The following is a 56,788-nucleotide window of genomic DNA, read 5'->3' as shown; positions in this document are numbered from 1 at the left end:
CCGTGGCTGAATGCTACCTCAAAGCATCGAGTTCCGGCATCGTCACCGAGTTCTGCGGCTATGATACGGCAAGCAAAGACGCAGCCCGCGTGACGGCTATTTTTGTGGACGGCAAACCTGCGGATTTGGCGCGCGAAGGCCAGCAGGCGGAAATCGTTCTGGATGCAACGCCGTTTTACGGTGAGTCCGGCGGACAGGCGGGTGACACAGGATATCTGGAAGGCCAGAATTTTAATTTTACCGTTCTGGACACGAAAAAACCCATCGACAAATTTTTCGTGCATAAAGGCATTGTCCGCGCAGGCGAAATAAAAATCGGTTCACCAGCAAAGCTGGTGATCGATCAGGCAAGACGAAAAGCCATTGCCGCCAATCATTCCGGCACACACATTTTACAGGCCGCGCTCAAAGCGGTTCTGGGGGATCACATCAAACAATCCGGGTCGCAGGTTACTCCCGAACGCCTGCGTTTTGACTTTACCCATTTCTCCAAAATCAGCGATGAGGAAATGCAGCGGGTGGAAGACATTGCCAATGACATCATTCGCCGCAATCTGGACGTCCAGACGGAAGTCTGCGCGCTGGAAGACGCCCTAAAAACGGGCGCAACGGCCGTCTTTGATGAAAAATACGGCGCGACGGTCCGCATCGTGAAAATGGGCGAGATGAGCATGGAGCTTTGCGGCGGCACGCACGTACAGCGTACCGGCGATATCGGTTTGCTGAAAGTGCTTCACGAATCAGCCATTGCGGCAGGTGTGCGCCGGATCGAAGCCGTCACCGGGAAGGAAGCGCTCGCGCATTTGCAGAATGCCGAATCAGAATTAAAACGCACGGCGGGATTGTTCAAAGCAGGCTCCCTGGAAGTTTATGACCGCACTGAAAAATTACTCAAGCACGTCAGGGATCTGGAAAAAGAAATCGAAGCCCTGAAAGGAAACATCGCCGCCAAGGATTCCGGCGATTTGATGAGTCAGGCAAAGGAAATTAACGGCGTGAAAGTGCTCGCGGCCGAAGTGAACATTGCCGATGCCAAGACCCTGCGCGACTTCGGCGACAAGCTGCGCGATAAAATGGCGTCCGGCATCATTCTTCTGGGCAGCAGGGCCGATGATAAGGCATTGCTCCTGTGCATGGTCACCAAAGACCTGGCTTCGAAATTCCATGCCGGCAACATCATCAAGGAACTCGCCCCGCTCGTCGGCGGCAAAGGCGGTGGCCGCCCCGACATGGCCCAGGCCGGCGGCACCCAGCCGGAGAATTTGAGCAAAGTATTCCCGGAACTGGAAAAGCTGCTGACGAAGTAGAACAAAAGGAGATATTCCTTTTGTTATTCCCGACTCGATGTGTGCCCTTTAGGTATAGGGAGCCAATGTTTTCCGCCGTCTTCCATTTCGGCTGTCGAATTTGTTGGCATGTTCTGCGGCCATGCGTATTTTATGACAACCGACGCAGCGCATATACTTCAGGAAGTGTGTATTCAGGGTTTTTACAATAAAGTATTTCTTCCGGCAACAAACAAAAATCATATTTCATCAACCATACGAGATTTCAATCGTTCATCAACGTGATCCCTCAGTCTGCCATTTTCAACAAAGAATAGTATAGTAAACCCGGTTAATCAGGCGGTTACATGATCATGCTGGAATTCAGCCGAAGTTGATGATAAAGTTAATTATATCTTTAACAGGTACATCTTTCGGTACACAAAATATGTCAGGAGGCGTTCGATGACAAGAAAAGGCTTGGTTATGTTAATAGCTATCGTATTTGCAGGAATTGCTCTTTTTATGGTGATTGGACTGCACGTCAGTGTTACTCAAAAAGACGGAACGGCTCCAGCCATCGTGACTTTTTCTCTACCCAAAGATGCCGAAGCTGTAAACTGGTGCTCTAAATCTTTTAATTCAGTCATGATAGAGTGTCAGAACCAGTGTGCGAATGCTTATTCCGAGTGTTGTTATGGTCACAGTCAGGATGTACAAAACATGTATGCCAGCGGATGTCGCATCGGATGCATGAAATATAGAAACCTTTACAAATCATACTGTGAAGATAAAACGGCAATCGGTCCATAACACTGCCCTGATTGGCCGCGTACTATCCCAAGCAAGAGCATCATTCGGTGATGCTTTTGGATGGGAGACGAAAGAAGTCCATCGCGAGCATTCTTTCTGATCATAATGATCAGTTATGGTGGACACCCGGATTATAGTTGAAATTTATATGATCATCAGTTGCAGCAGACGGACGGATATTCCCGCTTTTTACGGCGACTGGTTTTTTAACCGGCTGCGCGAAGGATATGTTCTGGTGCGCAATCCGATGAACCCCCGGCAGATCCGGAATGTATCGCTTGCCCCTCCGGATGTTGACTGCATTGTCTTCTGGACAAAAGACCCGGCACCAATGCTGGATCAGCTGCAATTTCTCAAAAAATACAGCTACTATTTTCAGTTTACGCTGACACCCTACGGAAAAGATATTGAACCGCATCTGCCGCCGAAGGGTGAAATCACTGATACGTTTATCAGACTATCCGATAGAATAGGGAAGAAACGAATCATCTGGCGCTATGATCCGATTTTATGGTCGGCAAGCATAAACATTGACTATCACATTGAATGTTTTCATGATCTGGCAAGACAACTGTCGGGACATACTGAAAAGTGCATGATCAGTTTCCTTGATATGTATCGTCACATTCAGGGCAGAATGGCGGATCATTCAGTGCGACCGCCCGATGAATCCGAAATGCGCACGTTGGCAGAACAGTTAATGCGGATTGCAGGAAGCTACAACATAAGCATGGCGACATGCGCAGAGAAAATCAATCTTGCGGATCTGAATATCGAACATGGCAGATGCATCGATGATCGGCTGGTTGCAGAATTGACCGGAACAAATTTGAACATAACCAAAGATAAATACCAGCGGGACCTTTGCGGGTGTGTTGCCAGTGTGGATATCGGCGAATATAATACATGCCGGCATGGCTGCCGCTACTGCTATGCCAATGTCAGTCAAAAGAAGATTGAAAAAAACCAGTCGCTGCATTACACTCATTCACCCTTGTTGATTGGAGACCATTCATCGTGAAGATCTCAGTAATTCTCGCGCATCCCGATCCCGCCAGTTTCAATCACGCCATTGCACAAACGGCAGTTGAGACGTTACAGACAAACGGCCATGCTGTTTTCTTTCACGATCTCTGTCAGGAAAACTTCGATCCGCTGCTGGGCCAGGAAGAAATAGTAAAAGATTCCTCTTTACCCGAAATTATCCGTGAGCACTGTCAGGAAATTGCCATGGCGGACGGCATTATCATTGTGCACCCCAACTGGTGGGGACAGCCTCCGGCCATTCTCAAGGGCTGGGTGGATCGCGTGATCCGTCCCGGTGTTGCTTATGAGTTTCTGGAAGGTGACTCGGGAGAAGGAATCCCCCACGGTTTGCTTAAGGCCAAAGCGGCACTGGTTTTCAACACATCCAATACGGAATCGGCAAGAGAGAAAAACGTTTTCGGCGATCCGCTGGAGACGATCTGGAAAAACTGTATTTTCGGCCTTTGCGGCGTTGCCGGCTTTCACCGCCGGATGTTCAATGTCATGGCGACCAGCTCGGAAGCCCGGCGCAAAATCTGGTTGAATGATGTCAAAAAGGATATTGAGAAACTTTTTCCCAAGTAACCCCCGCTAAACCTATCAACTCCTTTGCAGCCTGATAAACATTCCCTGGAAGTATTTGCGTGCACCGGGACGATATGTTAGAATTAATGACGTGCAGGAGATAACCTGCAAGCATCATCAAAGGCGCAATATAGCAATAATGGGGGTTGGAAGATGAACAGTAACTTTCCCGGAAAACTTTTCAAACAGACGGCAATCCTTTTGTTGTTTTTCTCTTGTTTTTTAACGGCGGTACCGGCGGCCTTTGCCCAACCGGTCATGCTCGATTCCGGCATGGATCCCAACCAAACCGTCTGGGCATTTGACCGGAATACCTACGGGGCTGATCAAAAGGTGACATTCTGGATTCGCATACAAAAACAGAGCATCTATGATTATTACTTTAAAGCACAAATTTTCCGTCCGGACGGCTCGGAGGTCTGGAATGTGACTTACGGATTCGACACGGAAGGGTATGCCGCTGAGAAGCTGACCTTCCCGATTTTCTTCTACAATTATAGTCCCAACAAATTATCCCCGTCCTTCGGCATATGGAAAGTCAGAACGGCGGTTGTGGACAGGAATTCCAAAAAAGAAGTTTCCGTCAATGAGCATGCCATTGCTTTCACAGATGGAAAGCAACAGCCATCGTCACCGCAAGTCAGCGCGCCGGGGAAAAGCGGCAATCCCTTCCCCGTTCCTTCTTTTCAATACAAGCAGTGGCGTCTGCAAAACTGGGGCATCGGTGTCTTTGAAGAAATTCCCACAGGCCCGAATACCTATGACAAGGAGATTAAAGCGCTTGATGTCCGCGACACTTTTTCCGTCAAAGAAGCCCAGGATGCCTGGAGCATGAAGCGCAAGTTCGGCGCAATCCTCACGGGCCCCCCCGTTAATACTTACGTCAACAGCAATAACATGCCCCTTTATGTTTTCGGCTATATTCTGAAGCATCCCGGCGGGGAAAGCGACGGACAGAAACCGCAATACCGAACCAGTTCATATTGCAACAATCCGGGAACCGTTCTCTTTCCCTTTGATGTCAGAAAACCGGGACGTTACCGCATGGAATTCCTGCTGCGGGAGCGCGACAAACCTTCATGGGAAGAATCATCCTGGGTGCCGATTGGAGGCCTTGATTTTACTCTGACGAAATAGGCTGATGGGATAATCCGGCCTCCGGAGCAACCTATAAAAACACCTCCGGCGAAAGCGGAAGACATCGAGGTGTTTGATGATTAAGGTATGATCACCCCGAAAGGATCATTCCCCAATCCACGGCAAGAGAGATTGAACAATGGCATATCCTATTCGCACCGGTACGAAAGCGGACATCGATCTTCTCGTTTTGCTCATCCAGGATTCTTTTCTGGATGTAGCCGAACGATTCGGACTGACGCCGCAAAACAGCCCGACTCATCCTTCCAATTGCCGCCCCGAATGGCTGCTCCGCGAAATCAATCGCGGCGTTACATTTTATATTCTGGAAAACGACGGCCAGCCGGTCGGCTGTGCCGCTCTGGAAAAAATAAATGATGAGGTCTGTTATCTGGAGCGCCTTGCCGTACTGCCCAAGGAGCGTAGAAAAGGGTTTGGCGAAGCGCTGGTGAAGCATGTCCTGACCAATGCCCGGCTTCTTCATGCCCATCGCGTGCAAATTGGCATTATTGCCGAGCATCAGGAATTGCACGACTGGTACGAAAAGCTGGGGTTTGAAGATATGGAGAGCAAAAAATTCCCCCAGCTTGCTTTCCTGGTTACCTTTATGTCTTACTATTTTTTACCCGGACGAGGTAATGGATCCGCCCCATCCGGGTAAATCCGTTTACTTTGCTTTCATGACGCTTTGACTGAGTGCTTCGCGGTCTCCTCCGCTCATCCCGGCAATGTATTTCACCAGTTTCTTACGCGATGCAATATCGTATTGTGTTGTAATGGCAATCTGCTCCATGATGGGCGAACCACCGCCATGATACGCGCCGATATTACGGACACCGCCCGTGGCCGAGCATAGCTTGTCCCCCAGGTATCTCCAGAACTGGGCCTGATCCTCGGCCGACATTTTGGGACTGCGTTTGGTATATTTCAGAAGCTCGGGACCGGTTTCGGGATTGAGGAAATCCTTCTCATGCGGGAAGGTGGCCGTGACACCGCCGGATATGTCGCAGAGGATTTCCGATTCGCGCCAGACCGCTTCGCCGGAAAGGCACCGGCCGACGTTGCAATAAATGGAATGCGGAATGTATGAACCCGGGCCGTAGGGAACAAAGCCCCTGCCGGGCATGAAAACCTTCGGGCCGCCCAGATCGGATGCCGTGTAGCCCGCGGCATAGCCGAGTTCCGTCACCATAATGATCTCCGCCAGTTTTTCCCGCACGTGTTCAGCTTTCTGGATGTTATTCGCCTCCGCGGCAAGCGCCGCCATGCCCAGAATGATATCGCCGATGGCCGGTTTGCAGCCCGAGTAGGAATGGCGGTGAAACAAGGCGAAGAGCAATGCATTGATGCCGCCTTGCTGCCATTCGCCGGCCAGGAAAACCCGCTCCCAGGGAATGAAGCAGTTTTCAAAAATCATGTAAGAATCCGTTGAACCCTCCATAAATCCGCGCTGGAAATGTTCCCGTTCCCGCAGGGTATGGATGGTCAGCACCTGTTTCAAACCATCCCAGTCACCGGGAATGGCAAAAGCCACCGCATAGTTTTTATCTTCTGCCCGGAGCGCGCGGGTCGGCACAACCAAAACTTCGTCCGCCACGGAGGCTTCGGAGATATGGACTTTACAGCCTTCTACAACAATCCCGTCCTTCAGCCGCTCTTTGATGTAAACATAAGAACCGGGATTGGGCTGATCCGCCGGACGCAGCATCCGGTCGCCTTTGACATCAGTCTGCGCACAGCAGGCAATCAGATCTTCCTGCTGGAAACGGGTCAGCCATTTTTTGAAGTTTTCGTGATATTGCGTCGCGCCATTGTTCATTTTGTCCGCCTCATACGAGACATTATAGATCGCATTGGAGGCATCGATACCCATGCAGCGCTGAATACAGCCTCCGACCTTCTGGCAGAGCATGCGCGTCATATCCTGCTTGCGATGCAGGTCTTCCTTGTTTTGGTGGATATGGGTAAAACGGTTGATGCGTTCCCCCGTCAGATGCGAAACGGCCGTCATCAAATCCTGGTTTTCCGGTTTTTCCGCTTCGTCGTAGGTGGTGCCGATGGTGTTGAGACACCGCATCTGCAGTTCATCGGTGCGGTCGATCAACTGACCGTCATAATAAAGGTTGCGCTTCATTGTGGAAAGCCCGTTGATATAATCTTTTTTTGATCTCATGCTGCCGTCCTCCCTTTTTTATTGACGATTTTTTTCATGTTGACACTCCCCCTATTAACCCTATATAGGGTGTTTCGCGCAAATTAAAAATATCTTCTTTCCGGCTTGAGCATAGCATAATTATGGACATAATCCTCTACTTCATAGATTTTTTTATTCACCTGGACAAGTATCTGCCGTTAATCATCTCCAGTTTCGGCATATGGGCTTATGTGCTCGTGTTTCTTGTTATATTTTGCGAAACCGGCCTTGTGGTCACACCGGTTCTGCCGGGGGATTCCCTGCTTTTTGCCCTGGGCACGCTGGCTGCACTGGGGGCGCTGCAAATTGAAGCGCTGTTGATTCTGCTTTGCATTGCCGCCATCGCCGGAGACACCGTCAATTATGCGATCGGCAACTACATCGGGCCCAAGGTATTCCATTACGAAGACAGCCGGTTTTTCAAGAAAAAATATCTCATCAAAACGCATGAATTTTATGAAAGACACGGTGGAAAGACGATCATCATCGCCAGGTTCATGCCGTTTATCCGCACCTTTGCTCCTTTTGTGGCGGGTGTCGGAGCAATGACCTATCCGAAATTCATCTTATACAATGTCATCGGCGGAGTCGCCTGGGTTAACATCTTTCTGCTGGGCGGCTATTTTTTCGGAAACATCCCGGCCGTTAAAAGAAATTTTACAATTGTGATTGTGGCCATCATTATTATTTCCGTCATGCCGGGTTTTATCGCATACCTCCGGCATAAATTCATGGCGCGGAACAAGGCGTCGAAGGTTGACCCATGAGATTGAAATTAACCGCCATCATGGCCATCACACTGACCCTTTTTCTATCGCCGCCCGCGGAAGCCAATAATATTTTCAAAGCCGGCCGCGATATCACGATAACAGAGGAACAAACGGTGGACAATGTTGTCTCTGTTGGCGGGCAGATCACGGTAAACGGGCTGGTTGAGCAAACGGTTCTGGCTGTTGCCGGCTCTGTGGTTTTGACCAATAAAGCCGTTGTCCGGGGCAATGTGATCGTTATCGGCGGTGTCGTGGCCCGGGGCAGCGGCTCCATGGTTTTCGGCGATATTACGGAAATAAATTCATCCACACTGTCCTCATCCATCGCCTCGGCCCTGAGGGGTGAATCGGAGGGCTGGGCGTTAATTTTAAGCGTCATTTCCCTGTGTTTTTTCGCCATTATCCTGATTATCGCCCTGATGATGACCCTGCTGATCCCGAGGTCTCTGGCCGTCATTGGCAATGCGATTCAGACCAACATGTTAAAATCCTTCCTGTGGGGTTTTCTGGTAACCCTGATGATCGTGCCCTTCTTCATGCTGCTGGCCATATCCATCATCGGCATCTTTTTAATACCGCTGGCGTTTACCGCTCTGCTGTTGGCGGCCATTATCGGGTTCATCGCGTTTGGTTCACTCCTGGGTAATTTTGTCATCACAAAGATTTTCCCCGGTTATAAGAAATCACTGATTAAAGAAACGCTGGTGGGCTTGAGCTTGCTGTGGCTTCTGGGCTGGATACCCTTCTATATCGGAATGGTGATAAAAGTTTTAGCCATTACCTTCGGACTGGGTGGCGTCTTACTGGCGCTGTCCCGCAGAAAAGCCCGGCAGTAGAAATTCCATCACCACATTGTTGAACGATTCCGGATCCTGAATGTGCAGGGCATGGCCGCATCCTTCAAACGGGACAACTCTCGCATCAGGCATCTGCTTTTGCATGTAGTCGCAATTTTCAGGCGGATAATAATTACTTTCCGTTCCATAAGTCAAAAGGCAAGGCGCGGTGATCTTCTTTAAAAGCGGCCGGTAATCCTGCATGGCCATGGCAATCCAAAAAGCCGCGATCACGGTGGCTTTGTTCTTTTTCGCTTCCTCGTAAAGCCAGGGAAGATCCTCTTTTCCTTTGAAAACGGCGACGGCATTGAATTCCATTTTTTCATTGTACAATGACTTGTTTAAAATCCGCTGGGCGACCACTTTGCTGTAAGCCTCCCAGTCATTGAGCATTGCGGATAGAAGATAAAGATTATCCTCATGGCCGAAGTCCCCCGGCTTGCGGCTGAAAACACCGGTCAGACCGTAATGCCAGTCGTCGGACGCAAGCAGCTTGGGCGTCATATCGATAATGACGATTTTATCAATTGCCGCACAGGAATAGTTTTTAATATATTCGAAAATAACATGAGCGCCCATGGACCAGCCGATTAAGGACACCTGAGATATATTAAGCAGGGCCAGCAACTGTTTCAAATCTTCGGCCAGGCGTGAAAGCGTCAGATGGTCGCTGCGGGTTTCCGATTCCCCGTGGCCGCGCAAGTCGGGCGCAATAACCTGAAAGTGTTTAGCCAGTTCAGGAATCTGTTTCCGGAAAAAAAGGGAACTGGCCGTAAGGCCATGAATCAGCACAACCGGTTTTCCGGCGCCGTGAATTTGATAATGCAGACGGACGCCGTCATCCGTTGTAAAAAAAGGCATCGCATAACCTCACTTATCGCCTTCGGCCTCGCGCCCCCTGTCAAGGCGATCAGCCTTCAGTCTAGAGCCATTCTTCAGAAAGCACGTCGCCCTGGATGCTGACGACAACCGCTTTCAACGGCACTTTTCTTGTCGCCTTTTGCAGGGCGGCCTGGGCAATCTGCATCAGCCCCCGGCAGCAGGGCACCTGCATAATAACCACCGTCAGTGTATTGATTTTGGCCTCATCCGCCATCCGGCGGATTTTTTCAATATACTCATCCTGCCCCTCATCAAGCTTGGGACAGGCGATGGCCAGCGTCTTGCCTTTCAGAAAACGGGAATGAAAATCACCCGCGGCAAAAGCCACGCAGTCCGCGGCCAGCACCACATCTTTACCGCGAAAAAAATCGGCCGCAGGATTGACCAGATGCAGTTGAATCGGCCAGTGGGTCAGTTCGGATGGTTGATCGCCTGGCTGCGCCTGGCCGGAAGCGGCCGGCGCCTTTCGTTCAAATACGGCGTGAGCCGAACCGGGGCAGCCGCCTGCGGGAATCATGACATTAAGATTTTTGGAAGGTGATTGACCATGATGCGGCAAAACGCCATCGCGTTTTTTGCCGGCAATGGTTTCGGCAACCAGTTTTTCATCAAAAGGATCGGCTTCACGCTCTTCGAGAGTCAAAGCGCCTTCGGGGCATTCACCGAGACAGGCCCCCAGCCCGTCGCAAAAAACATCGTTCACCAGACGGGCTTTGCCGTCGATGATTTTTATCGCCTCTTCATGACAGCCCGGCACACACAAACCGCAGCCGGTGCACTTTTCTTCATCGATTCTGATGATTTTACGCTTCATGCCAGTCCTCCCGCTTTTCAGTATAAGGCCGCCCCTATGGACACGACCTGGCCTCATCCCATTTTTTTCATCGCGTCCACCAGTTCCTGCACGGCGGCCGCGGACTTGTCCAGCGCTTTTTTCTCCTCCGCTGTCAGCTGGAGTGAAATAATCTGTTCGACGCCATGTTTGCCCAGTTTGACCGGCACGCCGACAAACAGGCCGGAAATGCCGTATTCACCTTCCAGATAAGCCGCACAGGGAAGAATTTTCTTTTTGTCTTTCAAAATGGATTCCGCCATCTCGACCGCCGCCGAAGCCGGCGCGTAGTAAGCGCTGCCTGTTTTCAAAAGCCCGACGATTTCCGCGCCGCCGTTGCGTGTCCGCAAGGCCAGATTTTCAATCCGTTCGGGCGTCATCAGCTCCGTAATCGGGATCCCCGCCACCGTGGAAAAACGCGGCAGCGGAACCATCGTATCACCGTGACCGCCCAGCACCAGCGAGTGAATATTCTCCACGGAAACATCCAGCTCCATCGCAATAAACGTGCGAAACCTTGCGGAATCCAAAACACCGGCCATGCCGACGACACGTTCCTTCGGGAAGCCGCTTTCCTCCATCGCCACATGACACATGGCGTCAAGGGGATTGCTGACAATAATTAAAATGGCATCCGGTGAATATCTGGCAACCTGCCCCGCCACATTTTTCATAATGCCCCGGTTGGTCGCCAGAAGGTCATCGCGGCTCATGCCCGGCTTGCGGGGAATGCCCGCCGTGATAATGACGATGTCGGAATCGGCCGAAGCCTCATAGGTGTTTGCGCCGGTCACATGGGCATCATGCTTCTCTATCGGCGCCGCCTCGGCTAAATCCAGGGATTTGCCCTGCGGCATGCCCTCCAGGATATCAATCAAAACGACATCGGCCAGTTCTTTTTCCGACAGCCTCTGCGCCGCCGTTGCCCCGACATTACCTGCACCCACTACTGTAACTTTCTGGTTCATGGCACCCATTCCCTCAATATTTATTATTTAATTGCAACAGAGGTTTTTAATATAATAAAACACAAGATAAATCAACCGCATGAAACTTTGCGTTCCCGCAGACATTCCATTTCCCGTGGAATCACTTGATCACCATCGGGAGGCCGGCGACCATCAGAATAACACGGCTTGCGGCACGCGCCAGGGCTTGATTGGCAAAGCCCAGCGCGTCGCGATAGACGCGTCCCAATGGATAAGGCGGGACAAGACCCAGACCGACTTCATTCGAAACGAGCATCCACTGCCCTCCGGATCTTGCCTGCAGAGCGATCAGGTCTTCGATTTCAATCTGTACATGATGCATGATGGTTTCCTCCTGTGTGTTTTCCGGCAGCGAACAGAGGATGTTGCTGACCAGCAGCGTGATGCAATCGACTATCACAACAGGGGCAATGAACCGTTCGATATTACGCCCGATGTCACGCGGAAGTTCGAGTGTTTGCCACCCGGCCGGCCGTGAGGCCTGATGCTTGCGGATGCGCACGGTCATTTCATCATCGCCCGCCGTGGCCGTAGCAATAAAAAGGACGGCCTTTTCCGCGTCACGGGCAATTTTTTCGACAAAGGAACTTTTTCCACTGCGGGCGCCGCCCAAAATGAGTATCAGGCCATTTTCGGGAATTTCGGGAATCATCATTGTTTACCTTTCATCATGGCTTCGACAGCCGCCAGCGAAGTTATAAAATCATTCTCGGAGAATACCTCTATCGTCAATACGCCGCGATAATCGAAACGGACAAGTTCATCCAGCACCGCCCGCAGCGATTCCGCAGGCACTTGCGCCAGAGATTTGTGATCGGATCCATCGATGCCGTGGATGTGAATGACGCGTGTCCGCGGCAGGGCCTCGCGTAAATATACGACTGGATCATAACCATCGAGCCAGAGATGACCCACATCCACCGTGCGGCTGACGGCAATCCGCTGCAGCACCGGCTGGTAGAAATCCGGCGGGTAGCCTTCCAGGTTTTCGACGGCCAGTTTTTGCAAGCCCCCTGCCCATTCTCCGACAATTGCAAGCGATTGGGCGGCCTGCTGCTGCCAGCGAAACCTGCGCTCAGGTGCTGCGCTGTGACGCACGGATCGGCCATCCAGGTGCAAAACGTAAGCCCAGGGATCAAGTTCTCGCGTGCAGTCGATGACGCGGCGGGCTTTTTCGATCGAGGCGTGGCGCGGAGAACCGTCGTCGGCCAGACGCAAATCCAGCGGCAGGTGGACGGTATAAGTCAGATCATGGTCGCGGGCAATGCTTTTGAGTTCGGCAATCTGCTCTCTTGCCGGAAGATTATTCGGACCGTCGTCTACTTCAAAAAGCACCAGCTCGACATCCCGCACTTTCCCGGCCAGATAGCGAACATTGGGCAGGATATCGGCCGGAATGATGTAGGACGTTGTGCCCAGGCGGAAAGGATAGGAATTCATTTCACACCAAAAGTAAAGCTCAGCAAAACACCGGTTTCGGTTACTTCAACCAGCATGCCGAACACATCCCCGGTCACACCGTGAATACGCTGACAGGCCAGCCCAAGAACTGCCGCTGCAGCAATAAGGGCGGCAAACACTGCCCATAAACCCTCCATCCCCAGCAGAAGGGCAAGCCCCAGCGGTAAAATCGCCGTGATGAAAATGGCGCTCTGCCTGAAGCCTGCGGCAAAATCAGCGCCCATGCCACCGGGGTTGGCAAGCGGCAGTAACGAGGCGGGCAGGATCAACCAGCGGCTGATGGTTGCCGCGAGGATGATGCCGAAGCCCGCAGAAGGCGCAAGCAAACTCAGCGCCGTAACTTTAGCGAACAACAAAAGCAGCAAGCCGATGCCGCCGAAAGTGCCCAGATGCGGGTCTTTCATGATTTCCAGCCGTCTTAGAGACGTGTTCGACGACAGCAAGCCGTCACAGCAATCCGCCAATCCATCGAGATGCAGTCCTCCCGTCAGACTGACCCACGTAACTACCGTCAGCACGCCAGCTACCAGCGGCGGGAAATACAGGTTCAACGCGATCCAGCAAAGCCAGGTCAACCCGCCGACCACAACGCCCACCAGCGGATACCAGATCCCGGCGCGGCCGCTGTCGCCGGGCAACCAGCTTTCCGGCATGCCGAAAGGCAGCGTGGTCAATAATCCAAAAGCAGTGCGCAGATTACGCATAACATCCTCTATTCTGGAACCGTGAACCTTCAGCCTTTGTCACTCACACCGGCTTCGGCAAACGTCGCCATTTCCGTAAGGAGGCGGGACGCTGCCTCAATCAAATGAAAAGCAAGCACAGCGCCGGTTCCTTCCCCCAGACGCAGGTTCAGATCAAGAAGCGGGGTCAGGCCGAGATGCTTGTGCATGGCCTTGTGGCCGATTTCCACCGACTGGTGCGAGCCGAACAGGTAATGGCGTGCATCCGGAACCAGACCGGCGGCGATCATGGCGGCGGCAGTCGAGATGAATCCATCCACCACAACCGGAATGCGGCGTGATGCCGAGGCAATCATCACGCCGGCAAGCCCCGCGATTTCCAGCCCGCCGACTTTGCAAAGCACATCAAGGGCATCAGCAGGATCCGGCCGGTTTACCGCAATGGCCTGTTCAATCATCTTCACCTTATGCGTAAGACCCGCATCGTCAAGCCCGGTGCCGCGCCCGGTGACTTTGGCAACCGGCAATCCGGTCATAACGGCGACAATGGCCGATGACGGCGTCGTGTTGCCGATTCCCATATCGCCTGTGGCAATCAGGTCGATCCCTTGTTCCGCAACCGAGGCAAGCACGTCCATGCCGCAGGCCAGTGCCCGCTGTGCTTCGGCGCGGGTCATGGCCGGCCCCTTGGCCATATTGCGCGTCCCGTGAGCTACTTTACAGTTCAACAATCCGGGCAGGGACGGATCAAAGTCGGAAGCGACGCCGATATCGACAATGGTCATGGAAGCCCCCGCCTGACGCGCCAGCACGTTGACGGCGGCGCCGCCCCGCAGAAAATTCAGGACCATTTGTCTGGTGACTTCAACAGGGAAGGCACTGACGCCTTCCATCGCAATACCATGGTCGGCAGCCATCACAATCACCGCTTTGCGGGAAACCTGCGGAATCGGATCGGCCTTCATCCCGGCCAGTTGGATGGATATTTCTTCCAGCCGGCCGAGGCTTCCGGGAGGTTTGGTCAGGCTGTTTTGCCGCATGCGGGCCTCCTGTGCGGCGGTCAGATCAATCGGGGGAATTGCCGGATATTTCATGGTGTTCAACCTTTCTGTATTACAGCTCCGTGGCCAGTGCCAAAGGCATGCAATGATTATCGCGAATATTTTATTTCCGGATGGAACATTAACGCCATGCTTTCGACGGCGTCAACAATCCGAGGGGATGCCCTGTTAATCAGGTTGGCATCTATCGGATAAATTTTATTGTTTTTGACGGCCGGAACTTCTCCGAATTTATGCCAGAATTTTTTCACCACCGCAAATTTATTATCATGAATAACCATCGGGGCAAAAACAATGATGTCCGGTGATGCACCGATGATGCCCTCCGCACTGTAGCGGGGATAGTTAGCCATATCCCGGCCCGCGACATTAACACCGCCGGCCCTCTCTATGACCTCATTGATTAATGTGCCGCGGCCCGCTGTCACAATGGGTTCCCAGCCAAGCTGAAAAAAAACCCGCGGCTTTCTTTTGTGTCTTGTCTGGCGGGTGATATGGTTTAATCTCCATTGAAGTTTTTCAACCAGAATGGCCGCGGCCTTTTCCTGACCGGTTATTTCACCGATATGTAAAATGCTTTGCAGAACACCATGGGTATCCTGGGGGTTTGTAACATAGACGGTTAAACCAAGCTTCTCCAGTTGCTGCACCGTATCTTTCCGGTTGCCGTCGGCGGTAGCCAGAATCAAATCGGGCTTCAGAGAGACAATTTTTTCTATGGAGGGATTGGTGAATCCTCCTATCTTCGTTTTATTTCGCGCTGCCGCCGGCCAGTCGCAAAAAGTGGTTACACCCGCGATTTTAGCGTCAAGGCCTAGCGCGTAAAGGGTTTCCGTAATGCCGGGGGCCAGGGAAACAATCCGCTGCGGTTTATCCGAAACAGTGACGCGACGGCCTGTTTCATCGGTAACGGTGCGGGCCGGGGATGCGCCGACGAAAAAAAACACCAGAAAGACGGTTAAAAAAATTATCAGGGAGCCATGAACAACCGGCAATTGTTTGCGCCTGTTACCCGTCATGATGAGGTGATTAAAATTCATAAGTCAAGCCGCCGAAAACAGACCGGCCGGCCCCCGGATAAGCGCTCATGGCGGTGACAAACGTCTTTTGATCAGTGAAGGATTGCAGATGCGTATCGTACTGTTGATCAAACAGATTTTTGCCGGCCAGTGACAGCACCCAGTGCTGAAAAAAACGCTGTTCGATCTTTAAATCCGCCGTCCAATAGGAACTGAGCATATAAATGACTGTTTTTGTGTCGGGATAGGCGGTGGTCTCTGTATTGTATACGAACTGCTCGCCTACATAGCGCATGGTTCCCGTTGCCGTCAGTCCGAATTTGTTTTTGTAGATGAGGTCGCTCTTGAACCGGTGCTCAGGCGTCATGGTCGCCCGCCTTCTGACCATCCGATACTGGAAATCCGGCGGAAAGAAAGGCGGCCATCCGTAATCCTGTTTGGTATATTCGCGATTTTCCTCTTCTGCACGGGTGTAAGTATAACCCAGGGCCAGCGACAGATCATGGAAGGGGCCTACTTTGATTCCTGCCTCAATGCCGTCCGCCTTGTAGCCGGCCAGGTTGACGGGGCTCCACACCCCCTGGGAATCCGGTTCCCATTGGATTTTATTATCCACGTTCCAGTGAAAATAAGACAGCGTCATGAATAACTTGTCCTTTAACAAGGATTGTTCAAGCGTCACATCGGTATGCCAGCCGGTTTCGGGCTTAAGATCGGCGTTTCCCTTGGTATAAGGATCGGCCGGCCAATAAAGATCGTTGAGCGTAGGCGCCAGAAAGTGTTTTCCGTGGCTGACCTTCAATGCGGTTGTTGCAAAGGGATTGATCACCACGCCAAAGAGGGGCAGGTTTTCCCGTCCGAATGCGGAGTGGTTTTCATGCCGGATGCCGGCTAAAATCTTTCCGTACTCGAATGGCCTGTATTCAGCTTCCGTAAAGACGCCCTTGGTAAACACATGTGCTTTCGGCGAAGACTCGGTGCCTGTTCTGGTGCCGGATGCATTCAAGCCATAACTGTGATTCTTCCAGTTAAAGTCCTTGTATTCACCGCCCAGCAATATCTTGGCTCCCTCAAAAGGATAAATATCCACATGCCCGTCTGTTCCCGATACATTATTTTTGACCCAGTTTTCCGCGCCCGTGCCGTCGAATGCATAACGCGCATAGTTGTAATTCTCCATGTTCGTATAATAGCCTTTGAAATCATAACCGAACCATTTTACCGGCCTGCCCTTGACATTCAGGACGATATGCCCGTCTTTATCACCGCTGTGATCCAGCAGAGCTGACGTTTCGCTATTATAAAATTTTTCGCTGCCGATATAATAATCTGTCGTGCCGGCAGGCGGTTTAACACCCGGCGCACCGTAATCTCTATCGATATAATCACCATAGAGGCTTATATTGATGGTGTCTCCCTTGTCCAGCAGCAATTTTGCGGATACGTCATTTTGCCTGAGATAGCTGTTATCCCGAAAGCCGCCGGTCTCAGTTCTGCCGGCCGTCAGATAATATCCAACATCGCCGGCGACGAACATTCCATTTTCCGCAGCGACGCGATAGGTATTTTGTGAACCGTAACCGGCGCCAACCTTTAGATCCATTTTTTCCCTGCGGGGACTTTTAGTGAGGATAGTGACGGTTCCGGCCATTGCCCCCGATCCATAGAGCAATGAACCGGCGCCTTTGACTATTTCAATCCGCTCAATGTTATCCATGGGAATCTTTCCGACATCCGCAATACCTAACGCCGGAGAACCGACGTTGACGCCATTGACCAGCACTTGAGTGGCATTGCCCCTCATTCCACGGATATGGAGTTCCTGTGAGGCCCCGCCGTAATTGCCGTAGGTCTGCCAGTCGATACCCGGCTCATTCGCCAGTAATTCTCCGATACTTGTTGCGCCGGATATCTGAATATCCTTTTTATTTTTGATGATAACAGCGTTGGGGATGTCTTTTCGCTTCTCCGGGATTTTCGTGGCGGTGACAACGACCTCTTCCATCCGTATCGCCTCGTCCGGAGAACCGCCCTCCGGCGCCGCAAACGCAAAACGGTCTGAAAAGATGATCGTTAAAAGGAATAACAAAAGAACGACGACTGAGTTTGGGGCTCTCTTCATGGAGCTTCTCCTTTCCCCCTCGGGATCAAAGTAAGTTGGACTGTCCATGAAGTCTCCTGGCTTGCGGCGACCTACTTTCCACGCCTTCCCGACGCGATGCGTCAGTGGCCTCTTGTGGATTTCGTTCCGCTTACAGTTGCGGGGCAGCGCCGGAATTTAACCGGCTTCCTTTTATTGGACAATCTTAATCAGGTGAACAATGTTACGCGTGGCAAACCGTTATGTGGATTTTGATCGATTCCCACATCGACATCGTAAACCTCTTTTATGTTTTGCGCGGTCAAAACGTCCGCGGGAGTCCCTATAGCATATTTTTTTCCGTTGTAAAGTAAAAGAATCCGGTCGGCGTTTTGAGCGGCCATATTGACGTCATGGGTCACAAAAATAACCGTCAGATGCCTGTCGCGATTGAGTTCGCGGAGCAGGGACAGAAACTGCGCCTGATGTTTCATATCCAGAAAAACGGTGCTTTCATCCAGCAGCAGGATTTCAGGTTCCTGAGCCAGCGCGCGGGCAATCAGGATGCGCTGCCTTTCACCGGCGGAAAGTTCATGGAAACGGCGATGGGCAAACGAAAGAGAATCCGTCCTGGCCATCGCCTCGTGAACAATCCGGTAATCTTTTTTGTCTTCAAACGCCAGAGAACGTAAATAGGGAAAGCGCCCCATCAGAACAATCTCTTCCGCAAAAAACGGGAAAATCGCCTGCGCTTCCTGCGGGACAATCGCCACGGTCCGCGCCATCTCCTGACGCGAGAAGCGGCGCGTGTCTTTGCCTCCGATAAGCATTTGTCCGGCGCTCGGAAAGATCGTGGTGTTGAGAATTTTCAGCAGCGTGGTTTTACCGGAACCGTTGGGCCCGATCACCGCGACCAGACGCGCCTCGTCAAGGGTAAACGATACATCGTCCAAAACGGGTTTATCTGTGTAACGAAAAGAAACATTCTGCGCGCATATGATGGACATTATCCGCGGCCCTTCCTTCTCATCAGAAAAATAAAATAAGGCGCCCCGCAAAGCGCGGTGATCACGCCGACCGGCAATTCCGCAGGCGCCAGAAGAATCCGCGCGACCGTATCGGCCACCACCAGAAAGGAAGCGCCGAAAAGCGCCGCCGCAGGCAAAAGCAGCCGATGATCGGAACCGAAAACAAGGCGCATCATGTGCGGTACCATGATGCCGACAAAACCGATGATGCCCGCCAGCGACACGGCTACTGCCGTAATCAGCGACGTAACGATCAGCAATATATATTTCGTGCCTTGCACATTGACACCCAGCTGCAAAGCGGTTTCCTCACCCTGCACCATTAAATTGAGTTTACGCGCCTGTGCGTAAAGCAGGACAAACCCGGCAAAAAGGCATAAGGCGGACACGGCAATTTCCTTCGATGCCGCGCTGGAGAGATCCCCCATCAGCCAGAAGCTGATGCTGTGCAGTTCCATGCTGTTCACAATAGACAGGGCAAAAAGAATCGCTGCGGAAAAAAAAGCGTTGACCACGACGCCGGCCAGAAGCAAGGAGTTATCGAGGAGCAGTCCTCTCGATCCCCCGGCCACGATAAATACCAGAAATACGGTGGTGAGCGCACCGCAAAAAGCCAGAAACGGCACACCCAGATAAAAGGAGCCGGCGCCCAGCACAATGCCGATAATCGCCCCCAGCGCCGAGCCGCCGGAGATGCCCAGCACGTAAGGATCGGCCAGCGGATTGCGTAACAGCGCCTGAAAGACTACGCCGCCCAGCGACAAAGACGCGCCCACAATCCCGGCGAAGATTATCCGCGGCAGGCGCACGGAGAATAAAATCAGTTCGTTTTCGGATGGCACGGACGCATTACCGGAAAGCACGGCCGCAATCGATTCGACTACATCGGCGGGCGCGATGTGGATCGCGCCGAGACAAAGCGCGGCAAGGCAAAGCAGCACAAACAATAAAAGCAACAGCGCGCTGACTCCCAGCACGCGTGATAACGTCACCCGGCGGTAAATAAGGCATATCCTCCCTGTTTCATTGGATCGTATCCGGATTTCCGATACGCGAAGCAGCGCATTTAAGCAAGTAATATTTTAAGTCATATGGAGACAAGATATTGAATATAAAGACATATTACATAATGGACAACCGTTCTGATGCCAGCATGGCAATACTTATCTTTTATGTTTGATCGTCATGTTACGCAGCATCTCCCAGGCTTTATCCACTTTTGCCGCCTCTTCGTCATCCGCCGTGCTGCCGGTGTTTCCGCCGGTTGAATGAATAATGACCGTATTGCCATCCTTGTCCTTGACCTCTTTCACACCCATTGTTGCGTAGGGATCTTTTTCCCTTGCCTGCTGTTCGATCATCCTTTGTATCGTGGCTTCGCTGACCCCTTCCTTCTTCAGTTCAATCACCTGTTCGGGTGTCAGGGCTGATGCCGGGAAAGGCCACAGCAAAACGGTAAGGAAGCCTGCCAGTAATAAAATTGATTTTCTCATGGGGTATCCTTTCATTTTTTATCAACTTTAACAAAATCGGTCATCTCTTTCCATAAAGACGGGTCGGCGTAAGACGGCCAGTCGTTGTGGCCCGCGCCGCGGATGATCCACATGCGTTTCCGGCCTTCCGGTAAATTCGCGTATAAATTACGGGCGTGTTTGATGGGCAGAATTTCGTCCCGTTCAGCGCCGACCACGGCAATGTTCCCCGGAAACTTTCGCAGATTTTCAATGCTGTCATACTTGTCGGTCAGAACCAGTTTTACCGGCAGAAAAGGGAAAAGCGACCGGGCAACATCGGCCAGCGTGTCCCAGGGCGTGATGAGCATAAGCCCGGCAACAGGTGTTGTTGTCTGCTTGACGACAGAAGCGGCAACACCGCAGCCCAGCGATTCCCCCAGCACATAAAACGGTTCTCCATATTGTTTGTGGGCCAGGCGAACCGATTCCAGAGCGTCGGCAACAAACGGTTTTTCTCCCACCTTTCCCGGACGGCCCCCGTATTGGGGATATTCAGCCAAAATGACGCGAAAGCCGAGATTCATCAACGGTTCCATGTAAAATCCGCGATCAATAGCCGTCCCGCCGTTGCCATGGAAAATGATGACCGTTCCGCTGGGGGATGGAACATTTCCGGCGGAGATCAGGCCCCGATAGTCGGAACCGGTTGCCTGCCAGAGCGCCATCTGCTCGACCTCCAGCATCCCGGGCGTCGGCCATTCGTCATTAGGAAAATAAAGAAATCGATTTTGCATATTACAACCCCCTAAAAATATTGCGATGATTAGCAACAGCCACTTTTTTTTCATGACCAGTCATACCCGAGTCTTCTTTTTTTTCCGTCAAGCGGCTCCAGCGTAGCACATCTTATTATTTTGTAAAGCATAATAGCACAATGAAACCAGACAAATAGACTGTTATCATCCGCTGCTTCCCTAACCAATATGTATCATTTTTATAGCATTAAATCCCTGTTTCGGTTAAGTAGCGTTCCATGAATACGAATTGGCTGCTGGTGAACACACCCGAAGCCGCAAAGCGCGCCGCCGAGCATTTGCGCCAGGCTTCGATACTAGGCATTGATACGGAATATGATTCATTCAGATATTTCAGGGAAAAACTCTGTTTGATCCAAATTTACGCCCCGGCGACCACCTATGTCCTGGATGCGACGGCCGACCTTGATTTTTCATTTTTAGCCAGAATTTTTAAAAGCAAATCCGTCGTAAAAATTCTCCATGCGGCGGACAACGATATCCGCCTGCTGAAGAGAGACTATGAATTTGAATTTCAAAATATTTTCGATACCCACCGGGCCGGGATGCTGCTGGGATTCAGGCAGCTTTCGCTGGACAAAATGATCAAGGAATTCCTCGGAGTGGAGCTGAAAAAAAGCAAAAAAATGCAGCGGTCACGCTGGGATCACCGTCCGCTGACGGACGAACAACTGGAATATGCTGTCCAGGATGTGACCCTGTTACCTGCCCTTTATGAAAAGCAACGGGCATCCCTGCAGGAACAGGGACTGGAAGGCGCCGCCAGGGAGGCTTTCGCAAAAATCGCCGCCTGCAACTGGCAGGAAAGAGTATTCGACAGGCGCGGTTATTCAAAAATCAAAGGATATTATACGCTGGCCCGCGAGCAAAAAGAGATCCTCAAAAAACTCTATATCTGGCGTTTTGAGCAGGCCAAAGTTGCCAACTGCGCGGTGTTCATGTTTTTGCCGGACGATACACTGGCTGAACTGGTGCAGAACAAGGACCATCTCCAGGAAATTTTATCTCCTGAAAAATACAGACGCTACGGAAGCGATCTCGAAAGAATTCTTCAGTTAGACGGATAATCCGGACATCGTTTGGATGGAGGCCGGCCCCCGGCAGGCATTTTCTGTCGAATGTTCAGTTTGCCCGTAATGCTCTTTTTTCTTTAAACGAGTCCGCCATTTCTGTACTGTCATCCGGAAATTCAGCCAACGATGCTTTCCTTATGCGACGGGATATTTCCCGGCAATCAGCGCTTTACCGACGGCAATAAAATCAACGGCCACGCGCGAGCGGGGAAACTTGCAGACCGGAATTTCCTGTCTTAAAATGGATTGAGGGATCATGTCATCCTGCCTGACATTTCCCAGCCAGGTAAGGGGGAACCCTAAAAAGCGCCGGCTGATGGTGTCGATATTTTTAAAGATGGAGGCGCCTTCCCTGCTGTTTGCGACATTGTTGGTGATGACGCCGAAGGACTGCCGGCCAAAAACCTGATACATGACCTTGACCATCGCGTAGGCGTCGGTAAGGCTCGTCAATTCCCGGTTGATCACAATAATATTGTACCGGGCCAGCAAATTGAACTGCAAAACAACCTCAGCGATACCCGCCCCCGTATCGAGCAGGATAACGTCATAGCCTTCCAGTTCCAGCATCATTTCCTTAATGGTTTGAATTTTTTCAAACAAAAGCTGCGCCATTTCACGGATGCCGGAACTGGCCGGAATCAAGTCAAAGCCGGCCGACGTCGGCATGATGACATCCCGCAGATGCAGGTCACCGAAGACAACGTCCTTGAGGGTTCGTACAGGATTGATCCCCAGCATGATATCAATATTGGCCAGTCCCAGATCACAGTCAACAACCAGGACTTTTTTGCCCTGCCTGGCCAGCGTTGCGGCCAGATTGGTGCTGACAAAGGTTTTGCCGACGCCGCCTTTTCCGCTGGTTAACGATACGATCATGGTTTCTTGTGCTGTTTTCAATTTTTTCCTTTGTCCTTTTTTCGGAGATGTTGCTTTTGCCCTGAGGGTTGAAAAATGTGATAAAGGAGTTCTCTTTCCTCCCGTGTCACAGCCTTGGAATCGGGTATTTCAATATCGGGATGAGTAATCTTTCCTTTGCCCGTTTTTTTCGCCTTGTATAATAACTGATCAACCTGATGCAAAAATTCCTGCGCGCTTTGTCTGCTCGACGCACTGAATTGATCGACACCGATAGAGGAAGAAACCGGAAGATTCATATCCTTCGCGACCTGCGAGAAAATCTCATGCCAGCGCTTCGCAATTTTTACGCCATCCAGCAGAGAAGTGGCGGGTAGAATGATGGCAAACTCATCTCCGCCGAAACGGCAGGCAAAATCCGTGGGCCGGATATTCAAGTTGATCTGGCGGCACATTTTGACTAAAAACTCGTCACCCTTGGTATGGCCCAGTGTATCGTTGACAATTTTAAAATTATCCAGGTCAATGAAAATCAGGCAGAAAGGCTCGCCGGTTCTTTGAGCGCGCACGATTTCGACCGTCAATTGCCTGCTGAAGAAACGTTTATTATAAACGCCGGTTAATTCATCCGTGACACTCAGGGATTTTAAATGATGGTTTTCTTTTTCCAGCCGGATCAGGCTGTGCAAAAGATCGTCTTTCAGCTTGAAACTGAAGCCATGAGAAAGGAGTTTGGCGCGCTGCGCGGGGGAGACGGATTCGGCCAAAATCAGAATAAATTCCGTCTGCGGTTTTTTTTGTTCCAACGCTGCGGCCGGTTTTAAACCTGTTTTTTTAAAAATATTTTCAAGAGTCAGGGGAAGCGTTTGAGAGGCAAGAAGCGCAGTTTTTTTAACAGCTTTCATAGGCGAATCATTCCGAAATCATTTTAAGAAACTGCATGGCTTAAACAGCGCCGAAACCGGGATTGGCAACCGCATAGCGACCGCAATTCCGATGTTCGATAATCGTTTGATAATTATTCAAACGTTCACAAAAATCGATGATCTTTTTAACAGAATCCTTGCCAAATGCCGCCTCAGAGGACACTCAGCCATTGTTTTGATAAACTTATATTAGCTTTTGAAAAAAATCAAATTATAAAAACAGGAAATAAGCTGTTGAGCCAAGGCCCCGCTGCCATTGCCGATGCCTTGATAAAAATCAACGGATGAGTCTGTCTCAAACATCCGGTGCGCGGACAGGTCATCATGATGGCTTTTCCCTCCCCGCGATGATGTCTGAGCCTTGCTTTTCCCGCTTGACACGGCACCGCCGCCCCTTTATGCTTTCTTTTAATATCACAAGGCTCCTTTGATGAGCCCTCTGAAGATTGGCGCGAATATCTTTTTACTTCAGGAAACCCGAGTTGTTATATAATAAAACAATCCACTGATAAGGAGTAACAACATGAAAAAATCGCAGTTCAAGGTAATAATGGTTTTGTTTCTACTGTTGTCCCTCGCTTCTTTTGCTTCCGCCGGACCGACGATCGATAAAATTTTGAAGAAAAAAGAACTCGTGGTAGGCACTTCCGCCAATTTGCCCCCCATGGCCTTCAAGGCTAAAGACGGCAGCCTCAAGGGGCTCGATATCGACCTCAGCCGGCTCATCGCTTCAGCGATGCATGTCAAACTGCGCATCGTAGAGATGCCTTTCGACAAATTGATCCCCGCCCTTGAAAAAGGCAAAATCGACATGATCCTCTCCTGCATGACCATTACGCCGGAGCGAAACCTGAAGGTGATTTATGTCGGCCCCTATTTCATGTCGGGGCAGTCTATCCTGACCACCAAGGACATTGCTGACAAGATCATCGGCCTCGCGGACATCAACAAATCCGATTTCACCATCGCCGTGCCGAAGGGAACAACAACGGAAAAAATTGCGAAACTGATGTTGCCCAAAGCAAAACTGGTCATTGCCGGATCAACGGAAGAAACGCTGGATCTTCTGCGGAAAAAGAAGGTCATGGCGCTGATGGCCGATTATCCCTATACAAGCGTGGAGTCGATGCGGTACCGGGACAAAGATTTTGTGGCCAATCCCCCCTTCAGCATCGAACCTATTGGCATTGCCATCCGTGAGGGCGACCCTCTGCTGACAAACTTCCTGCAAAACACATTAATGCTCCTGAAGGGCGAGGGGCTGCTGGATAAAATGACCCAGCGCTGGTTTACCGATCCGTCCTGGATTGACGACCTTCCTTAAGCGGGTCCAATCACGGGGACAACACGATCAACGAAGAAGACGGAACGTGCGGCACATGGCAGACATCTATATTAATTACATTTGTTGACAAAAACAGATAAACTGTTGATAATGGTTTAATCGTTTTTATTCAGCAGGTTATTGCCAAAAAAAATGATACGGAAAGAAGACAATTATGAAAAGGAAGAACCTTTTATCCTGCAACAAAACCCTTTCTTTTTTGATGATTGCCTCTCTGCTGGCAACAGTCGGCTGTACCATGAAAACCCCTCTCATCAGAGCCGTGGAAAACCGGGATGTGGCCGGTATTAACCGGCTGCTTGATCATGGCGCAAACATCAACCAGCCGAGCACGGGCAAGTGGAGTGCATCGCCTCTGTACTGGGCCACCTATAACTGTATGCCTGATGTGGTTGAGCTGCTGTTGAAAAGAGGCGCAAGCATCAACGTAACAGCGCCTGACGGGGGCACCCTGTTATTGGCGGCAGCGGCCTGCTCAGACGAGATGCATCCTGTCGCCCAATCTCTTATTGAAAAAGGAGCCCAGGTAAACGCCCAGGACAATTATCAGGGTTGGACCCCTTTGATCAGCGCATCTTATAACAACTCCCCGAAGATGGTCAAAACCCTGCTCAAAGGCGGGGCCGATTTGAATATTAAAGCCAAGGACGGGCGAACGGCTCTCGATTATGCAAAATATTATCAGCACAATGATATCATAGCTCTCCTGAGCCCCGGCGGCGCGGCGCTTTTGGCAAAGGACGATTCGCAGGATCCGATTACACCCGCACCGACAGAAGCGGCAGGAGACGCTGCTGCACAAACGGAACAGAAAATCGCTTCGGCCCCCGTGGTTCAACCGGCGGCAATTCCGGCGCCGGCTCCGCAGAACGTGGTTGCGCCGGTGGTCATTCCGCAGAATATTGTGAAGAGCGGCTACACGCTGGAGTATGATACGATGGTGTTGAGCCTGATGAGCGGTTCGTTTGACACCGCTTTTGCCCACACCGACAAGCTGTGCCAGCAATACCAGAGCACTGTCGAAGGCAAAAAAAACAAGTATCTGTCTCTGCTGGAAAGGGGCAAAGTGGCCCTGTCCGCCCGCAAGTACGATCATGCGATTGCTGATTTTCAGGAGGCCGAAAGAAGATTCCTGACCATCGAAGGGACGATATCCATCACAGAGGGGTTCGGCTCTATCATGACTGATGATACAGCGATGGAGTATGAAGCGGAAATGCATGAAAAACTGATGATCAGCCCCTATTTAATCGTTGCCTATCTCGGCAAGGGGGACTTTAACGGGGCCATCGTCGAACGCAACCGGACCATTACCAAAATCAACCAGTTCATCGAAGAGAAACCGGTGGAAAGGGCCTATCTGGAAAATCCGTTTGCGCGATATCTGACCGCTCTCATGTATGAGATGGAAGATAGGAAAGACGACGCAAAAATCGAATACAAAAAACTGAAATGGGACCATGAAATTGCGAGACTGGAGAGCAAGACCGGTAAAACAACCGATCTGGTGATTTTAGTGGACGTCGGATTAGCCCCACAGAAATTCCAGACCAAGTGGGGGCCTACGCCGGTTCCGGGGGTTGGCATGATCGGATACGCCTATGCCGAATACGCGCCGACGCCGACCCAAGTGACGGCATGCGACATTAACATCGATGGAAAATCCGCCGGGAGCGCACAACTGCTTTATGATCTTGAAAACACGATCACTACGCAGTACCAAAAGAACAAGCCTGACATCCAGGCCAAAATAATGGCCAGAATGACCGCCAAGGCCACAACACAATTCGCGGCGAAGATGGCGATCAAGGAGCTCGCGAAAAACATTCCCTTCGCGTCATTATTTGCAGAGGTTGCCGTGGACGCGGCCGGTGCGGCATGGATAGCGGCCGAGCAGGCGGATCTTCGGGGGTGGCTGTCTCTGCCGAAGAAGATCAATTACCTGAGAGTCACCGACCTTGAGCCCGGAGATCACACAATTACCATAAATTACGGATGCGGCGTGGAAACGCAGAAGATTCGCGTGGAAAAAGACAAAATCAATATCGCTCATTTTGTGTATGCAAAATAACGGTTGTAGACAGGAGCGTCGTCTTCTTAATATCTGAAAATCATCACAGGCGGATAAAACATGAAAACAAGAATGATAGGAATGTTACTGATTGTAATAACGAGCTTCATGATTTCTGGTTGTGCAACGACTATTCAGCACGGCATTGCCGATAAGGAAACGGTTACGGGATCAGACTGGTCTGCCAGGGATTTAAAAGAAGTTGCTGATCACATGGTCAATTCCATCACCAGGCGCGCCAATGCACCGGGATCAGAATTAAGGGAAGGAAAACCGCGATGGATCCTTGCCAGAGATTTGCGAAACGAGACGGACGAACATGTCAACACCAGAACCATTATGGAAAAGGTCCGGACAAAATTAATTAATGACGGCATTGCCAGATTTGTGGATGACCAGGCATTAAACGATATTATGAATCAGCTTAAATTTCAGCAATCCGGTCTGTTTGACAACAAAACGGTCGTTCAGGTCGGGAAGCTGGTGGGCGCGAAATATATTCTCAGGGGCGCAATTTCCAGCATTCGCAAACGAAGTGATCGCATCGATATCATTTATTACAATATTACGCTGCAACTGGTGAACATACAAACCGGCGAAATAGTCTGGACGGATGAAAAGGAAATTCAAAGATTAACGGAGAAATCATTATTTCGATAGTTCAGGAAATTCGGGGGTTAATAACGGTTATAACTTTTAAACCTCCTCTGCGTCATTCTACCGGCTCGCAGCCTGTTAAAAAAGATCTTGTGCATCCAGCGCCAGCCAGGCAATCCAAATAACAATGGGGAGTATAGAACGGATCTATAACTCCCCATTATATTTTTTTAAAATGGTGCCGAAGCCGGGATTTGAACCCGGATGAGCGGTGCTCACCACCCCCTCAAGATGGCGTGTCTACCAATTTCACCACTTCGGCAGCAATTAAAATGAGATACAATACCGCATTCCATCTGATCATTTTAAAAAGCCAGGGCCTTTTGGGTTTGCGGATATGAAAAGAACGAAACTTACTTCGCTGCCGGTGCCACCGGTGTATTAGCCGCGCCGGGCACAGTTGCCGGTGCTGCGGGCAACGTTGCGGGCTTGGGCGCTGCGGGAGCCGCCTGTCTGGTTACGGGCGCCGATACGCCATCCATTAAACCGGATGTTTTTCTTGATGAAGTGTAGGTCAATGTAATGGACGTCAGCATGAAAAGAATGGCGACCGCCGCCGTCATTTTTCCAAGAAAAGTGCCCGCGCCGCTGGAACCGAAAACAGTCTGGCTGGATCCGCCAAAAGCAGCGCCCATATTTGCACCCTTTCCTGCCTGAAGCAGGACGATTAATATCAGGGTAATACAGCCTAAAACATGGATAATGGTTAACAATGTTGTCATCTTTTATGTCCCTTTAGTTATCTAAATTCAATTACGCTCAGAAATCTGCCGGATACATATCACCGGCGGATATTTTATTCAACGCTTCTTTTATCTCAAGACGGGAGATAAATTGATTAATAAAAACAATTATCTTTCAATTGAGGTCTCCAGTCAATCCTGTGCGAGCTATTCAAAAGCGGGCGGATCATATCTAAATGACGGGAAATCGTCAACTTTTTTCTTTTGCGTCTTAATTATCGCCATAACGCTTACCATTCTTGGTTGATAATTTTTAGTGCCTTTCTTACGATTCACGAGATACGAGATACGCTTTGTCTTACTTCTACCGGCTCACTGTTACCCCGATACGGGGGCAGTATTGTTTGATGGGACAGGTACTGCAAAGCGGCGATACGGGCTTGCAGGTTTTGCGGCCGAAGAAAACCAGCAGCGTGTTGTAGATAATCCAGTGTTTCCGGGGAAGCCTGCCGCGAAGGGCCATTTCCGTTTCATCCGGTGTTTTGGTCTTCACATAGCCCAGGCGATTGGAAATCCGGTGCACATGCGTGTCCACACAAATGCCGTCCTTACCATAAGCCAGCGTGATCACCAGATTGGCCGTTTTCCGTCCGACGCCTTTCATGCTTAAAAGGTCGTCCAGATTATCCGGAACCTTTGAATCAAAGCGGTCAATAAGTTCGCGGCAGGTATGATGGATGGTTCTGGCTTTCACGCGGTAAAACCCGACCGGATAAATCGCCTTGGCGATTTTAGCCTGCGGGACTTTCAGCATTTCTTCAGGGGTGGAAGCCAGTGCGAAAAGCCTGTCGGTCGCTTCGGCTGTGACTTCATCCTTGGTGCGCAGACTGAGCAGCGTGGAGATTAATATGACAAAAGGATCGCGTTCGCTTTGGGCCAGATGCGAGACAATGGGCATTTCTCCCAGATCCAGTTCTTTTTTCAGGATTTTAACAATTTGATTAATCTGCGTATTTTCCATCTATTTCGCCGCTTTCCTAATTGCGTATTGCCTGCCTGCGCGTGTCTTGATCATGTTTATTCCGCATGACAATGCTTTTCTTATTATGGGCTCCTGTGAAAAGCAAGTCTTTATCCACGCCTCCGCATCCGCGGGTAATGGGAATATAGCTTTAAAATTATTAACAAACAACCACTATGACCGGGAGTATTTTTTCTTGACAGCGCCTCTTTATTCTTATAATGCCCAGTGTGCAACTTTGCGCGCATTCGATGGAGTTTGGCTCTTCAGGGAAACGGTTCAGACGATGATCCCCGATAATCAAGCAAATGAAATCCATCCGGCAAGTACCCTGTGTAAAGTCTGATCATGCAGGGGAAATGAATTGAATCCATGCAGAAAACTAAAAAATATCAAATAAGTCCGCAAAACGAAAACGGTTCTCCGAAAAAGAAGCTGGGGCAGGTTGTGGTCATTGAAGATCGCTGCAAGGGCTGCGGCTTTTGCATTGCCAATTGTCCCCGGCAGGTTTTGCGATTTTCCTCCACTTTTAACAAAAAAGGCTATCACCCCCCTGAAGTGAATGACGCTTCAAGGTGCGTTAATTGTCATTTCTGCGAAGTTCTCTGTCCTGAATTTGCCATTTACAGCATTGAATTTGACGACTTTAACGAATGAGGATTGAAGGAGATTGGTTTTGGTTTCCAAAGAAGTATTAACAGGAATACATTTCATGAACGGCGACGAGGCCTGCTGCGAGGGAGCGCTGGCCGTCGGCTGTCGTTTTTTTGGCGGCTACCCTATCACACCGGCGACTGAAATTGCCGAAGCCATGTCGCGACGGCTGCCCAAACTGGGCGGCATTTTTATCCAGATGGAAGATGAAATCGCTTCGATGGCGGCCATCCTGGGCGCCAGCTGGGGCGGCGTAAAATCCATGACCAGCACATCCGGGCCCGGATTTTCTCTCATGATGGAGAATATCGGACTGGGAATCTGCACGGAAACACCCTGCGTGGTCTGCAACGTCCAGCGGGCGGGACCCAGTACGGGACTTCCCACGGCGGTGGGCCAAGGAGACATGATGCAGGCGCGCTGGGGATCGCACGGCCATTATGAAATCATCGCGCTCAGTCCGGCCAGCCCTCAGGAAATGTTTGATATGACCATCCGCGCTTTTAACTTGAGCGAATACTATCGACTGCCTGTGATTATTCTGGCCGATGAAGTTGTCGGGCACATGAATGAACGGGTCGTTATTCCTCGTGAGGATGAAATTGAGATCATCAACCGGCGGAAGCCTTCCGTTTCCCGGGAAGACTATCTTCCCTATAAGGCGGATGCCGACGGCATCGCGCCGATGGCCAATTGCGGCGACGGTTACCGGATTCACGTGACCGGCCTCACCCATGACGATCGCGGCTATCCGGCCATGAACGCCCAGGCGCAGGAACAAATGGTTGCCCGCCTGGTCGGTAAAATACGCAATAATCGTGATAAAATTATCAGCACAAAAAATTTCTATCTGGATGACGCCGAGATTGTCGTGGTTTCTTACGGCATCAGCGCCCGCTCATCCATGCAGGCCGTCCGTAATGCCCGAAATGAAGGCATCAAGGCGGGGCTGATCAAACTGGAAACCATCTGGCCTTTCCCCGAAGAACTTATTCGCAGCGTTGCTCCTCAGGTTAAAGCAATGATTATGGCTGAAATCAACGGCGGTCAAATGGTTCTGGAGCTCGAACGCTGTACCTCCGGCGCCTGTCCGGTGAGCCTGGTATCCAATTACGGCGGCGCGATTCTCCACCCCGCTTCGATTCAAAGCGCTATTGCCAAGGCGGCAAGAGGGAAAATATGACCACATCAAAACCCGTTAAGAACGTTCCACCCCATCCCATGGATTCTCTGCTGCGAACGGAAAGAATTCCGCATATCTGGTGTCCCGGCTGCGGGATCGGCACCGTGTTTTCCGCCGTACTCGCCGCCATTAAAAATACCGGCTGGGACCCCAATTCCATCGCCATGGTCTCCGGCATCGGCTGCACCGGACGCATGGCCGGTTATATCAGACTGGATTCGTTTCACACCACACATGGCCGGGCGCTGCCGTTTGCGACAGGTCTGAAGCTGGCGCGCCCTCAAACGAAGGTCATTGTTGTCTCCGGAGACGGCGATCTGTTTGCCATCGGCGGCAATCATTTTATTCATGCCGCGCGCCGGAACATGGACATGACGGTTGTCTGCGTCAACAATCTCAATTACGGCATGACAGGCGGCCAGCAGGCTCCCAGCACGCCGCTGGGCGCCAAGACGACGACCTCCGTCAACGGTTCGCCGGAAGAGCCTTTCAACTTCAGTTATCTGGCATCCGCCTGCGGAGCCACGTATGTGGCAAGATGGACGGCCATGCAGGTCCGGTCGCTCAGGAGTTCCATCAGTGAAGCTCTGGAAAAACGCGGCTTCAGCTTTGTGGAGGTTATCACGCCCTGTCCGTCTTCTTTCGGAAGGCGCAACCGCATGGGCAGCGCGCTGGAAATGCTGAAATTTTATCAGGGCCGTTCGGTCATCCGCGGCGATATTGACCCCAAAGACGCGTCCATGGATATTGATAAGGAAATTGTTGTCGGGAAGTTTGTTGATATCGAGCGTCCCACCTTCATGGATCACTACGAAAAATACAACCGGTCGCAGATGCCGCAGTGGCGTCCCATGCATCCTGATACGCAGAAAGGACGGTGATGATCATGTCGGATAAACGGGAAAGACATATATTACTCACCGGCTTCGGCGGACAGGGTATTGTTCTGGCCGGAGATATTATGGGAAAAGCGGCCACGCTTTACGACCACAAACACGCCACCATGACGCAGAACTACGGACCGGAAGCGCGCGGCGGCGCCTGTTCCAGTCAGGTCATCATCAGCGGCGAGGAAATTCTATTCCCCTGTGTGGAAGAACCGGAAATCCTAGTCTGTATGAGCCAGGAAGCCTATACAAAAAACATTAAATCCCTGCGTCCGGACGGCACATTAATCTGGGATACCGATCTGGTCCACACCCGCAAATCCGATCTGCGAGAAAGGACGTTTCATATTCCGGCCACGCGATTTGCCGAACAGCTCGGAACCAAGATGATGGCCAACATTGTCATGCTGGGATTTTTCTCGGCGGTCGAACCGATTGTTCATGCGGAAGCGCTCAAGAAAGCCGTCCTGGATTCTGTTCCCGCCTCGACGAAAGACAATAACATTCACGCCTTCAACACAGGCAGGGAATACGGACAGGCCATTATCAAAGGCACCGTCAAACCGGAGCCCGGCAAGCATCAGGAATAGAAGAGAGGCTGTAAACATTTACGGCGATAGGAAAAAAGAAAAAACGAAAGCCCCGCCGGGACATGGTCCCGGCGGGGCTTTTCCGCATTGCCTGAAAGCCTGTTTTCAGTTATAGCCTTCTTCATACGCCAGCATATCCAGATGCAGCGTCGCAATATCTTCCACATCCAGGTTTATATCCTCGGATGATTTCGGCAATTCAACAATTTTAATATACCGGCGGCACTTGTTGCAGACATCAACCCGATGGCTTTCTTCGCCTTCCACGGCAAAATAGGCCAGCGAATGCTGCTCTTCATTCCCGCAAAACGGGCATTTGATCCGGTGGAAGTGCCATTTGCATCCGCACTGGTGGCAGAAAAGATAGCGCCTGCCGTCTTCGCTTTCCCGGATTTCACCGATTTTCGGTTCCTTCCCGCAGATCGGGCAGTAGCCTTCCGTCCATTCGGATTTTTCAACGGCCGCGGCATATTGTTCGGCGATCACTTCCAGTTCCGGGCGAAGGCTCTCTTCGATAAACAAATCGATGAGATCAAGCTGCTCATCATGAGTGTCCGATGATTTCAGTTCCTTACCCAGTGCTTCCTCTTCGGCCGGATTAAACGACGCTCTGATGATCGTTTCCCAGTCGAACTGTTCGTCGCGGATCACATCCAGAAACTTGTGCGCTTCAGCCGGCAGCCTTTTTTCGGCAATGGCAATCAATGAGTAAAAATATTCTTTCGGGCGGGTCAGATCGTATTTTTGTCCCACCAGATCAATTAAGGGAAGCCCCCCTTCCATTTTTCCCGGGATTAACTTTTCTTCCACTGAAAAAATGGGACTCGTCATATTCTTCCGGTATTCTTCCCGAAGAATCAGAATTTCCGCGAGGATATCCAGCAGGTCTGTGTAGATAGGGTTGGTTACCTTGTAATCCTCTATTGTTTTTAAAGATTTGCGCAGTGTTGCTGCCATTATCATGGTCCTCCATATTCTTCTTTAGCTAACTTTATCATTCTCAGGCGGCGATGTAGATAAGATAACAACGGCAACACCTCAATGCAAAGCCGGTTGCACCTTATCTGCTTTCCCTAACATCTTCAAGCGATTTTTATACTCAGGCATGTCGTTGAAATATTAGAAGAAAATAAGTGTGATGACGACAAACAAAACAACCAGAACAGGAATGGAATATTTAAACATGTAACCAAAGAAGCTAGGCATTTTGACGCCTGCTTCTTCAGCAATCGACTTCACCATAAAGTTGGGCGCATTGCCGATGTAGGTATTAGCCCCCATAAAAACCGCTCCCGCTGAAATAGCAGCCAGATACGGGATTTTTTCAGTGATCAGACGGGCAACAGCCTGCGTCTCGGGGACACCGGGATAAAACTTACCCAGCGCGCTGTTGAAAAAGGTCAGATAAGTCGGGGCATTATCCAGAAAACTGGATAATGAACCTGTGGCCCAGAAATAGTGGGCCGGAGTGTTGACGGCTTTAATCAGCCAGGCCAGCGCCCCTTGTTCGCCTGCTTTCAGGATTGCCAGCGCGGGAATGATGGTTATAAAAATCCCGGCAAAAAGATAGGCTACTTCCAGAATGGGGGCCCAGCTGAAATCGTTGCCTTTACGGACTTCCTGACGGGTGAAGACAAGGGATAAAATTCCCATGACGATCAGAACGGTGTCTTTGATTAAGTTCTCGATGGTTTGATGAATGCCTGCGATATCCACTTCACCCAGTTTAACCGTGCCGCTGAACAAAACGGCGGCAATAATTCCCGCCAGGAAAATGAAATTGTAAGACCCCTCAATTTTTACCGGTTCCGGCGCGGTATCGGGAGCGTCGGTGTGGCTTTCTTTTTTATAGTAGAAAGAATCCAGCATGAAATAAAGCACCAGGAGAGCAACGCTGGCAAAGGCCATTTCCGGGAGGATATGCATCGTCCAGAAAAAAGGAACGCCGTGGAGAAATCCCAGAAACAAGGGAGGATCGCCCAGTGGGGTTAGCGAACCGCCGATATTGCTGACCAGAAAAATAAAAAATACAATCGTATGGGCTTTATGCACACGCCAGCCATTTGAGCGCAGTATCGGCCGGATCAGCAGCATGGAAGCGCCAGTCGTGCCGATGACCGATGCCAGAACGGTTCCGACAAGCAGGATCAGGGTGTTGACGGCAGGCGTTCCTTTCAAAGTACCTTTAATATAAATGCCGCCGGAAACGGTAAACAGCGCCCACAGCAAAATGATGAAAGGAATATAATCAATAATAAAAATATGGGCCATTTCATAGACCGCAACATCCCGGAAAAAATAGATAAAAGGAATGGCCAGCACCAGCGCCCAGAAAGCGGACACTTTGGGAAAATGATGATGCCAGAAATGAGGCAGGAATAAGGGCATCAGCGCAATCGAAAGCAGAATACCCGCAAACGGCAGGATCGACCACAGCGGCAGGGCGGCGCCGATATTAAGGGCCGGGGCGAGAGCAAAACAGGTTACGGGAAAAATCAGCCATAAAACAAAAATCGGGCATAGCATAAATCCGGTTTTTTTCATGCGCTTCTATTCAACTTTCTCTGATGAATTCCGGATAAAAACGGTCCTCGTCGGATAAGCAAACTCTATACTCTCTTGTGCGAAGCGGCGGAAGATTTCCAGATTGATTGATTCCTGGACATCCATATACAGATTATAATCCGGTACCGTCACGAAATAAACGACTTCATAGTTGATGGATGAATCACCGTATTCCTTGAAGTGAACACGATCAAGGCGGGGGTTTTCCTCTTTGATGATAATATCACTGACGATCTCTTTGATGGCCTTCAGTTTTGGAAGCGGGGTTTGATACACGACACCGAAGCTGAAAACAATACGACGTTCCGTCATGCGTTTGTAATTGCGAATACGGCTTTTCAACAGATCGTTATTGGCAAAGATGAGTTGTTCGCCGCTCAGACTGCGGATGCGCGTGGTTTTTAAGCCAATATGTTCAATGGTGCCGGCCAGAGCATCGACCACGACAAAATCGCCGATGACAAAGGGCTTGTCTAACACAATCGACAACGAGGCCAGCAGATCACCCAGAATATTCTGCACCGCCAGAGCCACAGCGATGCCGCCGATCCCCAAACCGGCGACCAGACCGGTGATGTTGACGCCGAGATTATCCAGAATTAAAAGCAGAACCATCACCCACAAAATCAGACGCGCCACAAAACCGAGCAAAGAAATGGTTGTGGCGCCAGACGCGTCCTGATCCATCCGTTTTTGAAGCATCAGACCAAGCCAGAATTTCACACCGGCGGCAGCCCAGAGGCCCCCCTGGATAATCAGCATCAGCATCACCGCTTTTTGCCACAAGACCGCAATAGACGGTTTAAGGGTGACGGCGTGAGAGGCAACATAGGCGGAGGCCATAAGCAGGATGAAAAACCTGGTTTCCCTGAGCATGGCGACTGCAAGATCGTCAATCTGGTTATCCGTTGTTGCCGCCAGTTTGGACAGTCTGGCGATGGCTATGCGCTGAAGGATCTTCAGCATGGCGAACACCGCCATCAAAATGCAGACGGCCATGAGCCAGTCCTGCAACATATTGCCTAAATAAATTTTATCCAAAAGCTCCATGATCGTTTCCTGATGCTGCGCTGCGATGCGTAATTTTAAATTATTTAATTTTCCGAAGCATTCCAACAATGAGATATTATCTACGGCTCCGGAATGACTAAAACAGGCAAGAGAGCCGTGTCGATGATATTCACATCGCTGCTGTCAAACATTGACGAATAAACTTTGCTGCGGTGCTGATGTCCGACAAGGATCAGATCAATTTGATGGTTCCCGGCATATTTGACGATTTCTTCCGCGATGTTTCCCTTGGAACTGGCGTAAACTATGTCCAGTTGCTCCAATAAAAACGCGGGGGCAATTGCTTTTACTTTCAAGGCTATGGCGTCTTCCCGATCCGCCGGATGACGATAGCCGGCCTGAGGATCATTGACATAAACAATGTGAATGCGGCTTTTGAACCTTTGCGCGAATTCCAGCGCATAAATAACGGAAGAAATATTATCCGCATCCAGATCTATAGCGTATAACATATTTTGAAAATCTTTCATGAAACCTCCGTGCAGTGGTTTGCCGTCACTCGCGGATGCGCTTTTTGAGTTCCTTAATCAGCGTATTGAGCAGGTCCCCGGCATCAGCCACAATAGCGACATCGGCCATTTTCATCATCGTTGCCTGCGGGTTCTTGTTGACCGCGATGATAAAATCGGCTTCGCCCAGACCCGCGGTGTGTTGAATCGCGCCGCTGATGCCGAAGGAAAATAGAATTTTAGGTTTGATATGTTTCCCCGCCTGTCCGACCAGGGCATCGTGTCCCGCCCAGCCTGCGTAAACCACCGGCCTTGTCGCGCCGACGTCTCCGCCCAGCAGCCTGGCCAGTTCATCGAGTTTTTTAAAATTGTTTTTGCCGCCCATGCCGCGGCCGCCGCAGACAATCACCGTGGCATTTTCAATCGTGTGGCCTTTTTGCGCCGCCCGCTCATACTCGACCAGACGAACCCTCGGAACGGGCAGATTGGACGGTAGCCGCAAACGTTCCACGACGGCCGTTCTTTCGTAATTGTGGGGTATTTCCTTGAACGTCCCGGGACGAACGGTGGCCATCTGCGGACGATGCTGTTCCGTAACGATTTCCGCCAGCATGTTGCCCCCGAACGACGGCGCGATTTGCAAAAGCAGCCCGTCCGGTGTGATGTCCAGACCGACACAGTCGGCGGACAAACCGGTCTTCAAACGCTTGGCCAGTCGGGGAGCAAATTCCCGGCCAAAGTCGGTTGCGCCGATCAGGATGATATCCGGGTCTCTTTTTACCGCCAGTTTTTCCATCAGCGCCAGATAATGCTCCGTGCTGTAGCTTGTAAGCGTAGGATGGTCGATGGCCAGAATACGATCCGCACCGTGCGCGGTGTATTCCATAATCCATTCCTCCAGATCATGGCCGACAACCACTGCGCATACTTCCGCATGGATGATGCGCGCCAGATCAACCGCCTTGGAAATCAGTTGCAGCGTCACGCGGTTCTGGTAGTAATTGCGGTAATCGCCGAATACCCAGATGCTTTTTTGTTTTTTAGTCATTTTCAAATCATTGGCCCTAGGTTTGTTTTTTCGCTTCGATCGATTTTCCGAGCACCGCGCTGATATTCCCCTGGTACTTGTCCAGAAATTCGGCAACCGCATTGGCCGCGGCTCCTGTAATCACCACATTTTCCTTTTGTGTTTTGCGGAGAAAAACTTTGCGCACTTTTGTTCGCGATCCGTGTTGATGAAGATTATCGGAAGTGATGCCCAGCTGCTGCGCGTTCAGGATGGCAATATCCTTTTCATTAAAAGCCTTATTCAGACCGGAAAAAGACGCGTAGCGCGGTTCATATCTTTCCATGGAAATCGTGACCAGCGCCGGGAATTCCATTTCCAGTGTTTCGCGGAAATTGTCCACCAATCTCCGGACTCTCAGCAGGCGCCCGGAGATAGCCAGATCTTCCGCGTAGGCCACCGCCGGCATATTCAACTCTTCCGCCAGCTGGGGTCCGACCTGAGCGGTCTCGCTGTCCGATGTGTAGGCGCCGCATAAAATCAGATGACAACCGGCCACTTCCTTTTGAATCGCCGCAGCCAGGATAAAGGATGTGGCATACGTATCGGAGCCGGCCAGAATCCGGTCGCAAATCAGGATGCCCCGGTCCGCTCCCATGGCCAGCGCTTCACGCAGAACTTCCTCCGCGGCGGGCGGCCCCATTGTCATGACCGTGATGACCGCGCCCTGTTTTTCTTTTACCTGGAGCGCCGCTTCCACGGCGCGCTTGCAGGCGGGATTCATCATTCCCGCCGCCAGATCACGTCTGAGCGTACCGGTTTTTTCATCCCAGGGCAGTTCGGTGACCATCGGCACCTGTTTAATACACACCACAATATTCAGCATAGCACTCACATCATCGATTGGGACAGGATGGCACGGGCGATAACCATGCGCTGGATTTCGCTTGTCCCTTCATAAATTTCCGTGACCTTGGCATCCCGGAAATAACGTTCCACATCATATTCCTTACTGTAGCCGTAACCGCCGTGAATCTGAACGGCCAGAGACGTCACCTTCGACGCGACCGTACTGCAATACAGTTTGGCCATCGACGCTTCGCAGCCGAAAGAAGCCCCTGCGTCTTTGAGATCACAGGCACGATACAGCAGAAGACGCGCAGCCATGATTTCCGTGGCCATATCGGCGATATAATTTTGAATCGTCTGCTGCGAGGCAATGGGTTTTTTGAATTGCTGTCTTTCCTTTGCGTATTTCACCGCCGCTTCCATGGCGCCCTGCGCAATGCCCAGAGCCTGAGCGGCCACGCCGATCCGCCCGTTGTCGAGCGTTGCCAGGCCGATCTTCATGCCGTCGCCCTGCTGTCCCAGAAGATTTGCCGCAGGCACCGGACAGTCTTCAAAAAACAGCGATGAAACGGGATTGGCGCGCATGCCGCAGAGATCTTCGAGTTCCCCCCGTAAAAACCCCGGAAATCCGCTCTCGACAATAAAAACGCTGCTTTGCAGTTTGTTGTCGGGTGATGACGTTAACGCAAAAATTAAAGCGACGTCACAAACCCCGCCGTTGGTGACAAATATTTTTGTTCCGTTCAAAATGTAATGTGACCCGTTTTTAACGGCCGTGGTTTCCACGCTGCCCGCATCCGAGCCCGCGTTGGCTTCCGTCAGGCTGAACGCGCCGATCATGTTGCCCGAAGCCAGTTGCGGAAGATACATTTCTTTTTGCGAGGCGTTGGCAAATTGCAGAAAAGGATAAACGGCCACACCGTTATGAACCGTCACGCACAGACCGACCGCCGCACAGACGCGGGAAATTTCTTCCACCACAATGGCCGTGCTGATAGAATCCAGAGCCGCACCGCCGTATGCTTCGGGGACTTGCAGTCCGAAATAGTTGAGATCCCTCATCCTGGCGATAATGTCTCGCGGAAACCTTCTCTGCTGGTCAATTTCCGCAGCGATCGGCGCCAGTTCCGTTTCGGCAAAATGCCGCGCGGAATTGCGGATCAGTTTATGCTTCACACACGGGTTAAATTGCAATTTCCCTCTCCCGGAATTGCAGGGTCGGAAAATATGCCGTCCCTGCATGAATGATACGACTATGAAATTCATCTGGCATATAGAAAAAAGCCGCGGCAAAGTCAATCATATTGTAGGGAGGAAAAAAATTGCCGCCGCCCGATAACCCTATAAAGACCGTCGTGGACGAGCGGGCCGTGCGCCGGAAAAAAGTTTGCTTGAGACGCGTCAATATATTATAAACAATTCCATAAATCGAAAATGAATGAAAATTTCCGGGCAACCGATTCACCCCTGCAGGAGGAGGTTAATATGAAAAATATATTTATCACTTTGCTCACAGCGGTTTTATTGTTTTCTTTTTTGCCAGCCGCGCAGGCGCAGGAATACGGCAAGATTCGTGCGCTCCATGAGCGGGCAGTTCATGTGACCCGGCAAAAGAACGACTTTATCGTCCGGGTGCTGACATCTTATAAAATCCCGCATGAGGTCAACGAGCAGGGCGTCGTGGTTCGCATCAACATGGACAGCAAATGGATGAATATACGATCTATCGAGATTATTCCCGTGCTTCAGGAATCCGCCGACAAAAGCCAGCAGGTCGCAGCGCATGAATTATACTTCTTTACGGATGAAGGGATTCTGGATGTTTTTTCGGCGCTGACCATCCGGTAATCAGGACTTGCCGATCGTACTCTTCACCTCGGCCAGCTTCTCCCTGTCCAGATAGTATTTGTTCTCCGGCGTCTTGATGATCAGTTTGTCGGCAATCAATAGATTCAGCGCCTTGGGCCGCAGATTGCCCGTGCCGACGCGAAAGAAATTTTTTCGTTCATCCTGCAGTCTGACTGCTTTAGAGGCTTTCACCGCGCCGGCTGCTTCCAGGTCGGCGATAATTTTGAAGCAAACGCGCCGCAAACCCAATCCGGTCAAGTACATGGCCGCCACAACAAAGACGATGAAGGCGGCAATCAGTAAAATTATTTGTAAATAAATTGGCATATCGCTGAGCATTCCCTTTAGCTTAGTTTCAGATGATTGTTATTTTGCTTGTTGCCTTTTTCACCACGAAGCAGCGCTCGATATTGGATTTGGGGTCGGCCGGATTGATAAAAAACCCCTGGCGATCGGGATTGTAGCTGGTCGTTGAACCCACAAGCACCTCGCCGTCATTAAAAACCACTTTGACCTTCCGTCCGATTACCGTTAAACCAGCATCGAAAAATTTATGGTCCTGATACTCCCTGTTGCCCTCAAATTCCCTGACAAAGAAGATGGCCTTAAGGTCGCCTGTATGCACTTCAAGCGGCATACTCTCCGGTGTCGCGCCTGCCGGCGTTACGTGAAACTTTTCACGGTCGGGTGAAAAATTACCGGTGGTGCCTTTTCTGGTGCGCCCATCGACATAGCGGAGTACAATCTTGTTGTAACTCATGGCTGCCCACCTTCATCATGGCCTGTGAAAATGCGATAAAAAAACAATCTTTATCTCAACCTGATTTCTTCCCCGACAGGCTCTCTATGTTTACACCAATCACCAGAACTTTGTCCAGCGCATCGTCGCCATAATCAAAGGACTCCCGCCCCGCATATTTTTTCATCAGCAGATCGAGCGCTTTCTTCTTTCCGCCGGCTTCTTCAATAAAATAAGCCTGACCGAAACCGATCACGCTTTTGTATTTCATGCCCCACGAACAGGCCAACTTGCCGCAGACGAGATCGCCGGGAATATCCACTTCAAAGCAAATCGAAGGATTGCCCCGCAGCATGTCGATTTTTTTGCCCGATTTTGCACAGTGGAAATAAAGCTGATGACCGCTCACCGCAAAATTAACCGGAACAATATAAGGACTGCCGCCTGCGGCCATCGCGATCCGGCAGACCATTGCGTCCTGCAAAACAGCGTCAATTTCCCCGGGATCTTTTATCTCTTTATCCGAACGGCGCATCGACTGGTTCCCCTTTCATTTTTAACCATGCAAAAACAAGCGGTTCCGAAGAACTCTTGGCATGTTTTAGAAAGTTATGATAAAAAAGCACCACTTTTTCCGATCGACTTTTTCAGGACAGCTTTCGCTTTGTATTTTTATCCGAACGGCCAAAAAAAGTCGATGACTTTATAATACGGATGTGAGAGAAAAAAACATGGACAATAAAACAAACCGGGCGATCGGCGTTTTTGATTCCGGCATCGGCGGGTTGACCGTCGTGCGCGCGCTCATGGAACGCCTGCCTTTTGAAAATATTATTTACTTCGGCGACACGGCGCGCGTGCCTTACGGCATCAAATCCGTGGAAACGATCAACCGTTACGCGATGCAGATTACGGAATATCTGCTGAAGAAAGACGTCAAGCTTCTGATTGTCGCATGCAACACCATGGCTGCAGTGGCCTACCAGGCCATCAGGGATTTGTCCCCCGTACCGGTATTGGAGGTCATTGAAGCCAGCGCAAAAATCGCGGTAACCGAAACCCGGACAAGGGCCATCGGCGTGATCGGCACGCCCGCGACGATCAACTCCAATGCTTATGCCCGGGCCATTCATCTGCTGGATCGCGACGCCAGAGTTTTTTCGCAGGCCTGCCCTCTGTTTGTGCCGCTGGTGGAAGAAGGATGGTTTGATCACGCAGCCACCAGGCTTGTCGCTGAAGAATACCTGAAGCCGGTCATGGCTGAACAAATCGACACTCTGGTGCTGGGCTGTACGCATTATCCGCTGTTGAAACCCCTGTTTCAGGATATCTGCGGTCCAAAGGTCCGGCTGATCGACTCGGCGGAGGCCATGGCGGAAATTGCCGCAGACCTGATTAATCGTGAAAATCTCGGCAACAAAAGCCGCCTGTCGCCGGACTACCTGTTTTGCGTCAGTGACGTACCATATCGTTTTCAGACCATCGGTGAACGATTTCTCGGACGGACACTGGCGCGCGTAGAAATGGTGCGACTCTGAAATGAACAGCCATCAGTTGCAGACGGAAATTGAAATCGACGCGGAAGCTCAGCGGGTCTGGTCGATTCTCGCGGACTTTGCCGCCTACCCTGAATGGAATCCGTTCATCCGGTCCATCCGTGGCGTCATGGCGCAGGGCTCACGGCTGGAGGTGCGGATTCAGCCCAGTGGCGCAAAAGGCATGACCTTCCGTCCGTCTATTCTGGTCGCCGATCCCGGCCGGGAACTTCGCTGGCTTGGCCGCCTGATGCTCCCCGGCTTATTTGACGGAGAACACCGTCTGGTAATCGAACCTGTCGCCCCCGGGAAAGTTCGGTTTCGGCAAAATGAACGTTTCAGCGGGATTCTGGTTCCGCTATTCAGAAACAGCCTTGACCGGGATACGAAGAGGGGCTTTGAAGAAATGAATCGGGCGCTGAAGGCGCGCGCCGAAGCCTGAGCAACAGATAAACAAGACCATTCAAGGATGAAAAACAACTTATGAAAATTCTGCTGGCTGGTTACAATATTGATTACGATCTGATTCGCGAACTTCAGGAAAAAAGCGGATTTAAACAGGACATCACCCCGGAAACGATTTCCGCCGCCTACGCGCGCATCAGCCGCAGTCCCAAACCGGTTGACGCACTTCGGGCGGACGCCCGTGCCGAAGTTGACAAGGCCCGCAAGTCCAACCGCAACATCGTTTTTGAAATGGGGCACAGCTCGGTGGCCGAGCATGCCGTCTTCAACATCGACGTCATCAGTGTTTCCCGCCTGCTTGTGGAAGAAATTGAAAAGTTTCGCTTGTGCTCCTATACCGAGAAATCGCAGCGCTATGTTCTGTTTGACAAGGATTTTGTAGTGCCCGAAGAAATCGTTGAAACGGGTTTGACGGATTTGTTTATCGAAACCGTCACCATGCAAAACGATTTTTATCACGAGCTCTATGCACAGCTTCGCCCCCATGTATTCGAACAAAACAAAGCACTGGCCGAAAATCCCGCCAATAAATCGTTATTGGAAGGCTGGGCCAAGGAAGACGCGCGTTACGCCATCGCACTGGCCACTGAAACGCAGCTGGGCATGACCATCAACGCCCGCCATCTGGAGCTGATGCTGAGACGGCTTTCGGCCATCCCGCTTAATGAAGCGCGCATTTACAGCGAAAAGCTCTATGCCGCAACCAAAGACATCGCGCCCTCGCTCATCCGCTACACGCAGGCAACAGACTATGACCGGCTGACCCGCCGGAATTTGCAAAAACAGGCTGAAAAATTTCCCCCGAAAAAATCCATGGCGACAGGCAAGGGAAAATCAGCCGAGGTTCAGCTTCTGTTTGTGACACCCGAAGCTGATAGTCAAGCCGCCGCCGCGCTGCTTTTCTCATCATCCGGCCTGAGTTACGCCCATTGCCTGAAAGAGGCCAAAAGGATGGGTCTTCGCGATGCCAAAGCCCTGTTCAAAACCGCCTTTGCCAACCTGCAGGCTTACGACGCCGTCCTGAGGGAACTTGAAAATATCGACCTGCAGTTTGAGCTGATCATGAGCGCCAGTTGTTTTGCGCAGCTCAAGAGGCACCGGATGGCAACCATCATAAGCCAGGACTATGACCCGGCCCTGGGCGTCACCATACCTCCGTCGGTGCAGGCCATCGGCCGGCAGAAAGAGTTCATGGCGATGATCCATAAGACCAACATGGCCTACGCGGCCATCAAACGGAAGAATCATGAGGCCGCGGCCTATGTGCTGACCAATGCGCATCGCAAACGGGTTTTGATGAAACTCAACGCGCGGGAGCTTTACCATTTAGCCCGCCTGCGGGTGGATCAGCATGCCCAGTGGGATATACGGGACTTATCGGGGAAAATGCTGAGACAGGCACGCAAGGTCATGCCTCTTACGCTGATGATGTCCTGCGGAAAAGACGGATTTGCCGCGCAGCGGAAAAAAAATTTCCCCGGGACGTAATGCCCTTTCGATTCACGTGACCACATGACCATGAAAAGAAAACTGCCCATCGTTCTTCTGGCCACCACCATCAGTTCCTTTACGACGCCCTTTATGGGTTCGTCCGTCAATGTCGCGCTCCCGATGATCGCCCGCGATTTTTCCATGAACGCCCTGTCCTTAAGCTGGGTGGCCTCGTCTTTTCTGCTGGCTGCGGCCATCATGCTGGTGCCGATGGGACGGCTGGCGGACATTTACGGACGAAAAATATTTTTTCTCGGGGGCTCGCTGATCTTTGCCCTGTCGTCGTTTTTATGCATCGGGGCGGCAACGGAAAGCGTCTTCATCGCCCTGCGCGTTTTTCAGGGGATCGGCGGCGCAATGATTTTCAGCACCGGTACGGCCATGTTGATATCCGCTTACCCGGAAAACGTTCGCGGCAAAATACTGGGCATCAATATTGCCGCGGTTTACATCGGCCTGACCTGCGGCCCCTTCATCGGCGGTTTCCTCACCGAACATCTGGGATGGAAAACCATCTTTATTTTCAACGCCTTGCTGGGCCTGTCGGCAGCCCTGTTTGCCGCCTTCATCCCGAAGGAAGAACGGCCTGCCGCCAAAGCGGAGGAATTCGATCTGACCGGTTCCTTTCTTTACGCGATCGCTTTGTTTGCCCTGATGTACGGTTTCTCACAACTCCCCTCCGTGGCCGGCGGTGCGTTGATTGTCATCGGAATGATCTGTTTTATCTTCTTCATTCGACGGCAGTTGAAAAAGCCTTTTCCCCTGCTCAATATTCACCTGTTTATGGACAATCGTATCTTTGCTTTTTCCAATCTGGCGGCGCTCATCAACTATTGCGCCACCTTTGCGGTCACCTTTCTACTGAGCCTTTATTTGCAGCACGTTAAAATGATGACCCCTTCGCAGACCGGCATTGTGCTGGTGATCGAGCCGCTGATGCAGGCGGTTTTTTCGCCGCTGGCCGGAAGGCTGTCCGATCGGTATGAACCGAGAATCATCTCCTCCATCGGGATGGCAATGACCGTCATCGGCCTTTTTGCACTGATATTCATTGCGGCAGGCACATCCATTCATTATATTCTGATGTGCCTGGTTTTACTGGGAATCGGTTTTGCTTTTTTTTCTTCTCCCAATATCAACGCCGTCATGAGTTCGGTGGAGAACAAATTTTACGGCATTGCCTCGGCAACACAGGCCACCATGAGACTGGTGGGGCAGATGTTAAGCATGGGAATTGCCCTGCTGGTTTTTGCCTGGATCATCGGCAGCCGGAGCATCACCCAGGAGAACGGCGCGCTGTTAATTGTGAGCGCCAAAATTATTTTTGGAATTCTGGCGGTGACCTGCCTGGCGGGCGTCGGGGCCTCGCTGGCCCGCGGGCGTGTGCATAAATAATTGCCGGGGCGCATCGCATCTTTTATTTTTTTTGCGGGATACGGAAATGAAAAATAATTCAGTCAGCCTGGCCATCGGACTTGCCGCCGGATTGTTCGGAGGCCTGATTGGTCTGGGCGGCGGCCTGATTATGATTCCCCTGATGATCAGCGTCTTGAAATTCAGTCAGCATCAGGCGCACGGAACCAGTCTGGTCGCCCTGATCTTCACCGGAATCGCCGGGGCACTGATCTATGGCCTGCAGGGCAATATTGATTTTCTGGCGGCCGGGTCGCTTTCCATCACGGCGATTATAACTGCCAGAACCGGAGCGTATTTTGCCAACGCCCTCCCCGGATGGAAGCTCAAGCGGGCGTTTGGAGCATTTTTGATATTTTGCGCCGCCCTTATGCTGATCAAGCCCTACCTGCATGAGACCGGCATCCATCATCCGCTTTATGTGAACATCCTCATTTTCCTGATGACGGGAGCCGCCACCGGATTTCTTTCGGGTATGATGGGCGTGGGCGGCGGAACCATCATGGTTCCCGCCATGGTCTTACTCACCGGGTTCGGTCAGCACGTGGCGCAGGGAACTTCACTGCTGGTGATGGTTCCTTTGGGCGCGGCAGGCGCCCTGGCTCATCATGAACTGGGGAATGTCGTCAAAGGGTTTCTGCCCGGGCTGATCCCGGGTATTGTGCTGGGCGCCTTTCTGGGAGGCAATATCGCCAACTTTATTCCGGACACGCCGCTTCGCCTGGCGTTCATCGCGGCAATCATTTTTATGGGTGTGAGCTACGCCCGGTCAAAGGCGCCTGAATGATTTTTTAAGAGCTTGCTTTGCGGGAAGCAAAAATACTGATCAGAGGCTGATACGATATGGAAAATGAAAGAACCCTGCCGGACCTGGAAAGCAGAATCCAGTTACTGGAAGCGGAAGTCGAAAGGCTCGGCAACCAAAACAAAATCCTGATTGAAAGTCAACACATTCAGGACACCCTTTTGAAAAAGTCTCTGACCGGCTACTGCATATTCTCGGGAGGCAGGTTCCGCATGATCAATCCCATGGTGGTCTCTTTTACAGGCTATACTCCGGAAGAGATCATCGGGAGCCGGGCGGATTTTATGGTTCATCCCGACGATCAGCTTGCGGTGAAGAATAACTCATTGGCCATGCTGAACGGCAGGTTATTACGACCTTATGAATTCAGAATCATCACGAAGCAGGGTGAAATCCGTTGGCTGCTGGAAGTTGTCGCCTCCATTAGTTTTGAAGGAAAACCGGCCATCCTGGGCAGTGACATGGACATTACACAACAGAAAATGACGGAAAAGAAACTGGCGGAATCAGAAGACCTGTACCGTACCATTTTCGAAACGACAGGCACCGCGACGGTCATTATCGAAGAAGACAAGACACTGTCTCTGATCAACGCGGAATTTGAAAAGCTGACCGGTTATCGCAAAGAGGATTGGGAAGGAAAGAGAACATGGGTGGATCTGATCGATGAAAGGGATCGCAGCCGTGTGGAGGAAAATCACCGGCTAAGGCGAATGGATCCCAACGCGGCGCCCAGAAACTATGAATTTCATCTGGTCGACAGCCAGGGAAACATCAAGAACCTGCTCAGCACGAACAGCCTCATTCCCGGGACGAAGAAACACGTATGCTCAGTGATGGATATTACGGAGCTCGAGGAAAAGGGCAACGAATTGCTCGCCAAATCACGGAACCTGGAGGACCTGAATACAACCCTGCGGGTGATGCTTCAGCAGCGGGCCGAGGACAGGGAGGAGTTGGAACAGACTCTCCTGGCCAATGTTACAAAACTGATCATGCCCAATCTGGACAAATTGCGTAAAGGAGGTTCGGAACAAAGTCGCCAGATGTACCATGATCTTATAGCGTCCAACCTGGAAGAAATGTTTTCGCCCTTCTCCCGGAAGCTCTCCGCCCGATTCAGAAGTCTCACAACAACTGAAGTTCAGGTGGCACAACTGATCAAGGATGGTAAGAACAGCAAAGAGATTGCCGTCATCATGAGTGTTTCGAGCAGTGCCGTTGATGTTTACCGATATCGTATTCGCCGCAAGCTCGGCATCAACAATCAGAAAGTTAATCTTAGATCCTATCTCCTAAGCTTGCCCTGAGTATTTCCATACTGTGTTTGTATGGAAATAGATTTGGTTATTTCATATTGACATCAAATCTCCATTGTAATAAGTTGGCAGGCAATCAGATAATGAGGTGATGTGCCGCTCAAGGTAAACCCGCGATGAATCATAATTGTTAAAGGCTGATATTTTATTAACTTAAGGCATGGTTTCGCCAAATTTTATATCAGAGATCAAATTACCTTGACACATCCGTCGCACCTCTATTATAAATTGCACCTAAGTAAAACGTAAACGGAAGCTGAAGCTGAACCAGATGTAATCAACTCTTATAGTGAACAGTGGGAGTAGATGATCGTATGGACATGAAGCGCGCGTATTACGAAGATATTGAACTTTTTAAGAGCGGGACGATTCTTTTCTGGACAATCTGCTTACTGGTCCTGCTCTTCACCCTTCCCCTGTTTTCCACAAACTACTACCTTTACCTCTTTAACCTGATCATGGTTCACGCCATCCTTGCCGTGGGTCTCAATATTCTGGTCGGGTCAACAGGGCAAATCTCCCTGGGACATGCCGGATTCTTTGCCATTGGCGCCTACGGAACGGTGCTTTTGATGACCAAGCTGGGTGTACCTTTTTTCCCGGCCATTATCATCGCGGCTTTTATCGCCGCCTTTTTCGGTTTCATCCTGGGTTTGCCGGCCCTCAGGCTCGAAGGTCCCTATCTGACAATTGCCACCCTGGCTTTCGGCCTGGCCATTATGCACATCATCGGCCATACGGAAATCTTCGGCGGCCGCTCAGGCCTGAGAGCGCCTGCTCTGGATATCGGAATACCGCAGCTGGGCTGGAATTTTACGCTGGCAACAGACATGAGCAAGTATTATCTCATTCTCATCATCACCATCCTGATGGTTCTGGGGGCGATTAATATTTTAAAAACAAAAGTGGGACGCGCTTTTGTCGCCATCCGGGACAGTGACATTGCCGCCGAGGTTATCGGCATTAACCTGACCATTTACAAAACCCTTTCATTTGCAGTCAGCGCCTTTTATGCCGGGATTGCCGGCGGTCTTTTCGCCTTTGTTCTCGGATTTTTCGATCCCATCACCTTCAATATGTTTCTGTCCATTTACTTTCTGGTCATGATTGTCGTGGGAGGGCTGGGCTCCATCATGGGCTCCATTACGGGCGCAGCCTTTATCACGTATCTGATGTATGCCCTTTTCAAGAACGTCAAGGACGTTCCCTATGTGGGTGATTTTCTGGTGGCCATTTCGCAGCGCTGGCTCTCCATTACGGGGATGGACAACTTAAGCGCCATCGCCCTGGGGCTGGTCATGATAGGCATCATGATTTTTGAACCTATGGGAATTTTCGGAGTCTGGATCCGGGTAAAGAAATACTGGAAGACCTGGCCTTTTTAAAATCAGCAGACACGCACCGGAAGCATTAAACCACAATTGTCATTTGCAGCGGGACAAAGCTGATGGAATCGCAAGAACGGTCCAAAACGGAAAACCACGATGAAATAAGGGGGAAATATGCCTTTCGTACAGTTGTTAATTGAGGGATTGGCGATGGGCGCCTGCTACGGTCTATTTGGTCTGGCGGTCGTCATTATCTATAAAACATCGGAGGTCATGAATTTCGCCGCAGGTGAAATGGCCATGTTTTCCACTTTCATCGTTTTTCACTTACTGACTTTTTATCATTTTCCCTTCTGGGCCGCACTCACCGCAGCCATTGTGTTTGCCGCCATCCTGGGTGTTCTGGTCCAGTACATATTTCTCCGGCCCGCTAAAAATCCCACGCTCTTGAGCCTCATCGTCATAACGCTCGGTGTGGAAATGCTGTGCATGGGATTTGCCAGCTGGAAATGGGGCGCTGAACAGCAGGAATTTTCCATCCCGATTTCCTACATGGTAACCTATGAACCGGTCAAAGGGTTTTTGATCAGCCAGTGGGCGGTGGCCGTCTTCGTCATTGCCGCCGCCGTGATGGCTTTTCTCTTTTTCTTCTTCAAGTATACGCAGCTGGGAACGGCGATGCGCGCAACCCAGCAGAATAAGCATGCCGCTAAAATCATGGGCATCAACACGGACCGAGTGTTTGCCTTTTCCTGGGCATTCAGCTCAGTCATCGGTCTTATCGCCGCCGTACTGCTCACGGCCAAAACCATTCTTGATCCGCAATTCATGATGGAACCGTTCTTGAAGGCGTTTGCCGCGGCCGTTCTGGGCGGACTCATGAGCATACCCGGCGTGCTGATCGGCGGCGCCATCATGGGTCTCCTTGAAAATTTCTTCGGTTATGCCTGGCCAGTCTGGAAACCGATCACGGCTTTTGTTGTCATCGTTCTGGTGCTTTGCATACGCCCAAGCGGTCTGTTTGCCAAGCACTGGGTAAAGAAAGTGTAATGACGATGGACAGAAGAACACCCCGCAGAATATTTTTAAAAATACGGCTGATGTCGGCTATTGTCTTGACCCTGGCTGCGGCAACGGTGTTTTGTCTTCCTCAAAGCGCCCTTTGCGGATCCGCCGGCGACCGGGAGGAACAGGCGGTTCTCAAGGCCGCCCGGAAATTTCTCGATGCGGAAATACGACGGGATTACCCTGCCGTTTATGCCTGCTTCGCCCCGTCATCCGTTTATCTCCGGACGCATAACTACCAGCAGTATGTGGCCGAAGCCAAAGCCGCTCCGTATCACGTGGTCGCCTATCAGATCGTCCGCGTGAATTATATTCATAACAATAAGGATCCCCAGACGCTGTCAGCCGCCGACAGAATCGCCCAGGTGGAAGTGGAAGTGACGTTTGCCTATGAAGGCACCAACCGGCGATCCGTCTCCAATATCGGTTTCATCTTTCTGAAAGAAGGAGGCAAGTGGTACAAAAGCTAGGTGCTTCAATTGAGAGCCGGCAAGGATGTCTGTTTTTTTGACCAACTTTATTCGTTCAACGGGCATTTGTAGGATCATAAACAAAAGTTTTGGCATTTCACTAACAACTTAAGGAGGAAGGGCTATGGATTCTAAAAAGATGATGAGGGTAATGCTTGTTTGTCTGTTCGCCGTTTTTCTGCTTACCGGGGCGGGGCAGGCGGCAACTGAACGTGGATTTGATGATAAAGAAATTCGCATCGCTGCGTGGGGGCCTCAGACGGGTCCGGCGGCGCCGTGGGGCGCAGTCGCGCGCGGCAGTAAGCTCCTCTTCGATATTGTCAACGAAGAAGGCGGCATTAACGGCCGCAAAATCAAATTCTTCATCCGCGACGATCAATACAACCCTTCCCAGACCGTAGCCGCCGTCAAGGAGCTGGTTGAGCGGTACGGCATTTTCGCCTTTGTCGGCGGCGTAGGTACGGCCAGCTGTCAGTCCGTTTATAAAATCCTGCTGGAAAATAAAATCATCTGGATTTCCCCCTGCTCCGGCGCCAGATCGTTCTGGGATCCGCACAATCCCTATCTGTGGAACATCTGGGCAACCTATGAAGATGACGCCAGTATTCTGGCCAAATTCGCCGTTGAAAAAAAGAAATTCAAGAAGATAGCGATGTTCTATCAGAATGACGACTACGGCCAGGATGCTCTGGATTCGGTTAAATATCGCCTGAAAAAATATAATATGGAACTGGTGGCCGCGCTTCCCGTTGAGCCCACCGAGCGCGACCTTTCATCGCAGGTTGCCAAACTGAAAGCCTCCGGCGCCGAAGCGGTCATCGGCTACTGCTCGCCGACCCAGGCGGCTATCGCTCTCAGAACCAGTGTTTCCGTCGGCTTCAAACCCCAGTGGATTCACTCCTACAACCTGTCGGATTATCCTCTGATGAACAAGATCACCGACGGCCTGTGGTCCAAGGAAGCCGTGATCACCAGCGCATTCTTCGTTCCTCCTTTTTCCGATCATCCGCTGATCAACAAGTATCGCGCGGCGCAGAAACGGCTGGCTCCCACGGAAAGATGGGGCATTTTCTATCAGGCGGGAATTGTCGTCGGGGAGCCCCTGGTCTACGCCATGAAAAAAGCCGGCAAGAATTTGAGCACGGCAGCGGTTAAAAAAGAACTGGACAGCATCAAGAATTTCCAGGGCGTTGGTCCGAAGATCACCTGGACAGCTAAAAGTCACAAGGCCCCTAAGACCGTTCAGATCTGGCAGGCCGGTCCTAACAGCGAAAACATCGTCCTTCAGGATTGGACGGAAAACGAGATCAGCCGGCACTAGCAAAACCCGGGCGCGAACCTTGCGGGGGGAGCGAACACCCCCCGCAAGGCGCCATACGTCTTATGTTTCTGTTAATGTAGAGATTTACTATAATTGATATTGTCATTCCGAAAAGCATATCGAAGAGGAACGTTAAAATCCCTCTTCGTACCCGGGTCTCCCGAAATAAAATCCCGCTCATCCGGGGGTTGAAATGACAAAGAGAAAGGCATCTCATGGGCTATTTCGATATCGAACATTTGAGCATCAGCTTTGGCGGATTAAAAGCCGTCAATGATATCAGCTTCAGCGTCGAGAAGAATGAAATCTTTTCCATCATCGGACCCAACGGTTCGGGAAAGACAACCATCTTCAACCTGATTTCCGGGATTTATCATCCCAATGAGGGGTCCGTCAAACTCGAAGGTGAAGATCTGGTGGGTAAAACTCCGGACCGAATCGCCCGGAAAGGCGTTGCACGCACTTTCCAGAACATCGAGCTGTTCGCCAACGCGACGGTGATGGACAATCTCATGCTGGGCCGCCATATTTATATGAAAACCGGCGTTTTCGGAGGCGCTTTCATGTGGGGCAAGCGGTCCCGCGCCGCCCGTGAGGAAATCGCCCACCGTGAAAAAGTCGAAAATATTATCGATTTTCTGGAACTGCAATCCGTTCGGGATCATTTTGTCGGTTCTCTGGCGTACGGCAAGCGCAAACTGATCGAAGTTGGCCGGGCGCTGGCCCTGGAACCCAAAGTGATGCTGCTCGACGAACCATCCGCCGGCATGAACACGGAGGAAAAGGATGATTTGACGATCTGGATCAAAGATATCCGCGAAGACTATAATGTAACGATTCTGCTCATCGAACACGACATGAACATGATCATGGGGATTTCGGATCGTGTTTTTGCCATGAGCCAGGGGCAGAAAATTGTTCTGGGAACGCCTCAGGAGGTTCAGAAACACCCCGAAGTCATTAAAGCTTACCTCGGAGAGGAGGGCGCGATCTAATGCTGAAAGTAAAAAACATCGAGACATGGTACGATCTGATCCGCGCGCTTCACGGTATTTCCTTTGAAATCAAGCAAGGCGATATCGTTGCGCTTCTGGGTTCGAACGGGGCTGGAAAGACCACAACGCTGAAAACCATCATGCGCCTGTTTTATGATCTGAAAGAAGAACAGCCGGAAAAAGGAACCATTGAATTTCTGGGAGAACGCATCGACCGGAAGGATACGGCCGACATCGTCAGGATGGGAATCGGCTACGTGCCGGAGGGGCGGGAAGTGTTTCCCGAACTCACGGTGCTGGAAAATATCAATATGGGCGCCTACACGAGGAGAGACAGGAAAAACATCAAGGATGATCTGGAAAATGTTTTCCATCACTTTCCCATTTTAAAGCAACGGGTCAACCAGCAGGCGGGTTTGATGAGCGGCGGCGAACAGCAGATGCTGGCGATCGGCCGGGCGCTGATGAGCCGCCCCAAACTGCTCATGCTCGACGAGCCTTCTTTGGGACTTTCCCCGCTTTTAACCAAGGAAATATTCGGGATCATTAAAAATATTAACGAGAAAGACGGCATGACGATTCTCCTGGTGGAGCAAAACGTGAATATGGCGCTCAAATATTCTCACTACGCCTACCTGCTGGAAAACGGCAGAATCGTCCGCGCCGACAAACCGGAAGTCCTCCGGGAAGATCAGGACATTAAGGAATTCTATCTGGGAATCGCCACGGAACAGTCGGTCAAAGGGTACAAGCGCTATAGAAGAAAAGTCCGTTTCCGGTAAACCGGCGGGTATGGGATCTGAAAAGAAAATTTGTTAATGGTTCTAAACGATCAAGGAGACAGTATGGCCCAGTCATTGGAAATCAAGACGTTGCCCAAAGCATTTCTGAATATGGTGAAAAAGCAGCCCGATCGCATTGCCCTGAGAAGAAAGGATTACGGCATCTGGCATGATATCACGTGGAAGGAATATTACGAAAACGTCAAGCATGTGACTTTAGGCCTGCATGCCCTGGGCGTCAACTACAAAGACCACGTCGCGATCATCGGAGAAAACCGGCCGGAATGGCTTTACTCGGCACTGGGAATTGTTTGCGCGGGCGGCGCCTGGGTGGGCGTTTACACGACCAATCCGGTGGCGGAATGCGAATACGTCGTAGGGCACGCCGATGCCGTGGTCTATATCTGTGAAGATGAAGAGCAGCTGGACAAGGCACTGGCTTTCCGATCCAAGACACCGATGCTGCGCAAGCTCATCGTCTGGGAAATGGAGGGTCTCAAACATTATGAAGACCCCATGCTCATGAGTTTCGCTCAGCTTCTGGAACTGGGCAAAGAAGAAGACCGCAAGAATCCGGAGCTTTTCCAGCAGCTGACTGACCTGGCAAAGCCTGACGATATCGCGGGCATTATTTACACCTCGGGAACCACCGGGCCACCCAAGGGCGCTCTCTTGGCGCATGAGGGTTATCTGTGGATCGCCCAGTCCGCAAACCAGGTCACACCGCTCACCAATGAAGACGAAACCATTTCATTTCTGCCGCTTAATCACGTATATGAGCAAATCTTCGACATCATGTATCATCTGACCGTAGGGCAGATCGTCAATTTTACCGAAAACACGGACACCGTCATGGCGGACATGACGGAAATCTCACCCACCATGTTCCATGCCGTTCCCCGAATCTGGGAAAAATATTACTCCGGCATCGTTTTGAAAATGGCCGACGCGACCTGGCTTAAACGCAAATTGTATAAAATCGCCGTCCAGATCGGCACAAGGTACAACAACATCGCTCTCACTAAAAAGAAAGTGCCCACAGGGCTGGCCATCGCTTATCACATCGCCTATTTTGTTGTTTTCCGGAAGCTCAAAGAACGCCTGGGATTTGACCGGGTCAAGGTGGGAGTTTCCGGCGCCGCGCCTATTTCTCATGAAATTCTCAAGTTTTTCCAGAGCGTCGGCATTCCGATTCGCGAAGGGTACGGCATGACCGAAACCACCGGCATCACGCACATGTCGAACGAAATCGATTTTAAAGTGGGAACCGTCGGGAAAGCCATACCGGGAACACAGGTCAGAATCGCCGAAGACGGAGAAATTGTCGTTAAACATCCGGGTATCTTTAAAGGGTATTACAAGGATGAGGAACAGACCAAAGAAGTCCTGATTGACGGCTGGATGCATACCGGCGACGTGGGTGTGATTGATGAAGACGGTTACCTGAAACTGACCGATCGCAAAAAAGACCTGATCATCACGGCGGGCGGCAAAAACGTCGCGCCGCAGTATCTGGAGAACCTGTTGAAATTCTCGCCCTACATCAACGACTCCGTGGTCATCGGCGACCGCCGGAAATACCTGACCGCACTCATCGTCCTCGATGAGGAAAATGTCACGAAATACGCTCAGGACAATAAAGTGCAATTTACGACTTATGCCACCATGACCCGCGCGCCGGAAATCAATGCGCTGATTCAGGAAGAAATCGATAAAGTGAACAATCAGGTATCCCGCGTTGAGAATATCCGTAAATTCAGGATTATCGACAAGAAGCTCTATACCGAAGATGGCGAAGTTACCCCGACCATGAAGGTGAAGCGAAAGTCGATTAATGCCCAGTTCGGCGACCTGATTGAGTCCATGTACAAAGACTGAGGAATGCGGCTGACAAGCCGGATAATCCTGCTTTGTATCCAGAATATTTTTACTACGGGATCGATGAACTCTTGCGGCAATCTTTCTTTATTTAAAAGCAGTTATTGCCGGAGAAAGTATTGCCTTATTGGAACAATTGGCATAAAAAACCATCATGATGCAAAATCATTATGGTGAATTGGCCGCCCTGCTGGTGGCTTTCTTCTGGTCCGTCACGGCGTTATCTTTTGAAGCCGCCAGTAAAAAGGTTGGCTCACTTCCCGTAAATATTATCCGCCTGGTCATCGGTTTTGCTTTTCTTTCCATCATGAATTGGATCAGCAGGGGCTTGCTTTTGCCCACGGATGCCTCACTGCACAATTGGGTCTGGTTGGCAATATCCGGCCTGATCGGTTTCGTCATTGGTGATTTCCTGCTATTTAAATCATTTACCGTGATCGGTTCCTGGCTGGCCATGCTGATCATGACACTGGCGCCCCCGATGGCCGCGGTGTTCGGATGGATTCTGCTCGATGA

61 protein-coding genes, 1 tRNA gene and 1 riboswitch (2 of these 63 only partly in view) are annotated in these 56,788 nt (G+C 51.0%); of the genes, 31 read left to right on the top strand and 31 right to left on the bottom strand.

Annotation, left to right across the window (positions count from 1 at the left end; genetic code table 11):
- The 6 genes from CVU71_13935 to CVU71_13910 all read left to right on the top strand — a co-directional run.
- A protein-coding gene (locus CVU71_13935) for an alanine--tRNA ligase (GenBank protein ID PKN18576.1) crosses the window boundary here: on the top strand, positions 1-1,307 show its end. It extends 1,336 nt beyond the left edge of the window; only the last 1,307 of its 2,643 coding nucleotides appear in the window; its start codon lies beyond the left edge, outside the window; its stop codon occupies positions 1,305-1,307.
- 423 nt (positions 1,308-1,730) lie between these two features.
- On the top strand, positions 1,731-2,078 hold the full coding sequence (locus tag CVU71_13930; protein ID PKN18575.1) for a hypothetical protein: 348 nt from the start codon (positions 1,731-1,733) through the stop codon (positions 2,076-2,078).
- A 115-nt stretch (positions 2,079-2,193) separates the two neighbouring features.
- The gene (locus tag CVU71_13925) at positions 2,194-3,099 is read left to right on the top strand and encodes a hypothetical protein (GenBank protein ID PKN18574.1); all 906 of its coding nucleotides are present in this window, start codon (positions 2,194-2,196) and stop codon (positions 3,097-3,099) included.
- Positions 3,096-3,689: an NAD(P)H dehydrogenase gene (locus tag CVU71_13920; protein PKN18573.1), complete on the top strand. Its 594-nt coding sequence runs from the start codon at positions 3,096-3,098 to the stop codon at positions 3,687-3,689. The genes CVU71_13925 and CVU71_13920 overlap by 4 nt, the downstream gene beginning before the upstream one ends.
- Positions 3,690-3,842: 153 nt before the next feature.
- On the top strand, positions 3,843-4,826 hold the full coding sequence (locus CVU71_13915; GenBank protein ID PKN18572.1) for a hypothetical protein: 984 nt from the start codon (positions 3,843-3,845) through the stop codon (positions 4,824-4,826).
- A gap of 139 nt (positions 4,827-4,965) precedes the next feature.
- Positions 4,966-5,487, top strand: a complete 522-nt coding sequence (locus tag CVU71_13910; protein ID PKN18571.1) for a GNAT family N-acetyltransferase — start codon at positions 4,966-4,968, stop codon at positions 5,485-5,487.
- A 6-nt stretch (positions 5,488-5,493) separates the two neighbouring features.
- On the opposite strand, the gene CVU71_13905 is transcribed toward CVU71_13910, so the two are convergent.
- Entirely contained in the window at positions 5,494-6,999 is a 1,506-nt protein-coding gene (locus CVU71_13905) for an aromatic ring hydroxylase (GenBank protein PKN18570.1), read from the bottom strand.
- Between the two features lie 122 nt (positions 7,000-7,121).
- On the opposite strand from CVU71_13905, the gene CVU71_13900 reads away from it, so the two are divergent.
- Together CVU71_13900 and CVU71_13895 are read left to right on the top strand one after the other, a co-directional pair.
- Positions 7,122-7,787 carry a hypothetical protein gene (locus tag CVU71_13900; protein ID PKN18569.1) on the top strand — a complete coding sequence of 222 codons (666 nt, stop codon included), beginning with the start codon at positions 7,122-7,124 and terminating at the stop codon, positions 7,785-7,787.
- The gene (locus CVU71_13895) at positions 7,784-8,626 is read left to right on the top strand and encodes a hypothetical protein (protein PKN18568.1); all 843 of its coding nucleotides are present in this window, start codon (positions 7,784-7,786) and stop codon (positions 8,624-8,626) included. The genes CVU71_13900 and CVU71_13895 overlap by 4 nt, the downstream gene beginning before the upstream one ends.
- On the opposite strand, the gene CVU71_13890 is transcribed toward CVU71_13895, so the two are convergent.
- The 13 genes from CVU71_13890 to CVU71_13830 form a co-directional block, all read right to left on the bottom strand.
- The gene (locus tag CVU71_13890; GenBank protein ID PKN18567.1) at positions 8,591-9,487 is read right to left on the bottom strand and encodes a hypothetical protein; all 897 of its coding nucleotides are present in this window, start codon (positions 9,485-9,487) and stop codon (positions 8,591-8,593) included. The genes CVU71_13895 and CVU71_13890 overlap by 36 nt on opposite strands.
- Positions 9,488-9,548: 61 nt before the next feature.
- A complete protein-coding gene (locus CVU71_13885; protein PKN18566.1) occupies positions 9,549-10,322 on the bottom strand; it encodes a 4Fe-4S ferredoxin in 774 nt (257 codons plus the stop codon).
- Positions 10,323-10,375: 53 nt separating this feature from the next.
- The gene (mdh, locus tag CVU71_13880; protein ID PKN18565.1) at positions 10,376-11,308 is read right to left on the bottom strand and encodes a malate dehydrogenase; all 933 of its coding nucleotides are present in this window, start codon (positions 11,306-11,308) and stop codon (positions 10,376-10,378) included.
- A gap of 121 nt (positions 11,309-11,429) precedes the next feature.
- A complete protein-coding gene (locus CVU71_13875) occupies positions 11,430-11,981 on the bottom strand; it encodes a bifunctional adenosylcobinamide kinase/adenosylcobinamide-phosphate guanylyltransferase (GenBank protein PKN18564.1) in 552 nt (183 codons plus the stop codon).
- Positions 11,981-12,769 (bottom strand): xylose isomerase, encoded by a 789-nt coding sequence (locus CVU71_13870; protein PKN18563.1) that lies wholly within the window; start codon positions 12,767-12,769, stop codon positions 11,981-11,983. The genes CVU71_13875 and CVU71_13870 overlap by 1 nt, the downstream gene beginning before the upstream one ends.
- Positions 12,766-13,494 carry an adenosylcobinamide-GDP ribazoletransferase gene (gene cobS / locus CVU71_13865; GenBank protein PKN18562.1) on the bottom strand — a complete coding sequence of 243 codons (729 nt, stop codon included), beginning with the start codon at positions 13,492-13,494 and terminating at the stop codon, positions 12,766-12,768. Before cobS ends, CVU71_13870 begins: the two co-directional genes overlap by 4 nt.
- Positions 13,495-13,523: 29 nt before the next feature.
- Positions 13,524-14,567 (bottom strand): nicotinate-nucleotide--dimethylbenzimidazole phosphoribosyltransferase, encoded by a 1,044-nt coding sequence (cobT, locus tag CVU71_13860; GenBank protein ID PKN18561.1) that lies wholly within the window; start codon positions 14,565-14,567, stop codon positions 13,524-13,526.
- A 56-nt stretch (positions 14,568-14,623) separates the two neighbouring features.
- The gene (locus CVU71_13855) at positions 14,624-15,574 is read right to left on the bottom strand and encodes a cobalamin-binding protein (GenBank protein PKN18560.1); all 951 of its coding nucleotides are present in this window, start codon (positions 15,572-15,574) and stop codon (positions 14,624-14,626) included.
- A complete protein-coding gene (locus CVU71_13850) occupies positions 15,564-17,675 on the bottom strand; it encodes a hypothetical protein (protein PKN18559.1) in 2,112 nt (703 codons plus the stop codon). The genes CVU71_13855 and CVU71_13850 overlap by 11 nt, the downstream gene beginning before the upstream one ends.
- A 29-nt stretch (positions 17,676-17,704) precedes the next feature.
- Positions 17,705-17,878: riboswitch (cobalamin riboswitch) on the bottom strand.
- Entirely contained in the window at positions 17,864-18,640 is a 777-nt protein-coding gene (locus tag CVU71_13845; GenBank protein PKN18558.1) for a hypothetical protein, read from the bottom strand. Its footprint overlaps the riboswitch before it by 15 nt.
- Positions 18,640-19,665, bottom strand: a complete 1,026-nt coding sequence (locus CVU71_13840) for an iron ABC transporter permease (protein PKN18557.1) — start codon at positions 19,663-19,665, stop codon at positions 18,640-18,642. Before CVU71_13840 ends, CVU71_13845 begins: the two co-directional genes overlap by 1 nt.
- Positions 19,666-19,824: 159 nt before the next feature.
- Positions 19,825-20,154 (bottom strand): hypothetical protein, encoded by a 330-nt coding sequence (locus CVU71_13835; GenBank protein PKN18556.1) that lies wholly within the window; start codon positions 20,152-20,154, stop codon positions 19,825-19,827.
- An 11-nt stretch (positions 20,155-20,165) separates the two neighbouring features.
- Positions 20,166-20,909, bottom strand: coding sequence for an alpha/beta hydrolase (locus CVU71_13830; protein PKN18555.1), 744 nt, complete (start codon positions 20,907-20,909; stop codon positions 20,166-20,168).
- 239 nt (positions 20,910-21,148) lie between these two features.
- Between CVU71_13830 and CVU71_13825 the strand changes: the two genes are divergently transcribed.
- Entirely contained in the window at positions 21,149-21,997 is an 849-nt protein-coding gene (locus tag CVU71_13825; GenBank protein ID PKN18554.1) for a hypothetical protein, read from the top strand.
- Between the two features lie 141 nt (positions 21,998-22,138).
- On the opposite strand, the gene CVU71_13820 is transcribed toward CVU71_13825, so the two are convergent.
- The 3 genes from CVU71_13820 to CVU71_13810 form a co-directional block, all read right to left on the bottom strand.
- Positions 22,139-22,903, bottom strand: a complete 765-nt coding sequence (locus tag CVU71_13820) for a flagellar synthesis regulator FleN (protein ID PKN18553.1) — start codon at positions 22,901-22,903, stop codon at positions 22,139-22,141.
- Positions 22,900-23,766 carry a hypothetical protein gene (locus tag CVU71_13815; protein PKN18552.1) on the bottom strand — a complete coding sequence of 289 codons (867 nt, stop codon included), beginning with the start codon at positions 23,764-23,766 and terminating at the stop codon, positions 22,900-22,902. Before CVU71_13815 ends, CVU71_13820 begins: the two co-directional genes overlap by 4 nt.
- Positions 23,767-23,976: 210 nt before the next feature.
- Complete coding sequence (locus CVU71_13810) at positions 23,977-24,168, bottom strand: hypothetical protein (GenBank protein ID PKN18551.1); 192 nt, start codon at positions 24,166-24,168, stop codon at positions 23,977-23,979.
- 142 nt (positions 24,169-24,310) lie between these two features.
- Here CVU71_13810 and CVU71_13805 point away from each other — a divergent pair, with 142 nt between their 5' ends.
- From CVU71_13805 to CVU71_13795, 3 genes are all read left to right on the top strand, one after another.
- Positions 24,311-25,111: a hypothetical protein gene (locus tag CVU71_13805; protein ID PKN18550.1), complete on the top strand. Its 801-nt coding sequence runs from the start codon at positions 24,311-24,313 to the stop codon at positions 25,109-25,111.
- 175 nt (positions 25,112-25,286) lie between these two features.
- Complete coding sequence (locus tag CVU71_13800; GenBank protein PKN18549.1) at positions 25,287-27,203, top strand: hypothetical protein; 1,917 nt, start codon at positions 25,287-25,289, stop codon at positions 27,201-27,203.
- 60 nt (positions 27,204-27,263) lie between these two features.
- A complete protein-coding gene (locus CVU71_13795) occupies positions 27,264-27,863 on the top strand; it encodes a penicillin-binding protein activator LpoB (protein PKN18548.1) in 600 nt (199 codons plus the stop codon).
- Positions 27,864-28,036: 173 nt separating this feature from the next.
- Here CVU71_13795 and CVU71_13790 read toward each other — a convergent pair.
- The 3 genes from CVU71_13790 to CVU71_13780 all read right to left on the bottom strand — a co-directional run bounded on the left by CVU71_13790 (position 28,037) and on the right by CVU71_13780 (position 29,564).
- Positions 28,037-28,122, bottom strand: a tRNA-Leu gene (locus CVU71_13790).
- Positions 28,123-28,213: 91 nt separating this feature from the next.
- Positions 28,214-28,582: a preprotein translocase subunit SecG gene (locus CVU71_13785; protein ID PKN18547.1), complete on the bottom strand. Its 369-nt coding sequence runs from the start codon at positions 28,580-28,582 to the stop codon at positions 28,214-28,216.
- Positions 28,583-28,907: 325 nt separating this feature from the next.
- Positions 28,908-29,564, bottom strand: a complete 657-nt coding sequence (locus CVU71_13780; GenBank protein ID PKN18546.1) for an endonuclease III — start codon at positions 29,562-29,564, stop codon at positions 28,908-28,910.
- 372 nt (positions 29,565-29,936) lie between these two features.
- Between CVU71_13780 and CVU71_13775 the strand changes: the two genes are divergently transcribed.
- From CVU71_13775 to CVU71_13760, 4 genes are read left to right on the top strand one after another with little or no spacing between them, the layout of a single operon-like run.
- Positions 29,937-30,221 (top strand): 4Fe-4S ferredoxin, encoded by a 285-nt coding sequence (locus CVU71_13775; GenBank protein PKN18545.1) that lies wholly within the window; start codon positions 29,937-29,939, stop codon positions 30,219-30,221.
- Between the two features lie 55 nt (positions 30,222-30,276).
- Positions 30,277-31,401: a 2-oxoglutarate synthase subunit alpha gene (locus CVU71_13770; GenBank protein ID PKN18734.1), complete on the top strand. Its 1,125-nt coding sequence runs from the start codon at positions 30,277-30,279 to the stop codon at positions 31,399-31,401.
- Complete coding sequence (locus CVU71_13765) at positions 31,398-32,282, top strand: 2-oxoacid:ferredoxin oxidoreductase subunit beta (protein PKN18544.1); 885 nt, start codon at positions 31,398-31,400, stop codon at positions 32,280-32,282. The genes CVU71_13770 and CVU71_13765 overlap by 4 nt, the downstream gene beginning before the upstream one ends.
- Positions 32,282-32,878 (top strand): pyruvate ferredoxin oxidoreductase, encoded by a 597-nt coding sequence (locus CVU71_13760; GenBank protein PKN18543.1) that lies wholly within the window; start codon positions 32,282-32,284, stop codon positions 32,876-32,878. Before CVU71_13765 ends, CVU71_13760 begins: the two co-directional genes overlap by 1 nt.
- A gap of 105 nt (positions 32,879-32,983) precedes the next feature.
- On the opposite strand, the gene CVU71_13755 is transcribed toward CVU71_13760, so the two are convergent.
- From CVU71_13755 to CVU71_13720, 8 genes are all read right to left on the bottom strand, one after another.
- Complete coding sequence (locus CVU71_13755; protein ID PKN18542.1) at positions 32,984-33,835, bottom strand: formate dehydrogenase accessory protein FdhE; 852 nt, start codon at positions 33,833-33,835, stop codon at positions 32,984-32,986.
- Positions 33,836-33,997: 162 nt separating this feature from the next.
- The gene (locus CVU71_13750; protein ID PKN18733.1) at positions 33,998-35,404 is read right to left on the bottom strand and encodes a sodium:proton antiporter; all 1,407 of its coding nucleotides are present in this window, start codon (positions 35,402-35,404) and stop codon (positions 33,998-34,000) included.
- Between the two features lie 24 nt (positions 35,405-35,428).
- The gene (locus CVU71_13745) at positions 35,429-36,460 is read right to left on the bottom strand and encodes a mechanosensitive ion channel protein MscS (GenBank protein PKN18732.1); all 1,032 of its coding nucleotides are present in this window, start codon (positions 36,458-36,460) and stop codon (positions 35,429-35,431) included.
- Positions 36,461-36,573: 113 nt separating this feature from the next.
- Complete coding sequence (locus tag CVU71_13740; protein PKN18541.1) at positions 36,574-36,984, bottom strand: hypothetical protein; 411 nt, start codon at positions 36,982-36,984, stop codon at positions 36,574-36,576.
- Positions 36,985-37,009: 25 nt separating this feature from the next.
- Entirely contained in the window at positions 37,010-38,011 is a 1,002-nt protein-coding gene (locus CVU71_13735) for an electron transfer flavoprotein subunit alpha/FixB family protein (protein PKN18540.1), read from the bottom strand.
- A 16-nt stretch (positions 38,012-38,027) separates the two neighbouring features.
- Positions 38,028-38,855, bottom strand: coding sequence for a hypothetical protein (locus tag CVU71_13730; GenBank protein ID PKN18539.1), 828 nt, complete (start codon positions 38,853-38,855; stop codon positions 38,028-38,030).
- A 5-nt stretch (positions 38,856-38,860) separates the two neighbouring features.
- Positions 38,861-40,012, bottom strand: coding sequence for an acyl-CoA dehydrogenase (locus tag CVU71_13725; protein ID PKN18538.1), 1,152 nt, complete (start codon positions 40,010-40,012; stop codon positions 38,861-38,863).
- A complete protein-coding gene (locus tag CVU71_13720) occupies positions 40,002-40,274 on the bottom strand; it encodes a hypothetical protein (GenBank protein ID PKN18537.1) in 273 nt (90 codons plus the stop codon). The genes CVU71_13725 and CVU71_13720 overlap by 11 nt, the downstream gene beginning before the upstream one ends.
- A 29-nt stretch (positions 40,275-40,303) precedes the next feature.
- On the opposite strand from CVU71_13720, the gene CVU71_13715 reads away from it, so the two are divergent.
- Positions 40,304-40,666, top strand: coding sequence for a hypothetical protein (locus CVU71_13715; GenBank protein ID PKN18536.1), 363 nt, complete (start codon positions 40,304-40,306; stop codon positions 40,664-40,666).
- Here the strand turns inward: CVU71_13715 and CVU71_13710 are convergent, their stop codons facing one another.
- The 3 genes from CVU71_13710 to CVU71_13700 are packed head-to-tail and all read right to left on the bottom strand — an operon-like array spanning position 40,667 to position 41,940.
- Positions 40,667-40,993 (bottom strand): hypothetical protein, encoded by a 327-nt coding sequence (locus CVU71_13710; GenBank protein ID PKN18535.1) that lies wholly within the window; start codon positions 40,991-40,993, stop codon positions 40,667-40,669.
- Between the two features lie 28 nt (positions 40,994-41,021).
- Positions 41,022-41,426, bottom strand: a complete 405-nt coding sequence (locus CVU71_13705; GenBank protein ID PKN18534.1) for a hypothetical protein — start codon at positions 41,424-41,426, stop codon at positions 41,022-41,024.
- A gap of 55 nt (positions 41,427-41,481) precedes the next feature.
- Complete coding sequence (locus CVU71_13700; GenBank protein PKN18533.1) at positions 41,482-41,940, bottom strand: pyridoxamine 5'-phosphate oxidase family protein; 459 nt, start codon at positions 41,938-41,940, stop codon at positions 41,482-41,484.
- A 196-nt stretch (positions 41,941-42,136) separates the two neighbouring features.
- Here CVU71_13700 and CVU71_13695 point away from each other — a divergent pair, with 196 nt between their 5' ends.
- The 14 genes from CVU71_13695 to CVU71_13630 all read left to right on the top strand — a co-directional run.
- Positions 42,137-42,943 (top strand): glutamate racemase, encoded by an 807-nt coding sequence (locus tag CVU71_13695; GenBank protein ID PKN18532.1) that lies wholly within the window; start codon positions 42,137-42,139, stop codon positions 42,941-42,943.
- 1 nt (position 42,944) lies between these two features.
- On the top strand, positions 42,945-43,382 hold the full coding sequence (locus CVU71_13690) for an SRPBCC domain-containing protein (GenBank protein ID PKN18531.1): 438 nt from the start codon (positions 42,945-42,947) through the stop codon (positions 43,380-43,382).
- Between the two features lie 41 nt (positions 43,383-43,423).
- Positions 43,424-44,893 (top strand): thymidylate synthase (FAD), encoded by a 1,470-nt coding sequence (locus tag CVU71_13685; protein PKN18530.1) that lies wholly within the window; start codon positions 43,424-43,426, stop codon positions 44,891-44,893.
- Between the two features lie 30 nt (positions 44,894-44,923).
- Positions 44,924-46,291, top strand: a complete 1,368-nt coding sequence (locus tag CVU71_13680; GenBank protein PKN18731.1) for an MFS transporter — start codon at positions 44,924-44,926, stop codon at positions 46,289-46,291.
- A 46-nt stretch (positions 46,292-46,337) separates the two neighbouring features.
- The gene (locus CVU71_13675; GenBank protein ID PKN18529.1) at positions 46,338-47,096 is read left to right on the top strand and encodes a permease; all 759 of its coding nucleotides are present in this window, start codon (positions 46,338-46,340) and stop codon (positions 47,094-47,096) included.
- Positions 47,097-47,152: 56 nt separating this feature from the next.
- A complete protein-coding gene (locus tag CVU71_13670; protein ID PKN18528.1) occupies positions 47,153-48,424 on the top strand; it encodes a hypothetical protein in 1,272 nt (423 codons plus the stop codon).
- 323 nt (positions 48,425-48,747) lie between these two features.
- Positions 48,748-49,818, top strand: coding sequence for a branched-chain amino acid ABC transporter permease (locus CVU71_13665; protein ID PKN18527.1), 1,071 nt, complete (start codon positions 48,748-48,750; stop codon positions 49,816-49,818).
- Positions 49,819-49,935: 117 nt separating this feature from the next.
- Positions 49,936-50,811, top strand: a complete 876-nt coding sequence (locus CVU71_13660) for a branched-chain amino acid ABC transporter permease (protein ID PKN18526.1) — start codon at positions 49,936-49,938, stop codon at positions 50,809-50,811.
- Entirely contained in the window at positions 50,811-51,296 is a 486-nt protein-coding gene (locus tag CVU71_13655; protein ID PKN18525.1) for a hypothetical protein, read from the top strand. Before CVU71_13660 ends, CVU71_13655 begins: the two co-directional genes overlap by 1 nt.
- Positions 51,297-51,420: 124 nt before the next feature.
- Positions 51,421-52,617, top strand: a complete 1,197-nt coding sequence (locus CVU71_13650) for an ABC transporter substrate-binding protein (protein ID PKN18524.1) — start codon at positions 51,421-51,423, stop codon at positions 52,615-52,617.
- 215 nt (positions 52,618-52,832) lie between these two features.
- Complete coding sequence (locus CVU71_13645) at positions 52,833-53,612, top strand: ABC transporter ATP-binding protein (GenBank protein PKN18523.1); 780 nt, start codon at positions 52,833-52,835, stop codon at positions 53,610-53,612.
- The gene (locus CVU71_13640) at positions 53,612-54,394 is read left to right on the top strand and encodes an ABC transporter ATP-binding protein (protein ID PKN18522.1); all 783 of its coding nucleotides are present in this window, start codon (positions 53,612-53,614) and stop codon (positions 54,392-54,394) included. Before CVU71_13645 ends, CVU71_13640 begins: the two co-directional genes overlap by 1 nt.
- Positions 54,395-54,457: 63 nt before the next feature.
- Positions 54,458-56,272 carry a long-chain fatty acid--CoA ligase gene (locus CVU71_13635; protein PKN18521.1) on the top strand — a complete coding sequence of 605 codons (1,815 nt, stop codon included), beginning with the start codon at positions 54,458-54,460 and terminating at the stop codon, positions 56,270-56,272.
- A 154-nt stretch (positions 56,273-56,426) separates the two neighbouring features.
- Positions 56,427-56,788: the 5' portion of an EamA family transporter gene (locus tag CVU71_13630; GenBank protein ID PKN18520.1), read on the top strand. It continues 535 nt past the right edge of the window; only the first 362 of its 897 coding nucleotides appear in the window; it begins with the start codon at positions 56,427-56,429; its stop codon lies off the right edge, out of view.

Source organism: Deltaproteobacteria bacterium HGW-Deltaproteobacteria-6 (genome assembly GCA_002840435.1).
Classification (GTDB): Bacteria; Desulfobacterota; Syntrophia; order Syntrophales; family Smithellaceae; genus UBA8904.
The sequence above is the reverse complement of the archived record's forward strand: the minus strand, read 5'-3'. Positions and strand labels throughout refer to the sequence as shown.

What these genes read in the sequence shown, in the direction of transcription:
- CVU71_13675 (PKN18529.1), top strand. Translation starts at nt 46,338, where the DNA reads ATGAAAAATAATTCAGTCAGCCTGGCCATCGGACTTGCCGCCGGATTG.
- CVU71_13890 (PKN18567.1), bottom strand. Translation starts at nt 9,487, where the DNA reads ATGCCTTTTTTTACAACGGATGACGGCGTCCGTCTGCATTATCAAATT.
- CVU71_13850 (PKN18559.1), bottom strand. Translation starts at nt 17,675, where the DNA reads ATGAAGAGAGCCCCAAACTCAGTCGTCGTTCTTTTGTTATTCCTTTTA.
- CVU71_13635 (PKN18521.1), top strand. Translation starts at nt 54,458, where the DNA reads ATGGCCCAGTCATTGGAAATCAAGACGTTGCCCAAAGCATTTCTGAAT.
- CVU71_13815 (PKN18552.1), bottom strand. Translation starts at nt 23,766, where the DNA reads ATGAAAGCTGTTAAAAAAACTGCGCTTCTTGCCTCTCAAACGCTTCCC.
- CVU71_13705 (PKN18534.1), bottom strand. Translation starts at nt 41,426, where the DNA reads ATGAGTTACAACAAGATTGTACTCCGCTATGTCGATGGGCGCACCAGA.
- CVU71_13665 (PKN18527.1), top strand. Translation starts at nt 48,748, where the DNA reads ATGGACATGAAGCGCGCGTATTACGAAGATATTGAACTTTTTAAGAGC.
- CVU71_13745 (PKN18732.1), bottom strand. Translation starts at nt 36,460, where the DNA reads ATGTTGCAGGACTGGCTCATGGCCGTCTGCATTTTGATGGCGGTGTTC.
- CVU71_13760 (PKN18543.1), top strand. Translation starts at nt 32,282, where the DNA reads ATGATCATGTCGGATAAACGGGAAAGACATATATTACTCACCGGCTTC.
- CVU71_13680 (PKN18731.1), top strand. Translation starts at nt 44,924, where the DNA reads ATGAAAAGAAAACTGCCCATCGTTCTTCTGGCCACCACCATCAGTTCC.
- CVU71_13830 (PKN18555.1), bottom strand. Translation starts at nt 20,909, where the DNA reads ATGCAAAATCGATTTCTTTATTTTCCTAATGACGAATGGCCGACGCCC.
- CVU71_13775 (PKN18545.1), top strand. Translation starts at nt 29,937, where the DNA reads ATGCAGAAAACTAAAAAATATCAAATAAGTCCGCAAAACGAAAACGGT.
- CVU71_13885 (PKN18566.1), bottom strand. Translation starts at nt 10,322, where the DNA reads ATGAAGCGTAAAATCATCAGAATCGATGAAGAAAAGTGCACCGGCTGC.
- CVU71_13915 (PKN18572.1), top strand. Translation starts at nt 3,843, where the DNA reads ATGAACAGTAACTTTCCCGGAAAACTTTTCAAACAGACGGCAATCCTT.
- CVU71_13650 (PKN18524.1), top strand. Translation starts at nt 51,421, where the DNA reads ATGGATTCTAAAAAGATGATGAGGGTAATGCTTGTTTGTCTGTTCGCC.
- CVU71_13640 (PKN18522.1), top strand. Translation starts at nt 53,612, where the DNA reads ATGCTGAAAGTAAAAAACATCGAGACATGGTACGATCTGATCCGCGCG.
- CVU71_13685 (PKN18530.1), top strand. Translation starts at nt 43,424, where the DNA reads ATGAAAATTCTGCTGGCTGGTTACAATATTGATTACGATCTGATTCGC.
- CVU71_13750 (PKN18733.1), bottom strand. Translation starts at nt 35,404, where the DNA reads ATGCTATGCCCGATTTTTGTTTTATGGCTGATTTTTCCCGTAACCTGT.
- CVU71_13835 (PKN18556.1), bottom strand. Translation starts at nt 20,154, where the DNA reads ATGAGAAAATCAATTTTATTACTGGCAGGCTTCCTTACCGTTTTGCTG.
- CVU71_13660 (PKN18526.1), top strand. Translation starts at nt 49,936, where the DNA reads ATGCCTTTCGTACAGTTGTTAATTGAGGGATTGGCGATGGGCGCCTGC.
- CVU71_13870 (PKN18563.1), bottom strand. Translation starts at nt 12,769, where the DNA reads ATGAATTCCTATCCTTTCCGCCTGGGCACAACGTCCTACATCATTCCG.
- CVU71_13795 (PKN18548.1), top strand. Translation starts at nt 27,264, where the DNA reads ATGAAAACAAGAATGATAGGAATGTTACTGATTGTAATAACGAGCTTC.
- CVU71_13910 (PKN18571.1), top strand. Translation starts at nt 4,966, where the DNA reads ATGGCATATCCTATTCGCACCGGTACGAAAGCGGACATCGATCTTCTC.
- CVU71_13875 (PKN18564.1), bottom strand. Translation starts at nt 11,981, where the DNA reads ATGATTCCCGAAATTCCCGAAAATGGCCTGATACTCATTTTGGGCGGC.
- CVU71_13715 (PKN18536.1), top strand. Translation starts at nt 40,304, where the DNA reads ATGAAAAATATATTTATCACTTTGCTCACAGCGGTTTTATTGTTTTCT.
- CVU71_13780 (PKN18546.1), bottom strand. Translation starts at nt 29,564, where the DNA reads ATGGAAAATACGCAGATTAATCAAATTGTTAAAATCCTGAAAAAAGAA.
- cobT (PKN18561.1), bottom strand. Translation starts at nt 14,567, where the DNA reads ATGAAATATCCGGCAATTCCCCCGATTGATCTGACCGCCGCACAGGAG.
- CVU71_13905 (PKN18570.1), bottom strand. Translation starts at nt 6,999, where the DNA reads ATGAGATCAAAAAAAGATTATATCAACGGGCTTTCCACAATGAAGCGC.
- cobS (PKN18562.1), bottom strand. Translation starts at nt 13,494, where the DNA reads ATGCGTAATCTGCGCACTGCTTTTGGATTATTGACCACGCTGCCTTTC.
- CVU71_13710 (PKN18535.1), bottom strand. Translation starts at nt 40,993, where the DNA reads ATGCCAATTTATTTACAAATAATTTTACTGATTGCCGCCTTCATCGTC.
- CVU71_13855 (PKN18560.1), bottom strand. Translation starts at nt 15,574, where the DNA reads ATGAATTTTAATCACCTCATCATGACGGGTAACAGGCGCAAACAATTG.
- CVU71_13765 (PKN18544.1), top strand. Translation starts at nt 31,398, where the DNA reads ATGACCACATCAAAACCCGTTAAGAACGTTCCACCCCATCCCATGGAT.
- CVU71_13785 (PKN18547.1), bottom strand. Translation starts at nt 28,582, where the DNA reads ATGACAACATTGTTAACCATTATCCATGTTTTAGGCTGTATTACCCTG.
- CVU71_13845 (PKN18558.1), bottom strand. Translation starts at nt 18,640, where the DNA reads ATGTCCATCATATGCGCGCAGAATGTTTCTTTTCGTTACACAGATAAA.
- CVU71_13735 (PKN18540.1), bottom strand. Translation starts at nt 38,011, where the DNA reads ATGACTAAAAAACAAAAAAGCATCTGGGTATTCGGCGATTACCGCAAT.
- CVU71_13695 (PKN18532.1), top strand. Translation starts at nt 42,137, where the DNA reads ATGGACAATAAAACAAACCGGGCGATCGGCGTTTTTGATTCCGGCATC.
- CVU71_13825 (PKN18554.1), top strand. Translation starts at nt 21,149, where the DNA reads ATGAATACGAATTGGCTGCTGGTGAACACACCCGAAGCCGCAAAGCGC.
- CVU71_13740 (PKN18541.1), bottom strand. Translation starts at nt 36,984, where the DNA reads ATGAAAGATTTTCAAAATATGTTATACGCTATAGATCTGGATGCGGAT.
- mdh (PKN18565.1), bottom strand. Translation starts at nt 11,308, where the DNA reads ATGAACCAGAAAGTTACAGTAGTGGGTGCAGGTAATGTCGGGGCAACG.
- CVU71_13700 (PKN18533.1), bottom strand. Translation starts at nt 41,940, where the DNA reads ATGCGCCGTTCGGATAAAGAGATAAAAGATCCCGGGGAAATTGACGCT.
- CVU71_13900 (PKN18569.1), top strand. Translation starts at nt 7,122, where the DNA reads ATGGACATAATCCTCTACTTCATAGATTTTTTTATTCACCTGGACAAG.
- CVU71_13690 (PKN18531.1), top strand. Translation starts at nt 42,945, where the DNA reads ATGAACAGCCATCAGTTGCAGACGGAAATTGAAATCGACGCGGAAGCT.
- CVU71_13895 (PKN18568.1), top strand. Translation starts at nt 7,784, where the DNA reads ATGAGATTGAAATTAACCGCCATCATGGCCATCACACTGACCCTTTTT.
- CVU71_13770 (PKN18734.1), top strand. Translation starts at nt 30,277, where the DNA reads ATGAACGGCGACGAGGCCTGCTGCGAGGGAGCGCTGGCCGTCGGCTGT.
- CVU71_13670 (PKN18528.1), top strand. Translation starts at nt 47,153, where the DNA reads ATGGAAAATGAAAGAACCCTGCCGGACCTGGAAAGCAGAATCCAGTTA.
- CVU71_13805 (PKN18550.1), top strand. Translation starts at nt 24,311, where the DNA reads ATGAAAAAATCGCAGTTCAAGGTAATAATGGTTTTGTTTCTACTGTTG.
- CVU71_13800 (PKN18549.1), top strand. Translation starts at nt 25,287, where the DNA reads ATGAAAAGGAAGAACCTTTTATCCTGCAACAAAACCCTTTCTTTTTTG.
- CVU71_13645 (PKN18523.1), top strand. Translation starts at nt 52,833, where the DNA reads ATGGGCTATTTCGATATCGAACATTTGAGCATCAGCTTTGGCGGATTA.
- CVU71_13730 (PKN18539.1), bottom strand. Translation starts at nt 38,855, where the DNA reads ATGCTGAATATTGTGGTGTGTATTAAACAGGTGCCGATGGTCACCGAA.
- CVU71_13925 (PKN18574.1), top strand. Translation starts at nt 2,194, where the DNA reads ATGGTGGACACCCGGATTATAGTTGAAATTTATATGATCATCAGTTGC.
- CVU71_13930 (PKN18575.1), top strand. Translation starts at nt 1,731, where the DNA reads ATGACAAGAAAAGGCTTGGTTATGTTAATAGCTATCGTATTTGCAGGA.
- CVU71_13755 (PKN18542.1), bottom strand. Translation starts at nt 33,835, where the DNA reads ATGGCAGCAACACTGCGCAAATCTTTAAAAACAATAGAGGATTACAAG.
- CVU71_13655 (PKN18525.1), top strand. Translation starts at nt 50,811, where the DNA reads ATGACGATGGACAGAAGAACACCCCGCAGAATATTTTTAAAAATACGG.